The 54,772-nt window shown below is 67.8% G+C and carries 59 protein-coding genes and 1 tRNA gene (2 of these 60 running past the window's edge); 30 read left to right on the top strand and 30 right to left on the bottom strand.

Annotated elements, in window-relative coordinates; all coding sequences use genetic code 11:
- From O3305_RS15825 to O3305_RS15800, 6 genes are all read left to right on the top strand, one after another.
- Positions 1–290, top strand: the final stretch of a protein-coding gene (locus O3305_RS15825) for a flagellar basal body P-ring protein FlgI (protein ID WP_269573396.1). 808 nt of this gene lie to the left of the window's left edge; 290 of the gene's 1,098 nt are visible here — the last part of the coding sequence; the start codon falls outside the window, past its left edge; it ends in the stop codon at positions 288–290.
- On the top strand, positions 287–643 hold the full coding sequence (locus tag O3305_RS15820) for a rod-binding protein (RefSeq protein WP_269573395.1): 357 nt from the start codon (positions 287–289) through the stop codon (positions 641–643). Before O3305_RS15825 ends, O3305_RS15820 begins: the two co-directional genes overlap by 4 nt.
- The gene (flgK, locus tag O3305_RS15815) at positions 640–1,983 is read left to right on the top strand and encodes a flagellar hook-associated protein FlgK (RefSeq protein WP_269573394.1); all 1,344 of its coding nucleotides are present in this window, start codon (positions 640–642) and stop codon (positions 1,981–1,983) included. The genes O3305_RS15820 and flgK overlap by 4 nt, the downstream gene beginning before the upstream one ends.
- A 6-nt stretch (positions 1,984–1,989) precedes the next feature.
- The gene (locus tag O3305_RS15810) at positions 1,990–2,889 is read left to right on the top strand and encodes a flagellin N-terminal helical domain-containing protein (RefSeq protein ID WP_269573393.1); all 900 of its coding nucleotides are present in this window, start codon (positions 1,990–1,992) and stop codon (positions 2,887–2,889) included.
- Positions 2,890–3,053: 164 nt separating this feature from the next.
- Positions 3,054–3,917, top strand: a complete 864-nt coding sequence (gene motA / locus O3305_RS15805) for a flagellar motor stator protein MotA (RefSeq protein ID WP_184163112.1) — start codon at positions 3,054–3,056, stop codon at positions 3,915–3,917.
- On the top strand, positions 3,918–4,889 hold the full coding sequence (locus O3305_RS15800; protein WP_184163115.1) for a flagellar motor protein MotB: 972 nt from the start codon (positions 3,918–3,920) through the stop codon (positions 4,887–4,889). It abuts the gene before it with no gap.
- 32 nt (positions 4,890–4,921) lie between these two features.
- Here O3305_RS15800 and O3305_RS15795 read toward each other — a convergent pair whose 3' ends face one another.
- Positions 4,922–7,894, bottom strand: a complete 2,973-nt coding sequence (locus tag O3305_RS15795; protein WP_269573392.1) for a TonB-dependent receptor — start codon at positions 7,892–7,894, stop codon at positions 4,922–4,924.
- 152 nt (positions 7,895–8,046) lie between these two features.
- A tRNA-Leu gene (locus O3305_RS15790) sits at positions 8,047–8,133 on the bottom strand.
- Between the two features lie 129 nt (positions 8,134–8,262).
- Here O3305_RS15790 and O3305_RS15785 point away from each other — a divergent pair.
- Positions 8,263–9,615 carry an MATE family efflux transporter gene (locus tag O3305_RS15785; RefSeq protein ID WP_269573391.1) on the top strand — a complete coding sequence of 451 codons (1,353 nt, stop codon included), beginning with the start codon at positions 8,263–8,265 and terminating at the stop codon, positions 9,613–9,615.
- Here the strand turns inward: O3305_RS15785 and O3305_RS15780 are convergent.
- The gene (locus tag O3305_RS15780; RefSeq protein ID WP_269573390.1) at positions 9,596–10,345 is read right to left on the bottom strand and encodes an MJ0042-type zinc finger domain-containing protein; all 750 of its coding nucleotides are present in this window, start codon (positions 10,343–10,345) and stop codon (positions 9,596–9,598) included. The two genes, O3305_RS15785 and O3305_RS15780, sit on opposite strands and share 20 nt — an antisense overlap.
- 158 nt (positions 10,346–10,503) lie before the next feature.
- Between O3305_RS15780 and ftsE the strand changes: the two genes are divergently transcribed.
- Genes ftsE through O3305_RS15760 form a run of 4 tightly spaced genes read left to right on the top strand, consistent with a single transcriptional unit; the run spans position 10,504 to position 13,299 of the window.
- Positions 10,504–11,208: a cell division ATP-binding protein FtsE gene (gene ftsE / locus O3305_RS15775; protein ID WP_184163127.1), complete on the top strand. Its 705-nt coding sequence runs from the start codon at positions 10,504–10,506 to the stop codon at positions 11,206–11,208.
- Entirely contained in the window at positions 11,205–12,089 is an 885-nt protein-coding gene (locus O3305_RS15770; RefSeq protein WP_184163131.1) for a cell division protein FtsX, read from the top strand. Before ftsE ends, O3305_RS15770 begins: the two co-directional genes overlap by 4 nt.
- Positions 12,086–12,616 (top strand): YdcF family protein, encoded by a 531-nt coding sequence (locus O3305_RS15765; protein ID WP_269573389.1) that lies wholly within the window; start codon positions 12,086–12,088, stop codon positions 12,614–12,616. The genes O3305_RS15770 and O3305_RS15765 overlap by 4 nt, the downstream gene beginning before the upstream one ends.
- Complete coding sequence (locus tag O3305_RS15760) at positions 12,616–13,299, top strand: lysophospholipid acyltransferase family protein (protein WP_269573388.1); 684 nt, start codon at positions 12,616–12,618, stop codon at positions 13,297–13,299. Before O3305_RS15765 ends, O3305_RS15760 begins: the two co-directional genes overlap by 1 nt.
- Positions 13,300–13,592: 293 nt before the next feature.
- On the opposite strand, the gene O3305_RS15755 is transcribed toward O3305_RS15760, so the two are convergent.
- Positions 13,593–14,501 carry a prephenate/arogenate dehydrogenase family protein gene (locus O3305_RS15755; RefSeq protein ID WP_269573387.1) on the bottom strand — a complete coding sequence of 303 codons (909 nt, stop codon included), beginning with the start codon at positions 14,499–14,501 and terminating at the stop codon, positions 13,593–13,595.
- Positions 14,501–15,598, bottom strand: coding sequence for a histidinol-phosphate transaminase (gene hisC / locus O3305_RS15750; RefSeq protein ID WP_269573386.1), 1,098 nt, complete (start codon positions 15,596–15,598; stop codon positions 14,501–14,503). The genes O3305_RS15755 and hisC overlap by 1 nt, the downstream gene beginning before the upstream one ends.
- An 85-nt stretch (positions 15,599–15,683) precedes the next feature.
- On the opposite strand from hisC, the gene O3305_RS15745 reads away from it, so the two are divergent.
- From O3305_RS15745 to O3305_RS15725, 5 genes are all read left to right on the top strand, one after another.
- Positions 15,684–17,231 (top strand): flavin monoamine oxidase family protein, encoded by a 1,548-nt coding sequence (locus tag O3305_RS15745; RefSeq protein ID WP_269573385.1) that lies wholly within the window; start codon positions 15,684–15,686, stop codon positions 17,229–17,231.
- 134 nt (positions 17,232–17,365) lie between these two features.
- The gene (gene metX, locus O3305_RS15740; protein WP_269573384.1) at positions 17,366–18,487 is read left to right on the top strand and encodes a homoserine O-acetyltransferase MetX; all 1,122 of its coding nucleotides are present in this window, start codon (positions 17,366–17,368) and stop codon (positions 18,485–18,487) included.
- Positions 18,484–18,921, top strand: coding sequence for a GNAT family N-acetyltransferase (locus O3305_RS15735; protein WP_269573383.1), 438 nt, complete (start codon positions 18,484–18,486; stop codon positions 18,919–18,921). The genes metX and O3305_RS15735 overlap by 4 nt, the downstream gene beginning before the upstream one ends.
- Positions 18,918–19,505 carry a methionine biosynthesis protein MetW gene (gene metW / locus O3305_RS15730; RefSeq protein WP_269573382.1) on the top strand — a complete coding sequence of 196 codons (588 nt, stop codon included), beginning with the start codon at positions 18,918–18,920 and terminating at the stop codon, positions 19,503–19,505. The genes O3305_RS15735 and metW overlap by 4 nt, the downstream gene beginning before the upstream one ends.
- A 4-nt stretch (positions 19,506–19,509) precedes the next feature.
- Entirely contained in the window at positions 19,510–20,364 is an 855-nt protein-coding gene (locus tag O3305_RS15725) for a pirin family protein (RefSeq protein WP_269573381.1), read from the top strand.
- Here the strand turns inward: O3305_RS15725 and O3305_RS15720 are convergent.
- Positions 20,361–20,795 (bottom strand): hypothetical protein, encoded by a 435-nt coding sequence (locus O3305_RS15720; protein ID WP_269573380.1) that lies wholly within the window; start codon positions 20,793–20,795, stop codon positions 20,361–20,363. The two genes, O3305_RS15725 and O3305_RS15720, sit on opposite strands and share 4 nt — an antisense overlap.
- Positions 20,796–20,812: 17 nt before the next feature.
- Positions 20,813–21,391, bottom strand: coding sequence for a single-stranded DNA-binding protein (gene ssb / locus O3305_RS15715; RefSeq protein WP_269573379.1), 579 nt, complete (start codon positions 21,389–21,391; stop codon positions 20,813–20,815).
- A gap of 42 nt (positions 21,392–21,433) precedes the next feature.
- Between ssb and O3305_RS15710 the strand changes: the two genes are divergently transcribed.
- A complete protein-coding gene (locus O3305_RS15710; protein ID WP_269573378.1) occupies positions 21,434–21,607 on the top strand; it encodes a DUF4169 family protein in 174 nt (57 codons plus the stop codon).
- A gap of 108 nt (positions 21,608–21,715) precedes the next feature.
- Here O3305_RS15710 and feoB read toward each other — a convergent pair whose 3' ends face one another.
- The 4 genes from feoB to O3305_RS15690 are packed head-to-tail and all read right to left on the bottom strand — an operon-like array spanning position 21,716 to position 25,466.
- The gene (gene feoB, locus O3305_RS15705; RefSeq protein ID WP_269573377.1) at positions 21,716–23,566 is read right to left on the bottom strand and encodes a ferrous iron transporter B; all 1,851 of its coding nucleotides are present in this window, start codon (positions 23,564–23,566) and stop codon (positions 21,716–21,718) included.
- Positions 23,563–23,847: a FeoA family protein gene (locus tag O3305_RS15700; RefSeq protein ID WP_493113844.1), complete on the bottom strand. Its 285-nt coding sequence runs from the start codon at positions 23,845–23,847 to the stop codon at positions 23,563–23,565. Before O3305_RS15700 ends, feoB begins: the two co-directional genes overlap by 4 nt.
- Positions 23,848–23,880: 33 nt before the next feature.
- Positions 23,881–24,537, bottom strand: a complete 657-nt coding sequence (locus tag O3305_RS15695) for a COQ9 family protein (RefSeq protein ID WP_269576535.1) — start codon at positions 24,535–24,537, stop codon at positions 23,881–23,883.
- Complete coding sequence (locus tag O3305_RS15690) at positions 24,537–25,466, bottom strand: DMT family transporter (RefSeq protein WP_269573376.1); 930 nt, start codon at positions 25,464–25,466, stop codon at positions 24,537–24,539. The genes O3305_RS15695 and O3305_RS15690 overlap by 1 nt, the downstream gene beginning before the upstream one ends.
- 56 nt (positions 25,467–25,522) lie before the next feature.
- Here O3305_RS15690 and O3305_RS15685 point away from each other — a divergent pair, with 56 nt between their 5' ends.
- Positions 25,523–26,629: an alkene reductase gene (locus tag O3305_RS15685; RefSeq protein WP_269573375.1), complete on the top strand. Its 1,107-nt coding sequence runs from the start codon at positions 25,523–25,525 to the stop codon at positions 26,627–26,629.
- On the opposite strand, the gene O3305_RS15680 is transcribed toward O3305_RS15685, so the two are convergent.
- The 9 genes from O3305_RS15680 to gltX all read right to left on the bottom strand — a co-directional run bounded on the left by O3305_RS15680 (position 26,626) and on the right by gltX (position 33,525).
- Positions 26,626–27,354 (bottom strand): carboxypeptidase-like regulatory domain-containing protein, encoded by a 729-nt coding sequence (locus O3305_RS15680; RefSeq protein ID WP_269573374.1) that lies wholly within the window; start codon positions 27,352–27,354, stop codon positions 26,626–26,628. The genes O3305_RS15685 and O3305_RS15680 overlap by 4 nt on opposite strands.
- A gap of 92 nt (positions 27,355–27,446) precedes the next feature.
- Entirely contained in the window at positions 27,447–27,605 is a 159-nt protein-coding gene (locus O3305_RS15675) for a hypothetical protein (protein ID WP_269573373.1), read from the bottom strand.
- A gap of 322 nt (positions 27,606–27,927) precedes the next feature.
- On the bottom strand, positions 27,928–28,347 hold the full coding sequence (gene ribH / locus O3305_RS15670) for a 6,7-dimethyl-8-ribityllumazine synthase (protein WP_184163183.1): 420 nt from the start codon (positions 28,345–28,347) through the stop codon (positions 27,928–27,930).
- A gap of 1 nt (position 28,348) precedes the next feature.
- On the bottom strand, positions 28,349–29,485 hold the full coding sequence (ribB, locus tag O3305_RS15665; protein WP_269573372.1) for a 3,4-dihydroxy-2-butanone-4-phosphate synthase: 1,137 nt from the start codon (positions 29,483–29,485) through the stop codon (positions 28,349–28,351).
- The gene (locus O3305_RS15660) at positions 29,472–30,080 is read right to left on the bottom strand and encodes a riboflavin synthase (RefSeq protein WP_269573371.1); all 609 of its coding nucleotides are present in this window, start codon (positions 30,078–30,080) and stop codon (positions 29,472–29,474) included. The genes ribB and O3305_RS15660 overlap by 14 nt, the downstream gene beginning before the upstream one ends.
- Positions 30,080–31,009: a bifunctional diaminohydroxyphosphoribosylaminopyrimidine deaminase/5-amino-6-(5-phosphoribosylamino)uracil reductase RibD gene (gene ribD / locus O3305_RS15655; RefSeq protein WP_269573370.1), complete on the bottom strand. Its 930-nt coding sequence runs from the start codon at positions 31,007–31,009 to the stop codon at positions 30,080–30,082. The genes O3305_RS15660 and ribD overlap by 1 nt, the downstream gene beginning before the upstream one ends.
- A 14-nt stretch (positions 31,010–31,023) precedes the next feature.
- The gene (locus O3305_RS15650; RefSeq protein WP_184163191.1) at positions 31,024–31,371 is read right to left on the bottom strand and encodes a hypothetical protein; all 348 of its coding nucleotides are present in this window, start codon (positions 31,369–31,371) and stop codon (positions 31,024–31,026) included.
- A gap of 65 nt (positions 31,372–31,436) precedes the next feature.
- A complete protein-coding gene (locus tag O3305_RS15645; RefSeq protein ID WP_269573369.1) occupies positions 31,437–32,114 on the bottom strand; it encodes an energy transducer TonB in 678 nt (225 codons plus the stop codon).
- A gap of 85 nt (positions 32,115–32,199) precedes the next feature.
- Positions 32,200–33,525 (bottom strand): glutamate--tRNA ligase, encoded by a 1,326-nt coding sequence (gene gltX / locus O3305_RS15640; protein ID WP_269573368.1) that lies wholly within the window; start codon positions 33,523–33,525, stop codon positions 32,200–32,202.
- Positions 33,526–33,653: 128 nt separating this feature from the next.
- Here gltX and O3305_RS15635 point away from each other — a divergent pair, with 128 nt between their 5' ends.
- Entirely contained in the window at positions 33,654–34,589 is a 936-nt protein-coding gene (locus O3305_RS15635; RefSeq protein WP_184163198.1) for a ribose-phosphate pyrophosphokinase, read from the top strand.
- A 31-nt stretch (positions 34,590–34,620) separates the two neighbouring features.
- On the opposite strand, the gene O3305_RS15630 is transcribed toward O3305_RS15635, so the two are convergent.
- On the bottom strand, positions 34,621–35,370 hold the full coding sequence (locus tag O3305_RS15630) for a sulfite exporter TauE/SafE family protein (RefSeq protein WP_269573367.1): 750 nt from the start codon (positions 35,368–35,370) through the stop codon (positions 34,621–34,623).
- A gap of 265 nt (positions 35,371–35,635) precedes the next feature.
- Here O3305_RS15630 and O3305_RS15625 point away from each other — a divergent pair, with 265 nt between their 5' ends.
- Positions 35,636–35,959, top strand: a complete 324-nt coding sequence (locus O3305_RS15625; protein WP_269573366.1) for an antibiotic biosynthesis monooxygenase family protein — start codon at positions 35,636–35,638, stop codon at positions 35,957–35,959.
- A gap of 44 nt (positions 35,960–36,003) precedes the next feature.
- Positions 36,004–37,239: an MFS transporter gene (locus O3305_RS15620; protein WP_269576534.1), complete on the top strand. Its 1,236-nt coding sequence runs from the start codon at positions 36,004–36,006 to the stop codon at positions 37,237–37,239.
- 144 nt (positions 37,240–37,383) lie between these two features.
- Here O3305_RS15620 and O3305_RS15615 read toward each other — a convergent pair whose 3' ends face one another.
- The gene (locus O3305_RS15615; protein ID WP_269573365.1) at positions 37,384–39,678 is read right to left on the bottom strand and encodes a CDC48 family AAA ATPase; all 2,295 of its coding nucleotides are present in this window, start codon (positions 39,676–39,678) and stop codon (positions 37,384–37,386) included.
- Positions 39,679–40,029: 351 nt separating this feature from the next.
- On the opposite strand from O3305_RS15615, the gene O3305_RS15610 reads away from it, so the two are divergent.
- Complete coding sequence (locus O3305_RS15610; protein WP_184163206.1) at positions 40,030–40,929, top strand: LysR substrate-binding domain-containing protein; 900 nt, start codon at positions 40,030–40,032, stop codon at positions 40,927–40,929.
- Positions 40,930–40,971: 42 nt separating this feature from the next.
- Here the strand turns inward: O3305_RS15610 and O3305_RS15605 are convergent, their stop codons facing one another.
- Positions 40,972–41,403 carry a peptidylprolyl isomerase gene (locus O3305_RS15605; RefSeq protein ID WP_221416155.1) on the bottom strand — a complete coding sequence of 144 codons (432 nt, stop codon included), beginning with the start codon at positions 41,401–41,403 and terminating at the stop codon, positions 40,972–40,974.
- A 137-nt stretch (positions 41,404–41,540) separates the two neighbouring features.
- On the opposite strand from O3305_RS15605, the gene mgtE reads away from it, so the two are divergent.
- Together mgtE and O3305_RS15595 are read left to right on the top strand one after the other, a co-directional pair.
- Entirely contained in the window at positions 41,541–42,944 is a 1,404-nt protein-coding gene (gene mgtE, locus O3305_RS15600; RefSeq protein WP_269573364.1) for a magnesium transporter, read from the top strand.
- Positions 42,945–42,975: 31 nt separating this feature from the next.
- On the top strand, positions 42,976–43,374 hold the full coding sequence (locus tag O3305_RS15595; RefSeq protein ID WP_269573363.1) for a DUF1489 family protein: 399 nt from the start codon (positions 42,976–42,978) through the stop codon (positions 43,372–43,374).
- On the opposite strand, the gene O3305_RS15590 is transcribed toward O3305_RS15595, so the two are convergent.
- The 4 genes from O3305_RS15590 to pabB are packed head-to-tail and all read right to left on the bottom strand — an operon-like array spanning position 43,371 to position 47,536.
- The gene (locus O3305_RS15590) at positions 43,371–43,835 is read right to left on the bottom strand and encodes a HEAT repeat domain-containing protein (RefSeq protein WP_269573362.1); all 465 of its coding nucleotides are present in this window, start codon (positions 43,833–43,835) and stop codon (positions 43,371–43,373) included. The genes O3305_RS15595 and O3305_RS15590 overlap by 4 nt on opposite strands.
- Position 43,836: 1 nt before the next feature.
- Positions 43,837–44,502, bottom strand: coding sequence for a peptide-methionine (S)-S-oxide reductase MsrA (gene msrA, locus O3305_RS15585; protein ID WP_269576533.1), 666 nt, complete (start codon positions 44,500–44,502; stop codon positions 43,837–43,839).
- Positions 44,503–44,528: 26 nt separating this feature from the next.
- Entirely contained in the window at positions 44,529–45,728 is a 1,200-nt protein-coding gene (locus tag O3305_RS15580) for a pyridoxal phosphate-dependent aminotransferase (RefSeq protein WP_269573361.1), read from the bottom strand.
- Between the two features lie 50 nt (positions 45,729–45,778).
- Complete coding sequence (gene pabB, locus O3305_RS15575) at positions 45,779–47,536, bottom strand: aminodeoxychorismate synthase component I (RefSeq protein ID WP_269573360.1); 1,758 nt, start codon at positions 47,534–47,536, stop codon at positions 45,779–45,781.
- 80 nt (positions 47,537–47,616) lie between these two features.
- Between pabB and O3305_RS15570 the strand changes: the two genes are divergently transcribed.
- On the top strand, positions 47,617–48,279 hold the full coding sequence (locus tag O3305_RS15570) for an MBL fold metallo-hydrolase (protein ID WP_269573359.1): 663 nt from the start codon (positions 47,617–47,619) through the stop codon (positions 48,277–48,279).
- 53 nt (positions 48,280–48,332) lie between these two features.
- Here O3305_RS15570 and O3305_RS15565 read toward each other — a convergent pair whose 3' ends face one another.
- Positions 48,333–48,761 carry an MAPEG family protein gene (locus tag O3305_RS15565; RefSeq protein ID WP_269573358.1) on the bottom strand — a complete coding sequence of 143 codons (429 nt, stop codon included), beginning with the start codon at positions 48,759–48,761 and terminating at the stop codon, positions 48,333–48,335.
- Positions 48,762–48,947: 186 nt separating this feature from the next.
- On the opposite strand from O3305_RS15565, the gene rpmF reads away from it, so the two are divergent.
- From rpmF to O3305_RS15540, 5 genes are all read left to right on the top strand, one after another.
- A complete protein-coding gene (gene rpmF / locus O3305_RS15560; protein WP_184163223.1) occupies positions 48,948–49,127 on the top strand; it encodes a 50S ribosomal protein L32 in 180 nt (59 codons plus the stop codon).
- A gap of 40 nt (positions 49,128–49,167) precedes the next feature.
- Positions 49,168–50,199, top strand: a complete 1,032-nt coding sequence (gene plsX / locus O3305_RS15555) for a phosphate acyltransferase PlsX (protein ID WP_269573357.1) — start codon at positions 49,168–49,170, stop codon at positions 50,197–50,199.
- 10 nt (positions 50,200–50,209) lie between these two features.
- Complete coding sequence (locus O3305_RS15550; protein WP_269573356.1) at positions 50,210–51,181, top strand: beta-ketoacyl-ACP synthase III; 972 nt, start codon at positions 50,210–50,212, stop codon at positions 51,179–51,181.
- Between the two features lie 114 nt (positions 51,182–51,295).
- Positions 51,296–51,595 carry an integration host factor subunit alpha gene (locus O3305_RS15545; RefSeq protein WP_221416096.1) on the top strand — a complete coding sequence of 100 codons (300 nt, stop codon included), beginning with the start codon at positions 51,296–51,298 and terminating at the stop codon, positions 51,593–51,595.
- A 13-nt stretch (positions 51,596–51,608) separates the two neighbouring features.
- Complete coding sequence (locus O3305_RS15540) at positions 51,609–51,977, top strand: MerR family transcriptional regulator (RefSeq protein WP_184163235.1); 369 nt, start codon at positions 51,609–51,611, stop codon at positions 51,975–51,977.
- Positions 51,978–51,981: 4 nt separating this feature from the next.
- Here the strand turns inward: O3305_RS15540 and O3305_RS15535 are convergent, their stop codons facing one another.
- Positions 51,982–52,515 carry a SixA phosphatase family protein gene (locus O3305_RS15535; RefSeq protein ID WP_269573355.1) on the bottom strand — a complete coding sequence of 178 codons (534 nt, stop codon included), beginning with the start codon at positions 52,513–52,515 and terminating at the stop codon, positions 51,982–51,984.
- A gap of 10 nt (positions 52,516–52,525) precedes the next feature.
- Positions 52,526–54,772, bottom strand: the 3' portion of a protein-coding gene (locus O3305_RS15530) for an ATP-dependent DNA helicase (protein ID WP_269573354.1). 456 nt of this gene lie beyond the right edge of the window; 2,247 of the gene's 2,703 nt are visible here — the last part of the coding sequence; its start codon lies beyond the right edge, outside the window — the gene reads right to left on this strand; the stop codon is at positions 52,526–52,528.

Raw genomic sequence — 54,772 nt, 5'->3', positions numbered from 1 at the left:
GGGTCAGCCCCGCTGCGGTAACACATGGTAAACTGACCGTTCGTATTGATGAGAACCAGCGCACCAGCCAGCCCGCGCCGTTCAGCAAGGGCGAGACGCGCACCGAGCAGCACAGCACGGTCGGCGTCGAAGAGGAGAAGCACCCCATGTTCCTGATGGACCCGGGCCCCAAGCTCTCGGACGTCGTCAAGGCGGTGAACGCGATCGGCGCGTCGCCGGCGGACCTGGTCGCCATCCTCGAGGCACTCAAGGAAGCCGGCGCGCTCAAGGCGGAGCTGATCATCCTGTGAGCAACGTGCTTGGCCCCATCGGCAGCCCGTCGGGCGGCGTGTCGACCGACACGTCGCGCCTGGCGAACAAGGAGAATCTCGAAGCCGCCGGCCAGCGCTTCGAGGCCGTCTTCACAGGCATGATGCTGAAGTCGATGCGCCAGGCCAAGCTCGGCGACGGGCTGTTCGACAGCAAGGGCGAGGACCAGTTCCGCGACATGCAGGACCAGCAGCTCGCCCAGAGCATGGCCGTGCACGCTCCGATCGGCATCGGTAAGGCGATGACCGCCTTCCTGGCCAAGAGCATGAAGACCGAGACGGCAGCCGAACCCGGCACCGCGCCCACCGCGACAGAAGGAGGCACCGTCAAATGACCGACCTGCTTTCGATCGGCGCCAGCGGCGCACGCGCCTACCAGTCGGCACTCGCCACCACGTCGGACAATATCGCCAATGCGGCGACCACCGGCTATTCGCGCCGCGTCGCCACGGTGCGCGAAGTCGTCGCCACCGGCGGCAACACCAGCGCGATCAATTCGGGCCTGGGCGCCAATGTCGGCGGCGTTATTCGCGCGGCGGATGCCTTCAAGGCGACCGAAGTGCGCAGCGCCAGTTCCGACCTTGCCCGTACGCTCGCCGGCGCGACCTGGCTGGGCCGCATCGATACGGGCCTGACGCAGAACAATCTCGGCGGCCAGCTGACTGCCTTCTTCACTTCGGCAAAGGCTGTGGCCGCGGATCCGACCGCGCTGCCGGCGCGCGCGACCCTGCTCGAGAACGCGGCCAGCGTCGCCGCCGCCTTCGGCGCGACCGGCAAGGCGCTCGACGGCGCGATGACCGACCTCAAGGCCTCGGCCGACACGGCGGTGACCCAGCTCAACAATCTTTCCGCGAGCCTCGCCAAGGTGAATGCCGGGCTTGCCCGCGCGACCGACGGCACCGCCGGCCAGGCCGCGCTGCTCGACCAGCGCGACCAGATGCTCGAGCAGATGAGCGCGCTCACCGACGTCAACGTAAGCTTCGATGCCTATGGCCGCGCTTCGGTGCGCGCCGGTGGCAGCTCGGGCCCCGCGCTCGTCGACGGCGCGCAGGCAGCGATCGTTTCGCAGACCAGCAACGACGAAGGCGCCTTTGCCTTTTCGGTACGCCAGCCGACCGGCGAAGTGCAGATCATGTCCCCGAACGGCGGCGCGATGGCCGGCATTGCCGAGAGCGGCAGCCGCATCGCGACGGCGCGCGACCAGATCAGCCAGATGGCGCAGGATTTCGCCGAGGGCGTCAACGCCGTCCAGGCGGCGGGCGGCGACCTGCAGGGCAATGCCGGCCAGCCGATCTTCGCGGTCGGCGATCCCGCCTATCAGCTGACCGCGGTGATGAGCGATCCGCGCGGTATCGCGGCCGCTGCGGCCGGTGGCGGCACCCGCGACAACAGCAATCTCGCCGGGCTCGAAGCGCTGCGCACCAGCGGCAATTTCGAGCAGGGCGTCACCGATCTCACCGCCGCCAACGGCGCGGCGCTCGCGGGCCGCAACAGCGTCGCCGATGCCCAGTCGTCGATCCGGGACGCCGCCGTTTCGGCGCGCGATTCGATCAGCGGGGTGAACATCGACGAGGAGGCCGTCGATCTGATGCGCTTCCAGCAGGCCTATCAGGCGTCTACCCGCGTGATCCAGGTCGCGCGCGAAACGCTCCAGTCGATCCTCGATATCAGGTAAACGATCATGCGCATCTCCACTTCGCAGATGTACAGCCGCCCGGTGTCGCTGATGACCCAGCTCACCGCCGAGGCCGACAAGACCCAGACCCAGATCGCCACGACCAAGCTGGGCGTGACCGCGGTCTCGGACGCGGCCGCCTATGTGAAGCTGCAGCAGATCCAGCGCGCCACCACGGGCGATTCGACCTACAAGGCCAACATCAACGTCGCACAGGGCGTGATCGCGCAGACCGACCAGACGCTCGACAGCGTCGAGACGCAGCTCCAGCGCGCGCTCGAGCTTGCCACCCGCGCCGCCAACGACACGCTGTCGGATTCGGACCGTGCCGCGATCGGCGAAGAGCTGAGCGCGATCCGCGACACGCTCTACGGCCTGGCCAACACCAAGGACGACATCCGCGGCCAGCCGCTGTTCGGCGGCGCGGCCGGCGATACCGCCTATGTGAAGAACGCCGACGGCTCGATCAGCTTCGCCGGCACCGGCGATCCTTCGGGCATCCCGGTGGCCGATGGCGAGAGCATCCAGCCGACGATCAGCGGCGCGCGTGTGTTCACCACCGGCGATGTCGATATGTTCAAGACGATCGGCGACCTGGCCGATGCGCTCAAATCAGGCACCAATGTCCATGCCGCCGGCGACACCGCGCTGGCCGGCATCAACGCCTCGCTCGACCAGGTGACGCTGGCGCGCGCTTCGGTGGGCGCACGGGCGGCGCGGCTCGATCTCGAGGCTGACCGGCTGACCGCCGTCGCCGAGACGCGCGAGAGCACCCGATCGGGAATCGAGGACACCGATATCCCGACCGCGGTCGCCAATCTGCAGAAGACGCTGACCGTGCTGCAGGCGACCCAGGCCAGCTTTACCAAGCTGACCAGCGTCTCGCTGTTCGACTACCTCAAGTAAACTACCGGGAAGACGCGATTTTCCGGCCGCTAGACGGCCCGCGCGCAAATCCAAAGCGAAAGCGCGAAATAGTTGGCGCCGGTAACGAATTAACCATGTTTTTCCGCTGAATATCACGGCGAAACGGTCGTTAACCGAGACGACAAATCGGGGGTTTCGCGCACATGTTTCCGGCAATCGGCCTCGTCATCCTGCTGGCAATGGTCTTCGGTGGTTTCGCGATCACCGGCGGCGCGCTCGGCCCCGTGCTCGAAGCCATCCCGCACGAGATGCTGATCATCGGCGGCGCCGCCGCCGGCGCGCTCGTCATCGGCAACTCCACCAAGGAGCTGAAGGCGCTCGGCGGCGGCCTGGCCAAGGTGCTCAAGGGCCCGAAATACAAGAAGCAGGACTATCTCGACACGATCTTCCTGGTCTCGAAGCTGATGAAGATGCTGCGGACCGAAGGCCCGATCGCGCTCGAGCCACATGTCGAGGATCCCAAGTCCAGTGCGATCTTCGCCGAATATCCGCGCCTGCTCGCCGATCACACGCTGATCAACCTGATCACGGACACGCTGCGCCTCGTCGTCGTCTCGTCCGGCACGCTCGACGTGCATGCGGTCGAGGAAGTGATGGATAACTCGATCAAGACCCACCATCACGAAGTACAGGGCCCGCAGACCACGCTCCAGTCGCTCGGCGACGCATTGCCGGCACTCGGCATCGTCGCCGCCGTGCTCGGCGTGGTGAAGACGATGGGCTCGATCGACAAGCCGCCGAGCATCCTCGGCGCGATGATCGGTTCGGCGCTGGTCGGCACCTTCATGGGCGTGCTGCTGGCGTACGGCATCGTCGCGCCGCTGGCCGGCCGCCTGCAGCAGGTGATCGATGCCGATGCGGCGATCTATCACGTCGTGAAGCAGATCATCATCGCTTCGCTCCACGGCCATCCGCAGCCGCTGGTGATCGAAGCGGCGCGTTCCAGCATCGCGCACGCCAACCAGCCGGGCTTCGGCGAAGTGTTCGACGGGCTGAGGGGCCGGTAAGTGGCCGCGCAGCGCGCACCCCATGGAAACCAGCTCCAGCCGAAGATCATCGTCAAGAAGATCATCGTCGAGGGGCATGGCGGCCATCACGGCGGCGCCTGGAAGGTGGCCTATGCCGACTTCGTGACCGCGATGATGGCGTTCTTCCTGCTGCTGTGGATCCTCGGCGCCACCACCGAGAAGCAGCGCAAGGCGCTTGCCGACTATTTCGCGCCGACCCTGGTCGAGCTCAAGCAGAACAGCGCCGGCTCGAACGGCCTGTTCGGCGGCGAGGCGATCAACCAGCGCGACAACTATCCCGGCAAGGCATCGCAGACCGGCACCAAGTCGCTGACCGTGCCGGTGGGCGGCGCCGGCGGCAAGGATGTCGGCACCGGCAGCAAGGGTACGCTCAAGGACCAGCGCGCGCTGACTCAGCAGGACCAGAAGAATTTCGAGGAAACCGCCAAGCGCATCCGCCAGCGCATGCGGATGACTCCGGCGCTTTCGAAGCTCGCCAACCATGTCCGCTTCGTGCCGACGCGCGACGGCATGCGGATCGACCTGCTCGACGATGCGAACTATTCGATGTTCAACCTGGGCACGACTGCCCTGGTGCCCGAAGCGAGCGCGCTGATCGGCACGATCGCCGAATCGATCAAGGGCATGGAAAACCCGATCATGATCCGCGGCCATACCGACAGTCTCGGCTATGGCGATCCGCTGGCGATGAACAACTGGATGCTCTCCAGCGGCCGCGCCGAAGCCACGCGCCGGCGCCTGCTGTCAGGCAGCGTTACCGAAACGCGCTTCGAGCGGATCGAGGGCGTGGCCGACCGCGAACCGCTGATCGTCGAGAATCCCGCCGACCCGCGCAACCGCCGCGTCTCGATCACCCTGCTCTATCGCCGGATCATGGACCAGGACCAGCAGGGCCGCTTCCGTCCCGGCCTGCGCGCCAGCCGCGAAGCCGGCGCGCCGCTGGAGCATTAAACCAGCGCGCCGAAACGCGCCGGCGCGTTTCCTCAGAAGAACTGCTTGCGGAAGGTCAGCTTGACCGTGCGGCCGAGAGGATCGCGCAGGTTCGGCGCATAGGCCGCCGGCGTCAGGCCATTCTGGTCGGTCACCCGCTGGCGGGCATTGAAGATGTTATCGACGCGCAGCTGGATCCGCGAACCGCGGAACCAGGGATGCTTGAGCAGGAAATCGATGTCCTGGCCCGGGTTGTACTCGGCGAGCAGGTTCAGCTTGGCGAGGCTGCCGAAGTTGAGCTCGCTGATGCTGCCCGGGATCGCCGCGCTGCCGGTGCTGGTATGCGTGCCGCTGGTCCAGTTGCCGTTGAGCTGGACGAGCATCGCGTCGCGCTTCACGCCCGCGGTGATGTCGATGCGGTGCGCGGCAATCGACTGGGCGCTGTCGCCGCTCAGCCGGTCGATCACGGGCAGGCCTGGACGGATCTGGATCTCATCCTTGAGCACCCAGGTGTGATAGGCGCTGAAGATCAGGCGGTTGCCGCCACCCCCGCCGCCAAAGCCGCCACGGCCGCCGCCCGGACCGCCACCAAAGCGCGGACCGCCGCCCTGACCGCCGCCACCGGCACCCGGCCCCTGGCCCGGCGCATCGGTCTGAACCCGGCCCTGGCCCTGCTCCTGCCCCTGGGGCTGCGGCTGGTTCTGGCCCTGCTGCCCTTCAGGGCGCGGGCCGCGGAACTGCTGGCTCATCGTGCCGCCGAACAGGCTCGATTGCTGGCCGAAGCGGCGGAACTGCTCGAACATCGCGGTCATCTCGGCCGGCATGGGCTGGCCGGTGCGGCGCGATTCCTCGCGGGCCTTCTGGAAGGCCTCGCGCCGCGCCTGCATCCGCTTCTGCTGCGGCGAGGCGATCGGCAGGAACAGGTTGAAGCCCCAGCGCAGTTCCGAATGCTCGGTCCGGTCATAGTTCACCGGGCGCGAATCGATGCTGAGCAGCCGGCCGGCGCCGTCGCGGACAAAGCGATCGGGGAACGCCGCCTCGACTTCGGCCGAAGCGCCGGGGAAGCTCTGGATCGCGTTGCGGAAGCGCGAATTGGTGTAGTTCACCACGATGCCGAGATTGGTCTCGGTGAGTGGCCGAATGTTGAGCCCGGCGCGGAACACGTGCCGGCTGTCGGCGCTCAGCAGCGCGTTGCCGCCGGTGATCTGGCTGATGTTGACGCTTTCGCCGCGCACGAAGTCATAGACGGTCACATTGGGCGTGGTGATCACCGGATTGCCGAGCTGGCCCGGCGTCGGCGCGTTGCTGTCGTCGATGACGCTGACGATCGCCTGGACCTGGGTGATCGGCGACCAGTTGAAGCCATAGCCGGTGGTGGTCAGCCGGCCGAAGTCCGAGAGCTGCTCGACTTCGATATTGGCGTTGATCGAGAAGTCGCCGATCGCATCGAGCACCGCGCGGCGGCGGCTGGCGATCGGCACGCTGATGTTGCCGCGGATGCTGCCGGTGTCGCGCGAGATGTCGCTGTTGCTGAACACCCCCGAGCGGAAGGAGCGGCCCGAAAGATCGTTGGTGCGCCCGGCCACGCGGATGCTCGTGATGACGTCGCCCGCCGGCAGCTTGAACAGCGCGCCGTTGGTGAGGAACTCGACATTGCCGACCTTCGTGGTCGATTCGGTCCAGTCGTTCGGCCGGATGACGAGCGCGCTGTAGGGCAGTTCGCCGAACGGGTTGAAGCTCGCGTCATTGGCGTTGAGCAGCGCCTGCATCTGCGAGGGATCGATGCCGCGCGTCGTGGTCGAATCGCTGCCCGTCTGCTGGTAATTGGCGTTGAGCGACCAGCGCCAGCTCTTGATCCAGGGTGCCGAATCGCCGTTGATCGTCACTTCGCCGCGCAGCGCCTGGCTGCCGCCCGAGCGAGTGAGCGGGTTGAGATTGTCGTAATAGCGCAGCAGCTGGACGTTCTGGCTGAAGGGCGACCAGCGATTGCCCGCCGGCAGGGTCAGCGTCGCGCTGGGCAGGCCGAGCCAGGATTCATTCTCGGTAACGTCGAGATTGATCGTCGCGGTCGCGCTCACCTTGGGCGAAAGCGCACGATTGTAGATGCCGCTGACGTTCAGCGTCTTCGCCGGGCCGATCAGGGTGCGATAGGGCGTGAGATCGGTGACGTTGGGATCGTTGGCATTGGCCGCATAGGCCGAAAGCGGCAGCAGGCCATTGGCTGCGTTCGCCGGCACGCCGGCGACGGTGACGGACGACCCGACCAGCGCGCTCAGCGCCGGATCGATCTGCGCACCGCCGATGCCGGTGATGTTGCCGGTGGTGTCGAACAGCGAATTGCCCGCGCGGGTTACCCCGCGCTCGCTCTCGAGGAGCGCTGAATTCTGGTTGTACTTCACATCCAGCGTCACCCGCCCGTCGCGGTTGAGCTTGAGGATGTTGACGTTGCCGCTGCCGGTGAAGTTGCCGCCGGCGGTGGGCATCTGCCCCTCCAGCACGGTGGTGAGCGCCTGGAAGCGCCGGCGCAGCACGAAGTTGATCACCTTCTGCGTGGCCGCATAGCCATATTGCAGCGCGACTTCCTCGGGCAGGATATCGATCCGCTCGATCGCCTCGGTCGGCAGGTCGCGGACTTCATTCATGCTCGAGCGGCGACCGCTGATCAGGATCACCGGCTGCTCGTCGCCGCGGCCCGAACCGCTGCCGAGCTGCGCCTGGAGCGCCGTGATCAGCTCCGACACGTTCGAGGCGCCATAGGCACGGATATCGGCGGGGTTGAGCTGCACCTCCGGCTTCACATCGGTCTTCACCGCACCCGGAAGCACGCCGTTGACGACGATCGCGCCTTCATCCCCCATCTCGTCGCTGCCGCTGTCTTGCGACGCCGCCGGCCGGGCCGGCTGCTGCGGACGGTCCTGCGCGGGCGTGGGTGTGGGCTGCTGCTGCGCCTGGGCCAGTGCGGCTCCCGGCATGGCGCCGACAAGCAACCCCGCAATAGCAGACCCAAGCATCAACGTAGAACGCATGAATTCCCCACCCTTTTCGAAAACCCCGGCAGTGCAGTGACACCGCTCGCATGAACAAGGCGTGGCTAAGCGCGACTTGTCGCAGAAGTTTGCCCGGTTCTCGAAAAAATTGCGGCACCGCGGCGATGTCGCCGGGTGCCTGCATTTTTCACTGGTGCGGTCGAGAAGACTCGAACTTCCACGGCCTTTCGGCCACAACGACCTCAACGTTGCGCGTCTACCAGTTCCGCCACGACCGCACGTGAAATCCGCTGGTTGGGATACCAACGGCTGGTAAGGCAGCGGCCCCTAGCAATGCGTTTCGGACATTGCAAGCGGTTCCGCCACGCTTTTCCAAACGAAGCGAAATCCGCTAAGCGCGCCCTCCCATGCGCCTCTCCCCCGATCTTTCCGCCGAGATGCGCCGAATCCTGTCGCTGGCATGGCCGGTGGCGTTGACCAGCCTCAACTGGACGATCCTCCACGTCACCGATGTCGTCGTGGTCGGCTTCACCGGCACCGAGCAGGTCGCGGCGCTGGGCGCTAGCCGCGCGCTGACCTTCCCGGGCATCGTGATGGGGCTCGGGGCGCTGACCGGCGTGCTCGTCCATGTCTCGCGCGCCGACGGCGCCAGGGACCTGCCCGGCACCGGCCGCGCGCTGCACCAGGGGCTGCTGCTCGCGATCGTCCTTGGCCTGCTCAGCGCCTTGCTGCTCTTCGCCTTTGCCGAGCCGATGCTGCTCGGCATCGGTGTGGCGAGGGAAGTCGCGCCGCTTGCCGCCGATGTCGTGCGGGTGATGGCGCTCGCCTATCCCTTCCAGCTGCTGATCATCGCCGCGAGCTTCTTCCTCGAAGGCGTGAGCCGTCCGCAACGCGTCACGGTGGTCAACCTGGCGATCCTGCCGGTCAACGCGCTGCTCGCCTGGGCATTGTCTGCCGGGCATCTCGGCCTGCCCGCGATGGGCGCGACCGGTGCGGCGCTGGCTACTGCGATTGCCTCTGCCCTCGGCGCGGCCGGAATGGTCGGCGCGGCCTGGACGCTGCCCCGCGCCCGCCAGCGCGGCGTACAGGACCTGGCGCATCTGTTCAGCCGCGATTCGCTGACCGGCGCGCTTGGCCTCGCCAAGTTCGGGCTGGTGCCCGCCATCGCCTCGGGCCTCGAGCTGGTAGGCTTCTCGATCCTGATCGCGCTTTCGACCGAACTGGGCGACGTGACCACCCACGCCTTCCAGATCGTCTTCTCGATCCACAACGTCACTTTCTCGGTCGCGCTGGGGCTGGGATCGGCGGCGGGGGTACGCGTAGGCAATGCGGTGGGCGAAGGCGCCCCCCAGGCCGCGGCTCGGCGTGCGGCGATCGCCGCTGCGCTGGCCGCGCTGGCGACGGGGCTGCTCGCCGTGCTGCTGGTACTGGCGCCCCACCCCTTTGTCGCGCTGTTCCCGGCGGTGGCCGAGGTGCGGACGCTCGCACTAATGATGCTGCCGGTCTGGGCCCCCTTCATCCTGTTCGACGGGGTGCAAGTGGTATTCGTCTATGCGCTGCGCTCGCTCGGCGACCAGGTGGTGGCCGGGATCAACTCGGTGATCGCCTTCTTCATCGTCACGGGCGGCGCAGGCCTGCTGCTCGTCCGCACGCTGGATCTGGGCGCGACCGGATTGGCGCTGGCATCGGGCATGGGCATGGTGGTCGCCGCGACCTTGCACGGCACCCGGCTCTGGTGGGTCAGCCGCCGATTTCGGTAGCGAAGGTCAGCCGGGCCGAGCGCGCGCTGCGCGGCGGATCGACCTGGGCCGAGTTGAAATCGATCACCTGCTTCGGGCCAAGCTCGCGCACCTGCGGGGTGACCCGCCAGCTATAGACCAGCCGGTTCTGCTCGTCCTTCAGCTCGATGCGGATATCGGGCACATGCTGCTTGTCGGCCGTGGGATTGGCCACCTTGCCCGAGATGATGAACAGCTCGCTCCCGTTGGTCTGGGTGCGCAGCTCGACATTCTTCTCGGTGAACACCAGCGGCGTCTCGACTTCGCCGCCCAGGCCAAGACCGATCCCGAGCTGGGCGGCAAGGCCGGGCGCGCCCGAATAGAGGATCGCACCGGTGCCGAGCAGCATCGAGAAGCCCGCGACGAACGCCGCGGCAGTCCAGCGCCGGGCCGGATTCCGGCGGGGCTTGAACGGCGGCTGCGGCGCGAAGGGATCATAGTCGGGCGTGGCGCCGGCAGCGGCCATGATCGAGGCATCGTCGAACACGCGCGGCGCGGCGGGCGCTTCCCGCTTCGGTACCTCGGCCTCGCGCTTGGGCGCCTGGGTGACCGGACCGTCCGACGCCGTGGCACGGGTGGTCAGGTCGAGCGCGACCGGGGCCTGGAACCAGCTATGCTTGCAGCTCGCGCAGCGCACGGTGCGGCCGTCGGCGCCAATGGCGCTGTTGGGCACCAGATAGCGGGTTCGGCACTGGCTGCATTCGAGGATCATTACGCGCGGCTCACGACACGGGGGCCTGTCGCCCGATTGTCACGATTCTAGACCCATCGATTCGCGGCCACAAGAGTCCCCGTCCCGAGTATCCCCAGCTTCTTGAGCGGGGCGGGTCTCTGTGCGATGGCAGGTGCAAGGGAAGCGCCGGGAGCCTGATGGCCAGCATCGTTCAATTCGAGAATGTCGGCCTGCGCTATGGTTCAGGCGACGAGACTCTCTCGGATGTCAGCTTTTCGCTGAACACCGGCAGTTTCTATTTCCTCACCGGCCCGTCCGGTGCGGGCAAGACCTCGCTGCTCAAATTGCTCTACCTCGCCCAGCGGCCGAGCCGCGGCACGGTGCGGCTGTTCGGCGAGGATGCCGGCGCGCTGCCCCGCACCCGGCTTCCCGGCTTCCGCCGGCGGATCGGCGTGGTGTTCCAGGACTTCCGGCTGGTCCCGCACCTCTCCGCCTATGACAATATCGCGCTCCCCCTGCGCGTCGCCGGCGTGTCCGAGAGCGATATCGAGGCGCCGGTACGCGAGATGCTCGCCTGGGTCGGCCTCACCGACCGCGGCCGCGCCAAGCCGCCGACACTTTCGGGCGGCGAGCAGCAGCGCATCGCCATTGCCCGCGCCGTGATCGGCCGCCCCGAGCTGCTCGTCGCCGACGAGCCGACCGGCAATGTTGACCCCGACATGGCCGAGCGGCTGCTGCACCTGTTCGACAGCCTCAACCGCCTCGGCACCACCGTGGTGGTGGCGACGCACGACTTCCACCTGCTCAACCGCATCCCCAACGCGCATATGATGCGGCTGGAAAAAGGCCGGCTGAACGACCCCACCGGCGCGCTGCGCAACCCGCCGCCGGGGCGCGCATGAAGCTGAGCCTCAATCCCAATGCGCCCGACCGCCGCCTGCTCGACGAGAGCCGGCGGACGCGCGCCATGACCTGGATCATGGCGATCATGCTGTTCCTCACCGTGCTGGCCGGCGCGCTGGGGCTGGGCATGTTCGCCGCGACGGCGCAGCTCGATCGCCAGCTGGCCGGCCGGATGACGATCCAGGTCGTCGAGCCCAATGCCGCCACCCGTGACAGCGAAGTTAAGGCACTGCGCGCCGCCCTGCCGCGCGTGGCCGGCGTGACCCGTGTCGCCGAAGTCGATCGGCAGCGGCTGGCCGAACTGCTCAAGCCCTGGCTGGGCGATACCGGGCTCGATCCCGACCTGCCGATGCCGGCGATGATCGATGTGGAGACGCGCGGCGGCAACAGCGCCGCCGTCGAGCAGACCGCCAGGGCGATCGCGCCGAACGCCCGGATCGACCGGCACGCCCAGTGGCTCTCGCCCGTGCGCAGCTTCATGACCACGATGAGCTGGCTCGCCGTCGGGCTGATGCTGCTGATCGCCACCGCCACCGCCGCGGTGGTGCTGCTTGCCGCGCGTTCGGGGCTGGACACGCACCGTGACACCATCGATGTGCTCCACATGCTCGGCTCCACCGATGTCCAGATCGCCCGCCTGTTCCAGCGGCGGATCGCGTTCGACACGCTGCTCGGCGGCCTGATCGGCACGCTGGCGGCGCTGGGGCTCGTCTGGTTCCTCCAGTCGCGCATGGCGCTGGTCGGCTCGGAGATGCTGAGCGGTGTGGCGTTGCAGCAGCGCGACTGGTTCCTGCTCCTGCTGCTGCCGCTCGGCTTCGCGCTGCTCGCCACCTTCGCCGCACGCAAGACCGTGCTGCGCGCGCTGGGCCGCACGCTGTGATCCTGCGGCTGATTGCCCTGGTCGTGATCGCCTGGCTGCTCGGCTTCGCCGCGTTCATGCTCTCGCTCGGCCATCCGCTCGAGGGCCGCAAGACCGATGCGATCGTGGTGCTGACCGGCGGGCCGAAGCGGATCGACCGCGCGCTTGCCGTGCTGCGCGCCGGCGATGCGGAACGGCTGCTGGTCAGCGGAGTCGATCCCGATGTGCGGCCGGGCGAGTTCGCGGCGGAGTACAAGATCGACCGCAAGCTGATGCGCTGCTGCGTCGACCTGGGCTGGCAGGCGGTCGATACCCGTTCGAACGCCGAGGAGACGGCGGAATGGGTGAAGGAGCATGGCTACAAGACCGTGCGCCTCGTCACCTCGGACTGGCACATGCCGCGGGCGCGGCTGGAGCTTTCGCATGCGCTGAAGGGCGTCGAGGTGATCGGCGATCCGGTGCGCAGCCAGCCGGGCTTCGCCATGCTGTTCCGCGAATATCACAAATATCTGGTGCGGCGGATCGCGCTGCTGATGGGCGCCAATTGATGAACCTGCTGCGCACGCTGATCTTCTCGATCTTCTTCTACGGCCTGTCGATCCTCCTGGTGCTGCTGGTGCCGCTGGTCGCGCTGCTCGGCGGCGATGCGCTGCGCACCTATGCGATGGCCTGGGTGGCGCTGATGACCTGGTCCGCCCGCTGGATCCTGGGCATAAGGGTGCAGATTGAGGGGACGATCCCGAAAGGCCCGGTGCTGTTCGCCGGCAAGCATGAATCGCTGTTCGAGGCGCTGGAACTAAGCCGGCTGCTCGGCTCCCCTGCCACGGTGATGAAGCGCGAGCTGGCCCAGATCCCGCTCTGGGGCTGGGCGGCGCGGCGCTACGGCGTGATCATCGTCAACCGCACCGCCAATGCCGCGGCGCTGCGTTCGATGATGAAGGACGCCAAGGCCGCCCTGGCGCAGGGCCGCTCGGTGCTGATCTTCCCCGAAGGCACGCGCGTGAAGCCGGGCGAGGCGCCCGAGCTGCGATCGGGCTTTGCCGGGCTCTACCGGATGCTCGAGCTGCCGGTGGTGCCGATCGCGGTGAAGAGCGGCCATGTCTGGCCCAAGCGCGGCATCAAGAAGCCGGGCGTCATCACCTTCCGCTTCCTCGACCCGATCCCGCCGGGCCTGCCCCGCGCGGAGGCCGAGGCGAAGGTCCATGCCGGGATCAATGCGCTGAACGGCTGAGCGCGCTCCAGCAGGGCCTGCGCGGCGACTCGCCAAAGTACACGAAGTACAGGCCAAGAACGGGTTTTTGTCGGCGCTATTTTCCCCATCTTCTCCGGCAACGCGCCGCATCCCGCAACGATCTTGCGCGGGCGTGATCCTATTTCCCCAACGGATTCAAGGCGCGGCCGGCCGCAAAGCCGACCGCCCAAGGCAAGCAGGCGAAATCCTACATTGCAAGCCCGTTGGAGGTCTCAGTCGTGAACTGTTCCCCGGCGAAAGCCGGGGTGCAGATATCGCGGGAGGGCGACGCGCTATTTGTGCGCGCGGCCGAAGTCCGGGGCGGCATCGTCCTGGCCCTGCTCGATGATCGAGCGGCGGATCGTGCGGGTGCGGCTGAACAACTCGAACAGCTCGTCGCCCTTGCCCCAGCGGATCGCGCGCTGGAGCGCGGTCAGGTCCTCGGAGAAGCGCTGGAGCATGTCGAGCACCGCTTCCTTGTTGGCCAGGAACACGTCGCGCCACATGGTCGGGTCCGAGGCGGCGATGCGAGTGAAGTCGCGAAAGCCGCCGGCCGAATATTTGATTACCTCGGACTGGGTGACTTCCTCCATGTCCGATGCGGTGCCGACGATCGTATAGGCGATCAGGTGGGGCAGGTGGCTGGTGACGGCGAGAACGCGGTCGTGATGATCGGGCGCCATCGTCTCGACCTGGGCCCCCAGGCGGCGCCAGAACTCCAGCACGCGCTCGACGGCGAAGGGCGCGGTGCCCTCGACCGGCGTGATGATGCACCAGCGGCCCTGGAACAGCGAGGCGAAGCCGGCTTCGGGCCCGCTATTCTCGGTGCCCGCCACCGGGTGCGCCGGCACGAACACGGCGCCGGGCAATGCGGCATGCACCGCCTCGACCACGCTTTCCTTGCACGAGCCGACATCGCTGACGATCGCGTCCGCGGGCAGGTCCACCGCGATCTCCGCCGCCGCCGCGCCCATCGCGCCGACCGGGACGCAGAGGATGACGAGGTCCGCGTCGATCACCGAGGTGCCGGCGGTGTCCGCGATATCGTCGCACAGGTCGATGCGCACCGCCGTCTCGCGCACCGCCGGATCGGCATCATAGCCGGTCACCCGCACGCTTGGCATGTGCTGGCGGATGCCGCGCGCGATCGACGAGCCGATCAGGCCCAGCCCGATGATGGTGATGCGCGCGAAGGGCAGCATCAGTCCTCGCCAGCCATCTTGCGGAGCGAGGCCATCACGCCGCGCGTCTCATCCTCGGTGCCGATGGTGATGCGCAGGCCATGCGGCAGGCCCTGGCCGGGCAGCCAGCGGACGATATAGCCGTCTTCCATCAGGCCCTTGTACGCCGCCTCGGCGGTGAGCTGGCCTTCGAACAGCACCAGCACGAAATTCGCCTGGCTCGGCACGGCGCGCAGGCCCTTGTTGCCCAGCTTGGCGATCTCGGCGGAGAACCAGCGGCGCCACTCGGCATTATGCGCCTTGGTGTGATCGACGAAATCGGTATCGCCCAGCGCCGCGACCGCCGCCGCGGTGCCCGCGATGGTGATCGAGAAGGGCAGGCGGATGCGGTGCATCGCCTCGATGATCGGCGCCGAGGCATAGCCCCAGCCGATCCGCTCGGCGGCAAGGCCGTACATCTTGGAGAAGGTGCGCGTCACCAGCACGTTCGGCGCGCTGCGGGCCAGCTCCATGCCGCCATCATCGTCGTCGCCTTCGATATATTCGGCATAGGCATGGTCGAGCACGAGCAGCACGGTGCTCGGCAGGCCGGCGTGCAGGCGCAGGATCTCCGAGCGCGGCGCATAGGTGCCGGTCGGGTTGTTGGGATTGGCGACGAAGACGACCTTGGTCTTGTCGGTCACCGAGGCGAGGATCGCGTCGACATCGGTCGCGTAATCCTTGTCGGGTGCCACCACCGGGATCGCACCGACGCGGCGAGTCGCGATCGGGTACACGGTGAAGCCGTAATGGACGTAGATGATCTCGTCGCCCGGACCGGCGAACGCACCGGCGGCGAGGTGGAGCACTTCGTCCGAGCCGTTGCCGTAGATGATCCGCGCGGGATCGAGGCCATATTTGGCCGCGATCGTCTCGCGCAGCTCGACGGCGCTGGCATCCGGATAGCGCTCGAGGCTGGTCGCGGCGGTGAGGAAAGCCTCCCGCGCCTTTTGCGAAGTGCCGAGCGGATTCTCGTTGGACGAGAGCTTGGTCACCTTGCGGCCGTCATCGGTGGTGGAGCGCCCCGGCACATAGGGGGCGATTTCCATGATCCAGGGCTTGGGAACGGGTGCGGTCATGGTCGCGCGGCTTGGCGGAATGGTTACCGGATGGCAAGGGTCCGGCGCTAGGGCTTCATGGTTAAGCAGGAGCCGAGGAGGGGCAATGCGGGGGAACAGCATCGTCTGGCGCGCACTGGAAGCGGCGCGACGACGGAATCTGGAAGCGGCGGGCGAGGCCATGCCGATCAAGGGCACGAGCGGCGCGACACGGCGCGCGGTGCTGCAGGCAATGGCCGCTGGCGGCGTCGCCACTGCCCTGCCCCGCCCGGCCATGGCGCGCTCTGCCGGCCGGGTGGCGATCATCGGCGGCGGCATCGCGGGCCTGACCGCGCTGCATCACCTGCGCGAGGCGGGCGTCGATGCGTTCCTCTATGAGGGGCGCAACCGCACCGGCGGGCGGATGTACACGCACAGATCGGGCGACTGGACGTTCGAAGTGGGCGGGCAGCTGGTCAATACCGACCATTATGACATGCACGGGCTGCTCAAGCGCTTCGGCGTGGCGCTGCTCGATCGCAAGAGCGAGCCGCACGACACGCTGATCCTGGCGAATGGTCGCCTGATTACCGACACCGAACTGGCCGAAGCGCTGCGCCCGATCGCGGCGCAGATCGCCAGGGATGCCGACCGACTCGACAAGGACCAGGCACGAGTCGCGCCCGATCTCGATCGGATGTCGATCCACGACTATCTCGACAGGCATGCCGCGCTGATTCGCCAGCCCTGGCTGCGCCAGCTGCTCGAGGCGACCAGCCGCACCGAATATGGCGTGGAACCGAAGCGCGCATCGGCGATCGAGCTGATCTTCAACCTGCCCACTGTCGATGGCGCGCGCGCCGAGGTGCTGGGCGGCGCCGACGAACGCTATGTGATCGAGGGCGGCAGCTCGGCATTGGTCGAGGCGATGAGCGCGCATTATGCCGATCGCATCGCCACCGGAAAGCGCCTGCTCCGCGTCGAATCGGGGCTCAGGCTCCATTTCCTGGACGGCTCGACAGAGGCCGCCGATACGCTGATCGTCGCGGTGCCCGGCCCCCTCACCCGCCAGATCGATTTCCGCGTGCCGCTGCCCGCCGCCTGGCGTGCGTTCATCGGCGAGATGGAGCTGGGGCTAAACGAGAAGGTCCAGTCGGGCACCAACGCGACGCCGTGGCGCCAGCCGATGGGCGTGGGCGGCGAGCTGTGGCAGACCGATGCCGATGCCGGCTGGGCACTCGGCTGGGACGGCAGCGTCCACCGCAAGGATGGCATCTCGCCGGTCTGGACCTGGTTCCTGGGCGGCGACGAAGTGCTGCGCGCCGAGAGCGAGGCGCCTTCCGCGCTGGCCAGGCGCTTCGCCGCCAGCGCCGCGCCGGCGATCCCCGGGCTGATCGAAGCGGCGACCGGCCCCTTCACCCGGACCAACTGGCATGCCCAGGCGCTCACCCTCGGCGCCTATTGCAACTATGCCCCCGGCCAGCTCACCCGCTTCTCGAAGCTGCTCTGCGTCGAGGACGAGGGCGGCAACCAGGTGCCCCATGCCGGGCGGATCTGGTTCGCCGGCGAGCATCTCTCCGACGCCTTTCCGGGCTATATGAACGGTGCGGCCCAGACCGGTCGAATGGCGGCGGGTGCGATCCTGGGCAAGCGGATCGCGGCGAAGGCGGGGTAGTTCCTGTTCCCCGGCGAAAGCCGGGGCCCAGGGCCAAAAGCGACGGGGCAGAGAAACCCTGGGCCCCGGCTTTCGCCGGGGAACAGCTATACAGCTGTGTTGCGTCTATCCGACACAGCCCGTAACGAGCGCGCATGTCCGACGATCCGCGCTATGGCACTGGCCGCTCGGTGACGCTGCCGGGGCCGTTGCGTCTCGACGGTGGCGTGCTGCTGTCGCCGGTCGACATCGGCTACGAGACCTATGGCACCCTCGCCCCCGATGGCGGCAATGCGATCCTGGTCTGCCATGCGCTGACCGGCGACCAGCATGTCGCCTCCGAGCATCCGCGCACCGGCAAGCCCGGCTGGTGGACGCGCATGGTCGGCCCCGGCAAGCCGATCGATACCGGCCGCTATTTCGTGATCTGTTCGAACGTGCTCGGTTCGTGCCTGGGCTCATCGGGCCCGGCGACGATCAACCCGGCCACCGGCAAGCCCTGGGGGATGAGCTTCCCGGTGATCACCATCCGCGACATGGTGCGCGCGCAGGCGATGCTGCTCGACCATCTGGGGGTGGGAAAACTGTTCGCGGTCGTCGGCGGATCGATGGGCGGGATGCAGGCGCTGAGCTGGGCGGCGACCTTCCCCGAGCGCGTTGCCTCGGCCGTGGTCATCGCCAGCGCGGCGCGGCATTCGGCGCAGAACATCGCCTTCCACGAAGTCGGCCGCCAGGCGGTGATGGCCGACCCCAAATGGCGCGGCGGCGACTATTACGAGGACAATGATCCGCCCGTCGCCGGCCTGGCCGTGGCGCGGATGGCGGCGCACATCACCTATCTCTCCGAGGCCGGGCTCACCGCCAAGTTCGGGCGCAAGCTGCAGAGCCGCGAGACCAAGACCTTCGGCTTCGACGCCGATTTCCAGGTGGAAAGCTATCTGCGCCACCAGGGGCTGGCGTTCGTCGACCGGTTCGATGCCAACTCCTATCTCTATATCACCCGCGCGCTCGACTATTTCGACTTGGCCGAGGAGCATGGCGGGCTGCTCGCCGATGCCTTCAGGGGCGCCGACACGCGCTTCTGCGTGGTGAGCTTCGATACCGACTGGCTCTACCCGACGAGCGAATCGCGCTCGGTCGTGCACGCACTGAACGCGGCAGGCGCGCGGGCGAGCTTCGTCGAGCTGAAATCCCCCTTCGGCCATGACGCTTTCCTGCTCGAAAGCCCCGAGCTCGACAGGGTGGTGCGCGGTTTCCTGCAGGCGGGGGTGGCATGAGCGACTATCGCATCTCGTTCGACAAGGCCGAGCTCGACCTCGACCTGATCCATGCGTTCCTGAGCGGCTCCTATTGGGCCAAGGGGATTCCGCGGCACATCGTCGAGACGTCGATCAGGAACAGCTTCTGCGCCGCCGTGTTCGCCAAGGACGAGGCGGGGCAGGACGAGCAGGTCGGCTTTGCCCGGCTGATCACCGACTTCGCGACCTTCGCCTATCTGGCCGATGTGTTCGTGCTGCCGGCGCATCGCGGCAAGGGCGTGGCCATGCAGATGCTCGAGGCGGTGCAGGCGCATCCCGAACTGACCGGGCTGCGGCGCTGGCTGCTGTTCACCCGCGACATGCAGCCGCTCTACGCCAGGCTGGGCTGGACGCCGATCCCGCATCCCGAGCGCTGCATGGAGCGGCACGACGTGGACCTCTACACGCGATGAGTCTGCGGCCCGACCTTGCGATCATCGCGGCGAATGTCGCGGCGGGCAGCCGCGTGCTCGATGTCGGCTGCGGCGACGGCGCGCTGATGGCGGCGCTGCGCGACACGCGCCAGGTCGATGCGCGCGGGCTCGAGCTCGATGCGGGCGACGTGGCTGCGGCGGTCGGGCGCGGGCTCTCGGTGGTGCAGGGCGATGCCGATACCGATCTGGCCGACTATCCCGACAACAGCTTCGACTATGCGATATTGAGCCAGACGCTGCAGACCACGCGCCATCCGGATCTGGTGCTGGAGAACCTGCTGCGGATCGGCAAGCACGCCTTCGTCTCCTTCCCCAACTTCGCGCATTGGCGGGTGCGCGCCTCGCTGCTGTTCGGCGGGCGGATGCCGGTGACCCGGCTGCTGCCGATCGAATGGTACGCGACGCCGAACATCCACCATGTCACCGTCGATGACTTCCGGGCGTTCGTCCGCAACCGGGGGATCACGCTCGAGGGCAGCTGGTTCCTGTCGGGTGACCAGCACACCGGGTCGGCGATGGCGAACCTGTTCGCCGAACATGCCGTGTTCCTGCTGAGGAGATAGGACGATGCGAACGGTGAAGCGGCTGCATCCGGCCTTTCGCGACGATATCGGCGATCTGGTCACGCGTCGCCCGGTGCCGGGGCCGGCGATCGGCCATGTCGGCGCGTTCCTGTTCCTCAACCATCATGGGCCGCAAAGCTATCCGCCGAACAATCGCGGCCTGCCCTTCGGCACGCACCCGCATCGCGGCTTCGAGACGGCGACCTTCATCCTCGAGGGAGAGCTGGCGCATACCGACAGCGCCGGGCATGCGAGCATTATCCGCGCCGGCGGCATCCAGTGGATGACCGCGGGCAGCGGCATCGTCCATGCCGAGGTCTCGCCCGCCGATTTCAGGCGCGATGGCGGGCCGATGGAGATCCTCCAGCTTTGGGTGAACCTGCCCGCCCGGCTGAAGATGACCGCGCCCCGCTATGTCGGGGCACAGGCCGGGGCGATCCCGGCGGTGACCGCGGACGGCGCAACCGTGCACCTGATCTCGGGTGCGTTCGGCGGCGCGCAAGGCGTGGTCGACTCGCTGACCGGCGTGTTCCTGACCTGGGTCGAGATCGAAGCAGGCGGCAGCGTGACCTTTGACGGGCTCGAGGGGCGCGACGTGTTCCTCTATGGCGCGCGAGGCGTGTTCCACGTGGAAGCCACCGCGGTGCCGCACTTCCACCTCGCCGAGCTGACCCCGGGCGACGGCGTGACGATCACCGCGACCGAGCCGGCGCTGTTCCTGTTCGGCCATGCCGAGCCGATCGACGAGCCGATCGTGGCGCACGGCCCCTTCGTGATGAACAGCGAAGCGGAGATCCGCCAGGCCTTCCACGACTACCAGGCCGGCAAGTTCGGCGTGGCGGAGATCGTGGAAGCCTAGTTCTTCACGCCCCAGTTCACCGTGACATTGGTACGCGCGGTGCCCGATTCGGCCATCACCCGCAGCGTGCGCGCATCGCCCTGGGCCGCGCTGAACGACCTGCCGTCCTCGATGCTGAGCGCCAGGCCCGACGCCATCGCCTGCTGCTTCGACCAGGTGAGGATCGAGGAAGGCGTGGCGAAATCGGTGTAGATCACCGTGCCGCTGCGCTTGCCGGTTACCGCGACATCGCCGCTGGTGCAGCTGATGATTTTCGCTTCCTTGTAGATCGGCACCCAATCGGGCTTGCCCGCGCAGGTACCCGCCGCAACCGCGGCGGGCGTGCCCTTGGACGCGGCATCGATCACATTCTGCGCGGCGGGATCGTCGGTGGTCTTGGGGCCGCCACAGGCAGTCGCCAGAAAAACCAATCCAATTACAGCGCCGCGCATGGCAATCCTTTCACCGATCAGAACGGGACGTCGTCGTCCAGATCATCAGGGAACCCGCCACCGAAGCTATTGTTGCCGGCACCGCCGGCGGCACCGCCCGAGCGCTGACCGCCGCTGTTGAAGTTGCCGCCGCCCCGGCTGGAGGACTGGCCGGCGAACTCGTCGCCACCGCCGCCCCAATCGTCACCGCCGCCCGAGGAACGACCGCCGCCGAAGCCGCCGCCCGCGCCACCGCCGCCACCCGGCGCGCCGTCGAGCATGGTCAGCACCGAGTTGAAGCCCTGGAGCACGATCTCGGTCGAATAGCGGTCCTGCCCCTGCGCGTCCTGCCACTTGCGGGTGGTCAGCGCGCCTTCGATGTAGACCTTGCTGCCCTTGCGCAGATAGCGCTCGGCGACATTGGCGAGGCCTTCGTTGAAGACCTTGACCGTGTGCCACTCGGTCTTTTCCTTGCGCTCGCCCGAGTTGCGGTCCTTCCAGCTTTCGGACGTGGCGATGCGCAGCTCGACGACCTTGCCGCCGTTCTGGAAGCTGCGGCTCTCGGGATCGCGCCCGAGATTGCCCACCAGGATCACTTTGTTGACGCTGCCCGCCATGGAAACTCCGCTTCGAATTCTGTAGATGCTTGAGGCAAGGATATGGCCGAGATCATCAACCTGAACAAGGCGCGCAAGGCCAAGGCACAGGCCGACAAGGCAGTTCGTGCACAGGAAAATCGCGCGCGCTTCGGACGCAGCAAGGTCGAGAAGCAGGCCGAAGCCACCGAAAAGGCCCGGATCGCCAGGACGCTGGACGACGCCAAGCGCGATTGAGCGTCTCGATCCCGTTCCCCGGCGAAAGCCGGGGCCCAGAGTCACAAGCGACACGGCAGAGAAATCCTGGGCCCCGGCTTTCGCCGGGGAGCAGGTTAGAGGCAGCCGCTACAACCCCAGCGCCACCGCGCTCCAATAGGTCAGCCCCGCCGCGACATAGGCCAGCGCGAAGAGATAGCCGATCATGAACATCGGCCATTTCCAGCCATTGGTCTCGCGCCGCGTCACCGCGATCGTCGAGATGCACTGGGGCGCGAAGACGAACCACATCAGGAAGGCGAGCGCGGTCGGCAGTGTCCAGCGGGCGCGCAGATTCTCGGTGATCGTCGCCTCGCCCCGCGCATCCTCGGGATTGTCGACCGCATAGACGGTGCCGATGGCCGCCACCGCCGCCTCGCGCGCCGCCATCGCGGGGAGCAGCGCCAGCGAGATGTCGTGGTTGAAGCCGATCGGCTTGACCACGACCTCGATCCCGCTCGCGATGCGGCCGGCGATCGAATATTCGCTCTGCTTCTGACCCGCAGGCGCCTGGGGGAAGGTGGCGAGCAGCCAGAGGATCGCCACGGTCGCGGCAATGGTGGTGCCGGCGCGCTTGAGGAAGATCATCGCGCGCTGCCACAGGCCGAGCAACACGTCGCCGATCCGCGGCGCCTGGTATTTCGGCATCTCCATCATGAAGCCCGACGTCGCGCCCTTGGTCACCGTGCGGCGGAGCAGCAGCGCCGCGCCGAACGCGCCGGCGATGCCGAGGATATAGAGGCCGAACAGCACCAGCCCCTGCAGGCCTATACCCGGGAGGATCGCACGATCGGGGATCAGCGCGCCGATGATGATCGCATAGACCGGCAGGCGGGCCGAGCAGGTCATCAGCGGCGCGATCAGGATCGTGGTGAGCCGGTCCTTCTCGTCGGCGATGGTCCGCGTCGCCATGATGCCGGGCACGGCGCAGGCGAAGCTGGAAAGCAGCGGGATGAAGGCGCGGCCCGACAGGCCGACGCTCGCCATCACCCGGTCCATCAGCATCGCGGCGCGGACCATGTAGCCGGTCGCCTCAAGCACCAGGATGAAGGCGAACAGGATCAGGATCTGCGGCAGGAACACCACGACCGCGCCGACGCCGGCGATCAGGCCCTGGGTGAGGAAATCGCGGACGAAGCCGGCGGGCAGCGCGCCCGAAACCGCGTCCTCGATCCAGGCCATGCCGGCCTCGATCCAGCCCATCGGCGCCTCGGCCCAGGCGAAGACCGACTGGAACATGACGAACATCAGCGCGAGCAGGATGATCGGCCCGGCGACCGGATGGAGCACGATCGCGTCGATCCGGTGCGTCCAGCGGCGCGCGGCGGTCTCGGAGATGGTGACCGCGGTGGCGATCTGGCGGGCGCGGCGCTGGAGCACGACCATCTCGTGCTGGACGCCGTCGCTCTTGCGCAGCTTGTGGTCACCGCGGACCACATCGCCCAACCGCTCCTTGAGCATGTCGAGCCCACGCTTGCGCACCGCGACGGTGGCGACCACCGGCACGCCGAGCTCGCGCTCGAGCGCCTGGGGATCGAGGATCAGCCCGTCGCGCTCGGCCATGTCGACCATGTTGAGCGCGACCACCACCGGCAGGCCCAGCGCGATCAGCTGGAGCGTGAAGCGCAGGTGGTTGTCGAGATTGGTGGCATCGACGACGACGATGATCGCGTCGGGCAGCCGCTCGCCTTCCTGCTTGCCGACCAGCACGTCGCGGGTGACCTGCTCGTCGGGGCTCGAGGGATCGAGGCTGTAGGTGCCGGGCAGGTCGAGCAGCTCGACCGGGCGGCCATCGGGCAGCGAGAAGCGGCCGGCATGGCGCTCCACGGTGACGCCGGGATAGTTGCCGACCTTCTGGCGAGCGCCGGTAAGGGCATTGAACAGGGCGCTCTTGCCGGCATTGGGATTGCCGACCAGCGCAACCAGCGGGGCCGCGTTCATGACCGGGGGCTGACCTGGATCGCCGAGGCGACGTGACGTCGCAGCGCGACGGTCATCCGGCCGATGCGGCAGGCGATCGGCCCGCCGCCGAGCAGGCCGGACTTGTGGAGCAGCTCGACTTCCACGCCCTCATCGAGCCCCAGCTCGCGCAGGCGCCTGCCCTCGGGCTCGCTCAGCTTGCTCCAGTCGACAGTGGCGACGGCACCGGGCTTGTGGCGGGGCAGGCTGGCAAGCGGAATGGGCACGGGAATCGCAGCGGGGGCATTCATGCTGCGAGTCATTATCAATTGCGCCCGGGATGCGCCAGTGCGGTTTTATACGGCGGGATAGCGCAGCCGTCCGATGAAGCGCGACAGGCTGAAATGATGCTCGGGCGGGGTCAGCCACTTCGCCTTGGTCCGCTCGAACTGCATGATGTTCTCGATGCGGCGGGCAAGGAAGGCGCGGGTATCGGCCTGGCCTTCGCTCTCATCGTCGAGGAACACCGCGATCGTCGAGCCATAGACGGCGCCGAGCGTCATGCGCTTGGTATAATGGTTATAGTCGGTGGCGGTATCGCCCGCGGCACGCCAGATCGCATCGGCGGCGCGCCAGCCGAGCTTCGCGCCGAGCGCGGCGTTCTGCGGCATGGCGAGGATGGCGAGCGCCCGGCGCAGCGCCTCGCGGTGCGGAGCGGCGAGATCGAGCCGGGCCTCGACCAGGGCGGTGATGCGGGCGCGGATCTTCATCGCCGCCAGCTGCTCGGGCGTGAAACGGGCGAGCATCGCGGCATCGATATGGGCGAACCAGGCGTCGATCATCGCGACCGGGCCATCGGTGAAGGCGAGATGCGCGACATCGCGGTCGACGCCGAGCGTATCGGCGGCGGCGTCCAGCGCGCGGTTGTTCCAGCCGTCGAACGCCGCATTGGCCGCCACTTGCGGGGCAAGCGCGGCGCGCAGTTCGTCGAGAGTCGCGTCCTTCAGGTCCATCATTGCGATTTAACCCCCTCAGCTTCCGGCGCAAGCCGCGAGCCGCCGCTGCGCACCAGCACGAGCGCGATCGCGACGAGGACGGCACCGATGAAATCGGCCAGGCCGAGCTTCTCGCCATAGGCACTCCAGCCGACGATCCCGGCGACGATCGGCTGGGAGAGCAGGCCGATGCCGACCACCAGCGGCGGGAGATGGCCGATCGCGTAGATCATCAGCCCCTGCCCCACCACCTGGCTGGCCAGCGCGAGGCCGACCAGGATTCCCCAATGCTGGGGCCAGAAGGTCTCGCCCATCAGATGGGCCGCGAGCGCCAGCGGCAGGATGCCGGCGAGCGTGGAGAGCGCAAGCGCCGGGATCGGCGCCATCGCCTCGCGCGCCTTGCTCATCAGCACGAAATAGACGGTGTAGAGCGTGCCGGCGAGCAGGCAGAGCAGGTCGCCGACGAGATGATCGGGCGATAGCTGGTAGGAGCGCCCGAGCAGCAGCCCGGCGCCGGCCGCAGCGAGCGCGAGTGCGAGGCCCTGGGTCCGCGTCGGCCACATGCGGGCGACGAGGAAGCCATAGATCGGGTACATCAGGGTCGCCGAATTGCCGAACAGCGTGGCGTTGGCGAGCGTGGTCTGCAGGATGCCGACATGCCAGCTCGCCAGATCGGCGGCGAAGGCGATGCCGCCCAGCGCGATCGCCGGCCACAGGCCGCCTGCCGCGGCGAAGGGGCGCTTCTGCCCGGCAAAGGCCAGCGCGATCAGGATCGGCGCGGCGATGGCGAGGCGCCAGAAGCCGGCGGATACCGGCCCGACATCGGCCAGCCGCACGAACCACGGCCCGAAGGCGAGCGCGATGTTGCCGGCAAGCAAGGCGAGGATCGGCAACGCAGAGCCGGTTTGCGGCGACGAAGCTTTTCTTGAAGGGGCGGGCCGATGCATGCGCCCCCTTAGCCACCTATTTGGCCGTCGTCACAGTCGTTAGGGAATTTGCGACGATGCCGAACCTGTTCGATCCGATCCAGCTGGGCGCGATCCATGCGCCGAACCGCCTGTTCATGGCCCCCCTCACCCGCGGCCGCGCGACGCGCGCGCATGTGCCGACGCCGATCATGGCGGACTATTATGCCCAGCGCGCCAGCGCCGGCCTCATCATCTCCGAAGCCACCGGCATCAGCCAGCAGGGCCTCGGCTGGGCCTATGCCCCGGGCCTGTGGAACGACGAACAGACCGATGCGTGGAAGCCGGTGGTCGAGGCGGTGCACGCAGCCGGCGGCCGCATCGTCGCCCAGCTCTGGCACATGGGCCGGCTGGTCCATCCCGATTTCCTCGGCGGCGAAGCCCCGGTCTCGGCCTCGGCGAACACCGCGCCGGGCAGCGTCCGCACCTATCCGGCCGAGGAGAGCGGCGAGATCAAGCGCCCCTATGCCCAGGCCCGGCCGCTGCGCACCGACGAGATCCCCGGATTGCTTGACGATTATGCCCGCGCCGCCCGCAACGCGATCCGCGCCGGCTTCGACGGGGTGCAGGTCCATGCCGCCAATGGCTATCTGATCGACAGCTTCCTGCGCGACAATTCGAACTTCCGCGAAGACCAGTATGGCGGCTCGATCCCCAATCGGGTGCGGCTGCTGAAGGAAGTCACCCAGCGCGTGGTCGACACGATCGGCGGCGATCGCACCGGCGTGCGGCTCTCGCCCAATGGCGAAGTGCAGGGCATCAACGACAGCAACCCGGCGCCACTTTTCGAAGCGGCGGCGGCGACGCTCGACGAGATCGGCATCGCCTTTCTCGAGATGCGCGAGCCGCGCCCGGGCGGCACGCGCGGCCTGCCCGATCATCCGCCGGTCCATCCGGGGATGCGCAAGGTCTTCAAGGGACCGCTGATCCTCAACGCCGATTATCACCTCGACGACGCCCAGGCCGCGCTCGATGCGGGCGAGGCCGATGCGATCGCCTATGGCCGCACCTTCCTGGCCAATCCGGACCTGCCGCTGCGCCTGCGTGAGCGCCTGCCGCTCAACCCGCAGCGCGAGGAGCTGTTCTATATCGGCGGGACCGAGGGCTATACCGACTATCCCGCCTGGGATGCCAAGGCCGCCTAAGGCTGCTTGATGTCGATCCGCATCTCGTAGCTGGATGCGCCGAGCGGCTTGAACCTGCCCACGAAGCTGTCGACCCAGGGGCCGCTGCCGCCGTCGCGGACGAGCAGCTGGCGGCCCTGGTGGCGAACGCTGACCCGGTAATCGTCGAACGGCACGCCCGTCGCCACCCAGCCCTCCCCGGTCTGACGCAGGCGGCGGGTGAGCGGTGCGCCGCCCTTCGAGGGCACCAGCGTCACCTCGACTTCGCCGAGCGGCGTGAAGTCCATCACCGCGGTCTGCACCAGCACGATGCCGCCGACGCCGTAGCTGCTCTCGCCGCTGCCTTCGGTATAGCCGAGCCGGAAGTTGCGCACGGTCGCGGCGGTGCTGGCGAAGTTCGCTTCATTGGTAGGGATCAGCTTCACCTGGATGCGCTGCCCGTTGACGTTGAGCGTGGCATAGCCGGAGACGCTGTATTCGCCCGGCGCCATGTCGGCGATGCGGATCCGGTAGGTGCCGTTGGGGCCGGTCCTTGTCCCGCGCTGGTGGCTGGCGCCATATTGCATCGCCCGGCCGCCGCCGAACGACTGGTAGTTCACATAGATCTCGGCGCCGGCGACCGGCCTGCCCTGGTCATCGACCACCCGGCCGCTCACGCTGCCCTGCTGGGCCTGGGCCTGGCTGGGCGAGGGCGCGCAGGCACAGCCGAGCGAGATCAGGGCAAAGGCAATGGCATAGCGGAACATGGATCCCTCCCGAAGGTGTCCCGCGCGGGCTGCCGCGCGGGAGGATCGGGAGCAATCGAACCGCGACGGGCGCGGACCATGTCTCGACGGAGCTATTGCGGCCGGTCGATCGCGGTCAGCCAGGTAGCGCCGGCGGTGCGCAGGCCGGCGCGGGTCTTGGGATTGAACGCCAGGAAGCCGAGCACCAGCAGGATCGGCCAGCCGATCAGCGTGACGAAGAAGCCCAGGACGACAAGACCGATCAGCAGCACCGCAACAAGCTGCGTGACTCCGTCCTGGTCGAGCCGGATACGCCGCGGCCCCTCGCCATCATACCAGCGCGCGCTGACGAAACTGAATCCCTCCCCTCCAGCATAGCGCCCAAGGGGTTCGGGCGAGCCTGACGGGCGGGGTGGGGATTGAACCTGTGATTGCGGTCGCGGTGCTTCCTTGGCGCGCCGCCGGTCGGCAAATAGTTCGGGCCTGGATACGACAACAGGCGGGGAGGAAGACCGCCCCGCCTGCGTATCGATCACGATCAGGCGACGCCCCTGCTCCACTACACGGTAGCGGGTCGGGGGCATGTCCATCGGATCAGCCGAACTTGCTCTTGAGCGCCAGCATCGCCAGCGCCGCCTTGGCAGCCTCGCCGCCCTTGTCCTTCTCGTCCGGCTTGGCGCGGGTGAGCGCCTGGGCCTCGTTCTCGACAGTGAGGATGCCGTTGCCGATCGGCAGCGAATCCATCGCCAGCGCCATCAGGCCGCGGGCGCTTTCGTTCGAAACGACCTCGAAGTGATAGGTCTCGCCGCGGATCACCACGCCAAGCGCGACGAACGCGTCGTAGCGGCCGCTCTCCGCCGCCATCGCCACCGCGCCGGGAATCTCGAGCGCGCCGGGGACGGTGATGGTCTCGTGGCTGTGGCCCGCTTCCTCGATCGCGGCGCGCGCGCCTTCGAGCAGCAGGTCATTCAGATGCGCGTAGAAACGCGCTTCGACGATCAGGACACGTGCCAAGTCATTCTCCGGTATCGATGGGACGCTCGCCGACGATCGACAGGCCATAGCCGTCGAGTCCCACGAGCGTGTGGTGCGTATTGGTGAGCAGGACCATGTCCTGCACGCCGAGTTCGGTGAGGATCGTCGCGCCGACGCCATAGTCGCGCAGCTCGTCCATGTCCTTTTCCTCGAGCGTGCCGGCGCGTGCCTGGAGCGCGACGGTGAACTGATCGGGGCGCGGCTTGTTGATCACCACGACCACGCCAGAGCCCTCCTCGGCAATGAGCTCCATCGACCGGCGCAGCAGACCGCCGCGCGCACCGCCCTCGCCGAAGATGTCGGAGAAGGGCGACAGCGCGTGCATGCGGACGAGCGTGGGCTTGGCGGGATCGATCTTGCCCTTGACCAGCGCGACCTGCTCGCTCTCGGTTGCCTTGTTCCAGAAAGTCAGCGCGGTCCACTCGCCGCCCCACTCGCTCTCGAACCGCGTCTCGGCACGCTTCTCGACGAGATGGTCGTGGCGGCGGCGATAGGCGATCAGGTCGCGGATCGTGCCGAGCTTGAGATTGTGGAACTGGGCGAAGGCGATGAGATCGTCGAGACGGGCCATGGTGCCGTCGTCCTTCATGATCTCGCAGATCACACCCGACGGATTGAGCCCAGCAAGCCGCGCCAGATCGACCGCAGCCTCGGTATGGCCAGTGCGGACAAGGACGCCGCCGTCCTTGGCGATCAGCGGGAAGACATGGCCGGGCGAGGTGATCGCATCCGGACCGTTGGTCGCATCGATCGCCACCGCGACGGTGCGCGCACGATCGGCGGCGGAGATGCCGGTCGAGATGCCTTCCTTCGCCTCGATCGAGACAGTGAAGGCGGTGCCCAGCGGGGTGCCGTTGATGCGTGCCATCGGCTCCAGCTGAAGCTGCCGGCCGCGCTCGGCGGTAAGCGCCAGGCAGATCAGGCCACGGCCGAAGCGCGCCATGAAATTGACCGCGTCGGGCGTCGCCATCTGGGCGGGGATGACGAGGTCGCCCTCATTCTCACGGTCCTCGTCATCGACGAGGATAACCATGCGGCCGTTACGGGCCTCGTCGATCAGCTCCTCGGGCGAGGAGAGGAAACCATGCTTCAGGCGGGCGAGTTCAGGCTTTGCCACGGAGCGCCTCCATGCGCTGCAGGTAACGGGCGAGCACGTCGATCTCGAGATTGACGGCCTGCCCTGCTTCAAGTGCGCCGAACGTGGTAACGGCGGCGGTGTGCGGAATGATGTTGAGGTCGAACTCGACGCCTGCATCGGTGTCGCGCACCGCATTGACGGTGAGCGAGACGCCATCGACGGTGATCGAGCCCTTGGGCGCCACATAAGGCGCGAGCTCGGGGCCGGCGGCGATCACGATGTGATGCGAGCCGCCGATCTCCTCGATCGACTTGACCGTGCCGATGCCATCGACATGGCCGGTGACGATATGGCCGCCCAGCTCGTCGCCGAGCTTGAGCGCGCGCTCCAGGTTGAGCTTGCGGCCCGAGGTCCACATGCCCTCGGCCGTGCGGCTGATCGTCTCGCCCGACACGTCGAACGCGACCCAGGCAGGGCCCTTGTCGACCACGGTCAGGCAGACGCCCGAGCAGGAGATGGACGCACCGAGATCGATGCCCCCGGTTTCATAGGCGGTGGAGACGCGGACATGCAGGTCGCCCTGCTTCTCGGTTGCCTCGACGGTGCCGATATCGGTGACGATTCCAGTAAACATCAGGCGCGCTCGTAGGCCTCCATCCTGTCCTTGCCAAGCATGCGGCTTTCTACCAGCCGCCAGCGATCCTGGGCATCGCCCAGCCGGGTGAGACCAATATCCCCAAGCGCCGGCCGCCCGTCGCCGCCGATCAGGATCGGCGCGCGGTAGAGCAGCAGCCGATCGACCAGGTCGGCGCGCAGGAAGGACGCTGCGGTCTCGGCCCCGCCCTCGACGAACAGATGGTTGATGCCCTCCAGCTTCGCAATGTCCGCCGGGGATTTCAGTTCACCGGCAGCAGAAAGCACCAGCCTGCGCGGCGAACGATCCTCGAGGCCGGGCAGGCGGACGTCGAGCCGGGGGGTGTCGATCTCCATCGTCCGCCGGCCGACCAGGATCGCCTCGTGCCGGGCACGCTCGAGATGGGTATGCGCCCGCGCCTGTTCACCGGTGATCCATTTGCTCTCGCCCGAAGCAAGCGCGATGCGGCCGTCGAGCGAGGTGGCGAGCTTGAGCGTGACGAACGGGCGCCCCCGCTCCAGCCGGGTGAGGAAACCGGCCATCGAACGCCGCGCCTCTTCGGTGCGGACGCCTTCGGTCACTTCGATTCCGGCGGCACGCAGGCGGGCGGTCCCTGCCCCATTGGTGCGTGGATCTGGATCGCCGAGTGCGATTACCACGCGGGCGACGTCGGCAGCGGCCAGCAGGTTGGAGCATGCCGGTCCGCGCACCGACTCATGCGCGCAGGGTTCGAGCGTGACGTAGGCAGTTGCGCCGCGCGACTTCTTGCAGGCCTGCGCCAGTGCCATCGCTTCGGCATGCGGCCGGCCGCCGGGTTGGGTCCAGCCGCGTCCGACGGCGATTCCATCGCGCACGATCACGCAGCCGACATTGGGATTGGGCGCAGTCCGCCCCCTGCCCCGCTCCGCCAGCGCGAGCGCAGCCCCCATCCAGCGCGTGTCGCTCAGAAGCCGTGCTGGGTCAGCCAATCGTCATATTTCTTGAATTCGGCCTGACGCTTCTTCTGCGCCGCCTCATATTCGGCCTTGCGCTTCAGCTCCTCGGGCAGGTCCTTGGCCTGCTGCGCCTTGATATCGGCGTCGCTGCGATCGAGGCGCCATTGCTGCACATAGATGATGTCGCGCTTGTAGGGCGCCTCGACGGCCGAATCCTTCACGAACATGTAGAGGATCACCAGCGTGACCACCATGGCGAGCATCATGAACCACAGCTCATAGGTCTTGCGGGTGGCAAGCCAGCGCCTGAAATCGCCAAAGGCGAGCAGCGGGTTGAATCTCTTGAGGTAGTCCATCTTGGTGCCGAAGATAGGAGCGCGGGGGCCCGAGAGCCAGCCCCCGCGCTATCAAGAACGTCCCGTTACTGGTCCTTGATCTCGAAGGTGACGCTGAGCGTCATCCAGCTTTCCTCCGCGACGCCGCCGCGCGTCGCCGGCTTGAAGCGCCATTTGGACAGTGCCTGGCGCCTGGTCGCGTCGAAGAAGGCGGCGCTGGTGGCACTGACCTGCTCGACCGATTTCACTCGACCATCGGCGCCGACCAGCACCCGGACCGAGACGCGTCCGTCGCGCTGGGCACGCAGTTCGGAGGCGGGATAGGCGGGCTGGAAGTCCTCGGCGTAGCGCGGGTCACGGCGCGCGCCGACCAAAGGCAGCACCGCGGGCTCGACGCGCGGTTCCGGCTTGAACACCGGGCCAGTTTCGACCGGCTTGCTGTTGTCCGGTGTGACCGACGGGATATCCGGCGTGGTTTCGATCCTGTTGTCGGTGGGCATGGTCTTGATGACCGGATCGGGCGCAGTGACGGGCGGCTGCATTGCCGGCTTGGGATCGGGCTTGGGCTGTTCCTTGGGTTTCTCGACCGGCGGCGGCAGCCGCTCCTCGACCGGATAGGTGGTGAGGGTGGTGTCCCTGATGATCCGGACGAAGTTGGGCGAGGAATAGATCATCCCGATGATGATCGCCCCGCTGAAGAGCAGCGACGCCCCGATACTGACGGTGCGCGATTGCTGGGGCCGGTAGCGAGTTTCAGCGTACATGGCGTTGCACTCCATCTCCATTGCCGGACTGAGCCGACTCCAGTGATGATACAACATTACATTTTGCGTGCAAATGTTTTTGCGATCATGTGCCGCGCAGGCGCTCCAGGGCAGCATCCTTGCCGATCAGCGGGAGCAAAGCCGCCATGTCCGGGCCATGCTCGCGGCCGGTAAGGGCGAGGCGCAGGGGGAGGAACAGCGCGCGGCCCTTGCGGCCGGTCGCTTCCTTGAGCGCGCCGGTGAGCGCCGGCCAGGGGTCTGCCCAGTCGAGCCCGGTGGCGATCCCGGCGGCCTGGGCGAGGAAGGCGCGGTCCTCCTCGGCGATCTCGGCATGCACCGGGCCTTCGACCACCTGCCACCAGTCGGCGGCTTCGGCGACAGTGGAGAGGTTGGGGCGGATCGCGTCCCAGCCTGCTTCGCTCATGCCGGCGGGCAGGCGATCCTGCACGGCTGCATAGCCGAGCTGGTGGACGATGCGGGCGTTGAGCTGGGCCAGTTCCTCCTCGTCGAACCGCGCGGGCGCGCGGCCGAACCGGGCGAAGTCGAAGCTTTCGACCAGCGGCGCCGAATCGACAAAGGGCTCGACGGGATCGCTGGTGCCGAGTCTGGCTAGCAGGGCGCGCAGGGCCTGGGATTCGATCCCTGCTCCGCGGAAATGATCCAACCCGAGCGAACCGAGCCGTTTGGAGAGCTTGCCTTCGCTGCCGGTGAGCAGGGCCTCATGGGCAAAGCGGGGCGGCTCGGCACCGAGCGCGGCGAACATCTGGAGCTGGGTCGCGGTATTCGAGACATGATCCTCGCCCCGCACGACATGGCTGATGCCCATGTCGATATCGTCGATCACCGAGGGGAGCAGATAGAGCCAGCTGCCGTCGGCGCGGCGCACCACCGGATCGCTCATCGTCTTCGGATCGAAGCGCTGCGGGCCGCGGACCATGTCGTCCCACTCGATCATGGCGTCATGGTCGAGCTTGAAGCGCCAGTGCGGGCGGACGCCCTCGGCCTCCAGCTTCGCCTTGTCCGCATCGCTCAGCGCCAGCGCAGCGCGGTCATAGACCGGCGGCAGGCCGCGCCCGAGCAGCACCTTGCGCTTGAGCTCCAGCTCCTGCGCCGTCTCGTACGCCGGATAGACCCGCCCCGCGGCCGCCAGCTCGGCCAGCCGCGCCTCGTAGCGATCGAACCGGGCCGACTGGCGTTCCTCGCCATCGGGATGCAGCCCCAGCCAGGCGAGATCAGCGCGAATCGCCGCGACGAAGCGCTCCTCCGAGCGCTCGCCATCGGTATCGTCGATCCGCAGCAGGAACCGCCCGCCATGCCGCTTCGCGAACATCCAGTTGTGGAGCGCGGTGCGGATATTGCCGACATGGAGCGTGCCGGTGGGGCTCGGCGCGAAGCGGGTGGTGACGGTCATGTGCTGCCCTTAGCCGTGCCGTGAAAGCCACGCCACCGATGCATTAGCCGTGTATAAGCACTTCCCCGTCTTGCCCCGCCGGGAATCGGCTGACAAAGGGGCGCAACGGGACACGCTGGAGATTTTCGATGAAATTGTTGGCCGGCAATTCGAACGCGCCGCTCGCCAAGGCGATCGCCGAGTATCTCGAGATTCCGCTGACCCAGGCGAATGTCCGCCGCTTCGCGGATGAGGAGATCTTCGTCGAGATCCTCGAGAATGTCCGCGGCGAGGACGTCTTCGTGCTCCAGTCGACCAGCTATCCGGCGAACGACAACCTGATGGAGATGCTGATCATGATCGATGCGCTGAAGCGCGCATCGGCCAAGCGCATCACCGCGGTGCTCCCCTATTTCGGCTATGCCCGCCAGGACCGTAAGCCGGGTCCGCGCACCCCGATCTCGGCCAAGCTGGTCGCCAACCTGGTGACCACCGCCGGCGCCGACCGTGTCCTCTCGGTCGACCTGCATGCCGGGCAGATCCAGGGCTTCTTCGACATTCCGACCGACAATCTCTTCGCCGCACCGGTGATGAGCGCCGACATCCACAGCCGCTTCCCCGACAAGAAGTGGATGGTGGTCTCCCCCGACGTGGGCGGCGTGGTCCGCGCCCGCGCGCTGGCCAAGCGGCTGGAGAACGCTCCGCTCGCCATCGTCGACAAGCGCCGCGAGCGCCCGGGCGAATCGGAAGTGATGAACATCATCGGCAATGTCGAAGGGCGCTTCTGCATCCTGATCGACGACATCGTCGATTCGGCGGGTACGCTGTGCAACGCCGCCGCCGCGCTCAAGGCGGCGGGCGCCGAGGACGTGGTCGCCTATTGCACGCACGGCGTGCTTTCGGGCGGTGCCGTCGCCCGGGTCGATGGTTCGGCGCTGGCCGAGCTGGTCATCACCGACTCGATCGGCAACCACGCCGTGATCGCCGAGAGCAGCAAGATCCGCCACCTGACGATCGCGCCGCTGCTTGCCGAAGCGGTCAAGCGCATCGCGGACGAGAGCTCGGTCTCCAGCCTGTTCGACTGATCTGCTTCCCCTCCCTGGAAGGGAGGGGAGTTCAGCGGATCGCCTCGGCGACGAGAGCGATGCCGACGCCGATCATCAGCACATAGATCGCGGTGTAGAAGCGCGCCGCATCGACCTTGCGCACCAGCCAGACGCCGGCGACGGTGGAGACGAGCGCGAGCGGCAGCAGCGCGGCCGAGGTCATGAGGTTGGCCCGGGTGAACTGGCCGAGCGCGAGATAGGCCGGCACCTTGATCCAGTTGGTCGCGGCGAAGAAGATCGCGGTGGTGCCGACAAGCACGTCGCGCGGCAGGTTGCGCGGCAGCACCCAGAGCTGGAAGGGCGGCTGGCCGGCATGGGCGATCTGGCTGGTGAAGCCCGAGGCGATTCCGAACAGCGATCCGATCCAGTCCGGCCAGCGGGCAGTGTCCTTCGGCGTCGCGTTGCGGGCGGCCCAGAGCCGATAGGCGCCGAACAGGATCGAGATCGCCCCGACCATCGCCATCACCGCCGCCGAGGGAACGCTGGCTGCGAACCAGTAGCCGAGCGCGATGCCGAGCATCGAGCCGGGCAGCATCCAGCCGAGCAGTTTCCAATCGACGGTGCGGCGGAACGCCCAGACACCGACCACATCCTGCGCGATCAGGATCGGCAGGGTGATCGCGGCGGCGCGGACCGGATCGATCGCGAAGGCGAGCAGGGGCAAGGAGAGGGCGCCCATGCCGGCGAACCCGCCCTTGCTGAGCCCGAGCAGGATCACCGCCGGCACGGCGAGCGCGTAGAAATGCCAATCGGTAATCATGGCGCAGGCGCTACGGACAAATGCCGGCAAGCGAAAGTGGGCGCTGCGATCCTCCTTCGTCATGCTGAACTTGTTTCAGCATCCAAGGCGCCGCGAGGGATATCGTTCGTGGATAGTTGGACCCTGAAACAAGTCCAGGGTGACGGGGAATTGCGGGTAGCGCTGCCCTTCGGCGCCATCGGAGGTTGGCGCGGGGCGGCGTCATGCGCCTTCGCCTGAGACCCCGGCTTTCGCCGGGGTGACGGTTAGGTTAGGGGCAGGGTCCATGGCAGAGGATCGCAGCGGGCAAACCGTCGTCATGTTCATTTCCGAGCGCACCGGCACGGACCCGGCGGGCTATGCGGAGGCCGCGGCGCGGATGGATGCGCTGGCGGCGCAGCAGCCGGGCTATCGCGGCGTCGATCATGTCGGCAACGACCAGGCCCAGGCGATCACGCTCAGCTATTGGGCCGACGAAGCCAGCGCCATGGCCTGGCGCCAGCATCCCGAACATGCCGAGACGCGCGAGGCCGGGCGCGGGCGCTGGTATAGCTGGTACATGCTCCATGTCGCCGAGATCGGGCGCAGCTATAGCTGGCAGCGGCCGTGAAGTTCCGGCGGGTCGACGGCACCTTCGGGCTGCTGTTCACCGTCATGCTCGTCATCGCGGCGGGCAATACCGCGCTGCAATCGGTGCTGCCGGCGCTCGGCCGTTCGCTCCATGCGCCCGACAGCGCCGTCGCCGCGGTCTTCTCGGTCTCCGCCCTGCTCTGGGTGATCTCCGCCCCCTTCTGGGCCAACCGGTCCGACCGGCATGGCCGCCGCCTGATGGTGCTGATCGGCATCGCCGGCTTCACCGTGTCGCTGGGCCTGTGCGGGCTATGCCTGGCGCTGGGGATCAATGGCTGGCTGGGGCCGGTGGCGACCTTCATCGCCTTTGTCGCCGGACGGGTGATCTACGGGACCTTCGGATCGGCGGCGCCGCCGGCGGTGCAGGCGATCGTCGCCGGGCGGACCAGCCGCGAGGAGCGGACCCAGGCGCTGACCCTGCTCGCCTCCGCCTTCGGACTCGGCACGATCCTGGGCCCGGCGATCGCACCCTATCTTGTGATGGGGCATCTCTGGCCGGGAGGACCCTTGATAGGGCTCGCCGGCCCCGCCTTTGCCGCCAGCGCGATCGGCGCGGTGATCTGGATCGCCGCCGCCCGGGGCCTGCCCAAGGACGAGGGCCATGCCCATGGCGCCGCGATCTCCTATCCCTCGATCGGCGGGCAAGGCACCGGCGCCACGGTGACCGCCGCCACCGCCGAGGAGACCAGCGAGAATGTCCGCTATTTCGATCCGCGCATCCGCGCCTGGATCATCGCGGGCCTGATCATCGGCCATGCCCAGGCGATGACCGGCCAGGCGATCGGCTTCCTGGTGATCGACCGGATGCAATTGCCCCCGGTGGAAGCGCTGCACCCGACCGGGCTGGTGCTGATGATCGGCGCCGGCGCGTCGCTGCTCGCGCAATGGGGACTGATCCCGATGCTCGACCTGCGCCCGCGCGCGCTGATCCTGACGGGTGCCGCGCTGGGGCTGCTCGGCTGCGTGGCGACCGGCACCGCGACGACGCTGTACGGCATCGCGATGGGCTATGCGCTGATCTCGCTGGGGATGGGCTTCGCCCGGCCGGGATTCACCGCTGGCGCCTCGCTGGGGGTGGGGGCGGAATCGCAGGGATCGGTGGCGGGCAAGGTCACATCGGTGAACGGCGCGGCGTTCGTGCTCGGGCCATCGATCGGGGTGGGGCTATACGAGGTGTGGCGGCCGCTGCCGTACCTGACCGCGGCGGGGGCGCTGGGGTGCCTGCTGGTCTATGCCTGGGTGGCGACGCGGCGGGCATGAACGCGCCTCCCCTCCCTTCCAGGGAGGGGATCGAGGGGTGGGTAGAGGCCTGGCAATACGGATGCCGCATCGCCAGGCCATTCCGGAACGCGAGCACTCCACCCACCCCCAGCCCCTCCCTTGCAGGGAGGGGAGCGATAGGGGTCAGTCCGCACCCTTCGGGCCGCGGCCCTGGAGCATGCCGGGAGCGATGAACCCCAGCGGCTGGATCGCCGAGGCCTGCTGCTTCAGCCGGCCCGACATCGCCTGGTACTCATTCTCCATCTCGGGCGTGACCGTGGCGCGCGAATCGGCGAGTGCCTCGTCGAAATGCGCCTGCGTCACTTCCTTGGTCTGGAGCGACTGGCGCAGCGCGACCAGGCCGGCGCGGCGGACCACATCCTCCAGATCAGCACCGGTATAGCGCTCGGTCTGCTCGGCGATCGCCTTGAGATCGACGTCGCCGGCGAGCGGCATCTTCTCGGTCTGGATGCGCAGGATCCTTTCCCGTCCGGCAGCATCGGGCACGCCGACATAGATCAGCTCGTCGAACCGTCCGGGACGCAGCAGCGCCGGGTCGATCAGGTTCGGCCGGTTGGTCGCCCCGATCACCACCACAGACTGCAGCTCCTCGAGCCCGTCCATCTCGGACAGAATCGTATTGACCACGCGCTCGGTCGCCTGGGGCTCGCCCAGGCCGCCGCCACGCGCCGGCACCAGCGAATCGAGTTCGTCGATGAAGATCACGCAGGGCGCGACCTGGCGGGCACGGGCGAACAGGCGCGCAATCTGCTGCTCCGATTCGCCATACCATTTGCTGAGCAGGTCGCTCGACTTGGTGGCGATGAAGTTCGCCTCCGCCTCGCGCGCGACGGCCTTGGCGAGCAGGGTCTTGCCGGTACCCGGAGGGCCATAGAGCAGGAAGCCCTTGGCCGGGCGGATGCCGAGGCGGCGGAACGCGTCGGGATCCCTCAAGGGCAGCTCGACGCCTTCCTTGAGCCGCATCTGGGCATCGTCGAGCCCGCCGACATCCTCCCAGCGGACGCGCGGCGCCTCGACCATCACTTCGCGCATCGCCGAAGGCTGGACGCGCTTGAGCGCCTCGAGGAAGTCCTCGCGGGTGACGGCAAGGGTATCGAGCACCTCGGGCGGAATCGTGCCCTTCTCTAGGTCGAGCTTCGGCATGATCCGGCGCACCGCCTCAATCGCCGCCTCGCGGGCGAGCGCCGACAGGTCGGCGCCGACAAAGCCGAAGGTGGTGCGGGCGAGCTCGCCGAGATCGACCTTGTCGCCGAGCGGCATGCCGCGGGTGTGGATGCCGAGAATCTCGCGGCGGCCCCGCTCGTCCGGCACGCCGACGACGATCTCGCGGTCGAACCGGCCCGGCCGGCGCAGCGCCTCGTCGATCGCATCGGGGCGATTGGTCGCGGCGATGACGACGATGTTGGCGCGCGCCTCGAGCCCGTCCATCAGCGTGAGCAGCTGGGCGACGAGGCGCTTCTCCGCCTCGCCCGAAACCTGGCCGCGCTTGGGCGCGATCGAATCGATCTCGTCGATGAAGACGATCGACGGCGCCGCCTTGGCCGCTTCCTCGAAGATCTGGCGCAGGCGCCCCTCCGATTCGCCATAGGCCGAGCCCATGATCTCGGGCCCGTTGATCAGGAAGAACTGCGCGTCCGACTCGTTGGCGACGGCGCGGGCGAGCCGCGTCTTGCCGGTGCCGGGCGGGCCATGGAGGAGCACGCCCTTGGGCGGATCGACGCCCAGGCGCTGGAAGAGCTCGGGATAGCGCAAGGGAAGCTCGACCATCTCGCGGAGCTGGTCGATCGTGCCGGCCATGCCGCCGATATCGTCATAGGTGACGTCGGCGCGGCGGCCGTCGCCGCCGACCTCCTCATATTCGGGGCGCAGCTCGACATCGGTATTCTCGTCGATATGGACGATGCCCTTGGGGCTGGCCGAGACGACGTTGAGGCGAATCTCCTGCAGCGCATAGGCGGGCGCGCGGAGGAACTGGGCGACCTGGGGCGGGATGTCCGCGCGCTGCTGGGCGTTCGTGTTGACGACATCGCCCTGGGCCAGCGGGCGCTGGAAGAAGACGCGCTTGAGCGCCTCGCCGCTGCCCTGGAGGCGGAGATTCTGCTGGGCAGGCGCGAACACCACGCGAGTCGCGGGCTTGGACACCGCCTTGCGCACCTCGACGAAATCGCCCGAGCCGACACCGGCATTGGCGCGCTGGAGGCCGTCGATGCGCAGGATCTCGAGGCCCTCGTCCTCGGCATAGGGCAGCACGGCAAGCGCCGGGGTGGCGCGCTTGCCGACGATCTCGATCACATCGCCTTCGGTGAGGCCGAGCCGCGCCATCAGGGCGCGCGGCAGATGCGCGAGGCCACGGCCGCTGTCCTCGGGCCGGGCATTGGCAACTTGCAGCTTGATCGGCTGCGCTTCTTCGTCCGCCATGTTTCTGTTCTCCGCAGGCGTTGTGCGGGGAACATGGGGTGCGGATTTCGCCGCCGCAACGGCGGAGGCGGCAGCGCCCGGCACCGGGCATAGCCCGGCGCGAATCGCGCGGCCAAAAAAAAGGCCGATCTCGAGGACCGGCCGGGAAAGTTTTAGGAGAGGATGCCTGAAAGGCACGTGCTTTGTGCAGTGCGGCCGGTTTTTGTGCAAGTGCGAAAAGAAACATTAACGCGTGCACAACTTGCAATCGGTGATAACAAAGGTGATATATGGCTAACACCCAAAAGGGCATTGGCGTGGAGCAAAACCCACGCCAAGGATAATGACGCAGCGCAACAAAAAGAGAGCGAGATGCGACGACTTCCTCCCCTGACGGCAATCGAGGCGTTTGTGCAGGTCGCGCGACTGGGATCGATCAAGGCTGCCGCCGAGGAGCTGGCGCTTTCCTCGCCGGCACTGAGCCGCCGCGTCCAGGCGCTCGAGCGCTTCATCGGCAAGCCGCTGTTCGAGCGGCGCCACCAGGCGCTCAAGCTCAACGACGACGGCGACCGGCTGCTCGGCATGATTGCCCCGGCGCTCGATACCATGGCCGATGCGGTGGAGACGATGACCAGCGGCACCGAGCTGCTGCGCCTGCGCCTCGGCCTGTTGCCGCTGTTCGCGACCCAGCGGCTGATGCCGCACATGGGCGACCTCAAGCGCAAGCATCCCGAGCTGCACCTCGACGTCGACACCGGCGGCCATGCGGTGGCGCGGCTGGGCGACGGGCTCGACGCGGCGATCGTGGTGGCGCGCGACATCGACCCGACGCTCTACGCCAAGCGGCTCGACCGCAACCGCGTCTATGTGATCGGCGCGCGGTCGCTGCTGGAAGGGGCCGACCCGATCACCCGGCCGGAGCAATTGTCGAAGCTGACCGCGCTGGTCCACCGCGACATGGCGGATACGTTCACGGCATGGCGCGCGGCGGCGGGGCTCTCGGAGCAGGAAATCGAGCCGGCCGCGATCGACCATTTCGATTCGGGCACGCTGATGCTCGAGGCGGCCGCGCAGGGCCTGGGCGTCGCCTTCATGCTCGAATCGCATTTCGAGGCGGCGCGCGACGACCGGCTGGTCCAGCTCTTCGACCTGACCGTGGAGAGCGATTACAGCTACTGGTTCGTCTGCCGCCCGCGCGCGCTGACCACGCGGCCGGTGAAGCTGTTCCACGACTGGCTGATCGACGTGCTCGAAGCCGATCGCGTCGCCTAGATACAAAAAGCCCCTCCGGATCGGGAGGGGCTCTTCGTTCGATCAGGCCTCGGTACGGGCCTTGACGATCTTGCCCGGCTCGCGCGGCGGCTCGCCCTTGGGAAGCGCATCGACATGCTCCATGCCCTCGGTGACCACACCCCAGACGGTGTACTGGCCGTCGAGGAAGGTCGCGTCGTCGAGGCAGATGAAGAACTGCGAGTTGGCGCTGTTCGGATCCATCGTGCGCGCCATCGAGCAGACGCCGCGGACATGCGGCTCGCGGCTGAACTCGGCGGGCAGGTTGGGCAGCTTCGAGCCGCTCATGCCGGTGCCGGTGGGATCGCCGCCCTGCGCCATGAAGCCGTCGATCACGCGGTGGAAGATCACGCCGTCATAGAAGCCTTCGTCGGCAAGGGTAGCGATGCGCTCGACATGCTTGGGAGCGAGATCGGGACGCAGCTGGATGTGCACGTCGCCGGTATCGAGGGTCATGACGAGCTTGGTGGGTTCGGACACGCAGATTACTCCTGAGAAGGATTTGCACTGCACCTAGTAGCGCGCGGGGCGACTTGCAAATCACGGCCGGCAATGGCAGCGGCGAAGGAGGGGCGAACAAGGGAGGTCGAACCGTGAGCGAGACCGAACTTCAGGCGGACAACAGCGCGCCCGAGCCCCAGCTCGACGAGGATGATCGGCTGCGCCCCGAGTTCGTCGATGCGGTGCTCGACGCGGTCCATGACGGCGATGCCGCGCGCGCGCACGAACTGGCCGAGCCGCTCCACCCCGCCGACATCGCCGACCTGGTCGAGCTTGCGCCGTCCGAGGAACGCCCCGCGCTCGTCGCCGCCATTGCCGACCTGATCGACGGCGACGTGCTGGCCGAGATGAACGACTGGGTCCGCGAAGCGCTGGTCGAGTCGCTCACCGCCACCCAGGTCGCCGACATCGCGGCCGAGCTCGATACCGACGATGCCGTCGCGATCATCGAGGACATGGATGTCGAGGACCAGCGCGAGGTGCTGCGCGCGCTGGACCCCGACGACCGCGCCGCGATCGAGGAAGCGCTCTCCTATCCGGAGGAATCCGCCGGCCGCCTGATGCAGCGCGAGCTGATCGCGGTGCCCGAGCATTGGAGCGTGGGCGACGTCCTCGACTATCTCCGCAAGAACGAGGACCTCACCACCGATTTCTGGGAGATCTTCGTGGTCGACCCGGGCCACAAGCCGGTCGGCACCTGCCAGCTCTCCTGGGTGCTGCGCACGCCGCGCGTCGTCTCGATGGGCGATGTGATGAAGCGCGAGCAGACGCTGATCCCGGTCGACATGGACCAGGAAGAAGTGGCGCTGCGCTTCCAGAAATACGCGCTGATCTCCGCCGCCGTGGTCGATCCGAGCGGCCGCCTGGTCGGCATGATCACGGTGGACGACATCGTCCACATCATCTCCGAGGAAGCCGGCGAGGACGCGTTGCTGCTCTCCGGCGCCGGCGAAGGCGACATCAACGAGCCGGTGATCGACTCGTACAAGGGCCGCGTCCGCTGGCTGCTGACCAACCTGCTCACCGCGCTGGTGGCTGCGACGATCATCAGCCTGTTCGAAGGCACGATCCAGAAGATGGTCGCGCTGGCGGCGCTGATGCCGATCGTCGCCGGCGTCGGCGGCAATGCCGGCACCCAGACCATGGCGGTGACGGTGCGCGCACTCGCCACCAACCAGCTGACCCAGTCGAACACGCTGCGCGCGATCCAGCGCGAGATCTCGATCGCGCTGCTCAACGGCGTGACCGTTGCCTGTGTGATCGGCACAGCGGTGGGGCTGTTCTATCACCATGCGGCGCTGGGCGGGGTGATCGCGGCGGCGATGATGACCAACATCTTCATCGCGGGACTTGCCGGCGTGGTCGTCCCGGTCACGCTCGACCGGCTCAAGGCCGATCCCGCGGTGGCCAGCTCGATCTTCGTGACAATGACCACCGACTCGATGGGGTTCCTCGCCTTCCTGGGCCTGGCCAGCGCGAGCGGGCTGGTCGGTTGATTGGGGCGGGCCGAACGCCCAGATTAGCGCCGTGCCACTCCATCTGACCAAGGTCGCCTTTGGCTGCGACTCCGTAGACTATCTCGCCCAGCGCCTCGCTTCGCGCGGCGACGTCTGGGGGCTGACCACCCGCTACCTGCCCAAGCGCCACGAGGAGATCGGCGGCGAGGGATCGCTGTTCTGGATCCTCAAGCACCAGCTGGTCGGCCGCACCCCGATCGTCGGGTTCGGCGAAGCCGAAGGCGGGCGTACCGCAATCCTGATGGAACCGCGGCTGATCCTGGTCGCCAACCGCCCCAAGCGTGCGCACCAGGGCTGGCGCTATCTCGAAGGGACGGACGCGCCACCCGACCTGGGCGAGGCCGGGGCAGGGATGGAGGAACTTCCGCCGGCACTGATGGGCCAGCTGGCGGGGCTGGGGCTGATCTAGTTCGTGATCTTCTCGCAGGCGGCGAGCGCTTCGCCGGCGAGGTCGTCCAGAAGCGGCATGTCCGAAGGCTCCGCCCATATGCGGAGATCCCCGATCAGCGAGGGGTGCGCGCACAGCAGCGCGGCCTCGAGCATCGGCGCGCACACGCTTTCCCCGCCGAGCGCCTCCTGCACCAACGGCAGGGCGATCTCGGGATCGCGGATCGCGAGGCCGAGCATGGCCTCTCCGCGAATCACATCCTCCTCGTCCGACGCAGCGCGGAACAGCGCCTCGCGAACGGCCGGCGTATCGATCTCCTCCTGGGCGAGCAGCATGGTCGCCCAGTCGCGGTTCGATGCATCGTCATCGCGGGTCAGTGCGATGACCTGTTCGAGATTGGCATCGTCGGCAAGCGCCTGCTCCTCGGCGAGGATCGCCTTGAGCAGGGCGGACGAAGGCTCGTAGCGCTCGCCCTTCGCCATCTCAGTTCACCAGCAGCGGATAGGCGTTGCGGAACGCCGCCACTTTCGGCTTGTCCCAGCGCACGATGTAAGGGTGCGTCGGGTTCCGCCAGAAGAAGTCCTGGTGATAGGCTTCGGCCGGATAGAAAGTGCCCGTCTCCAGCTTCGTGACGATCGGCCGGGCGAAGGACTTGGCCTTGGTCAGCTGGTCGATATAGGCGGCGGCGACGCGGCGCTGGTCCTCGTCCTGCGGGAAGATCGCCGAGCGATAGCTGGGGCCGCGATCCGGGCCCTGGCGGTTGAGCTGGGTCGGATCGTGCGCCACCGAGAAATAGACGCGCAGCAGCGTGCCGTAGCTGACCTTGCGCGGATCATAGGCGATACGCACCGCCTCGGCATGGCCGGTACGCTCGGTCGATACCTGGCGATAGGTGGCGGTCTGCGCGGTACCGCCGGCATAGCCGTTGGTCACCGAATGGACGCCCTTCACCGACTGGAAGACCGCTTCCATGCCCCAGAAGCAGCCGCCCGCCAGCACCGCGACCTGCTCGCCCTTGCTCGGCTTCACGTCGAGCGTGGGGACCGGCACGGGAACGGCACGCTCGACAACGCCCGCCGTCGATAGCGCAGGGGCAACGAACAGCGCGGCTCCAAGGAGCGCGGCAGCGGGAAGCGACCATTTCAGCATGACCGCAATGTCGGGCTTGTTCGCCCTCAGCGCAAGGCCGCGCACGCTTCCTGGATTCGGCCGCACGCCTCGGTGAGCAGCGCGTCCGACGTCGCGTAGCTGATCCGCAACGCCGGCGAGAAGCCGAAGGCCGCGCCGTGCACCGCCGCGACCCGCGCCTCGGTGAGCAGATAGCCGACCATTTCCTCGTCGGTGGTGATCACCTGGCCCTTGGGCGTGGTCTTGCCGATCAGCTGGCTGAACTCGGGATAGACGTAGAAGGCGCCTTCCGGACGCGGGCAGGTCATGCCGTTGATCTGGTTGAGCATCGAAACGACGAGATCGCGGCGGCCCTGGAAGGCGGCGACGCGGTCCTTGAGGAAGCTCTGATCCCCGTTCAGCGCCGCGACCGAAGCCGCCTGCGAAATGCTGCACGGGTTGGAGGTCGACTGGGACTGGAGCTTGCCCATGGCCTTGATCAGCCATGCCGGGCCGCCCGCATAGCCGATGCGCCAGCCGGTCATCGCATAGGCCTTGGAAACACCATTTGCCGTGAGCGTGCGATCGTAGAGCGACGGGCAGACCTGCGCGATCGTGGCGAATTCGAAGCCGTCGTAGAGGATGTGCTCATACATGTCGTCGGCATAGATCAGCACATGCGGGTGCCGCTCGAGCACCTCGCCGATCGCACGCAGCTCGGCGGCGCTATAGGCAGCGCCGGTCGGGTTCGACGGCGAGTTGAGCACCACCCACTTGGTCTTGGCGGTGATCGCCGCATCGAGCTGCTCGGGCTTGATCTTGTAGCCCTGCTCGGCGCCGGCCGAGATGAAGACCGGCTTGCCGCCGGCGAACTCGACCACGTCGGGATAGCTGACCCAATAGGGCGCCGGGATCACGACTTCGTCGCCCGCGTCAATCGTCGCGCAGAAGGCGTTGAACAGGGTGTGCTTGCCGCCCGAGTTCACGCTGATCTGGTTCTCGGCATAGGCGAGGCCGTTGTCGCGGGCGAACTTGGCGACGATCGCCTGCTTCAGCTCCGGCGTGCCGTCGACATTGGTATATTTGGTCTTGCCCGCGCGGATCGCTTCGATCGCGGCTTCCTTGACGAAATCGGGCGTATCGAAATCGGGCTCGCCGGCGCCGAGGCCAATCACGTCGATCCCCTGGCGCTTCAGCTCGAACACCTTGCTCGTCATCGCGAGCGTGGCGGAGGGCTGGATACGATTGAGCGCGGCCGAGGTCTGCATGAATGGCGCCTTTTCCGGGAGGGGAGACGCCGGGCCTATAGGACCGCGTTCTAGGCTTTCGCAACCGTTACGGCTGAAACCAATCCGCGCAGCGCATTACCGACATAGAAGCCGCCCTGGAGATCGGCCGGGGTGAGATCCCCCTCGACCGCGCGGCCGCTCTCGATCAGCTCGGCGCGCAGCACCCCCGGCAGCAGGCCGCGGGCGAGCGGCGGGGTGACCAGCATGTCGCCGCGCTCGACGAAGATCGAGGTGAAGCTGCCCTCGGTCAGGAAGCCCTGGTCGTCGGTGAACACCACTTCCCAGGCACCGGATTCGCGCCGCGCATCGTCATAGAAGCCGCGGCGGCTGGTCTTGTGGGCCAGGCGGAAGTCGTCCCGCGCGACTTTGCGGGGCTGAATCGCCACCTGCACCGGGGTGGCGGGCGCTTCGGGCAGCGGCGCGATGCCGATCGCGATGGCGCCCGACGGCGCGAGCAGCAGCCGCACCCGCGCCGGCGCGCGCAGGCGGAAGGTCGCCGCCTGCAGCTCGTTGCGCGCCTCGTGCCGGTCGAACTCGAAACCGAAGACGCGGGCGCTCGCCTTCATCCGCGCCAGATGCCGCTCGAGCAGCACCAGCCCGGCAAGCGGATCGAATCGCATCGTCTCGATCAGGTCGAAGGGCTGTTCGCCGGCCGTGACGAAGGCGCCCTTGGCGAGGCACTCGTCCCATTCCTCAAGGGCGTTCGAATCAGCGACCACGCCCGATCCTAACCCCAGCACCGCGCTTGTCGCCCCCTGATCTATCGTCAATGTGCGGATAGCCACGTTGAAACTGGCGTCGCCATCCGACGCGATCGCGCCGATCGCCCCGGTATAGATGCCGCGCGGCCCCTGCTCGACCTCGGCGATCACCTGCATCGCGCGCAGCTTGGGCGCGCCGGTGACCGAGCCACAGGGGAAGAGCCCCGCCAGCACCTCGACCGGCCCGGCATCGCCCGAGGGATAGGCGGTGACGGTGGAGACCATCTGGTGGACGGTCGGGTAGCGCTCGACCTGGAACAGCGACGGCACCTTCACCGTGCCCGGCTGGGCGAGGCGCGTGAGATCGTTGCGCATCAGATCGACGATCATCAGATTCTCGGCGCGCTGCTTGGGATCGGCGGCCAGCGCGGCGGCGATCGCATCGTCCTCGGCCGGAGTCGCGCCGCGCCGCGCGGTGCCCTTCATCGGGCGCACGGTGATGCCGTCCCTGTCCTCATTATACTCGAAGAACAGCTCGGGCGAGAAGGACAGCACCCACTCGCTGCCGGTGAAGACCAGCGCGCTGTGCCCGGCGGCGGCGCGGCGGCGGATCAGCGCGTAGAGCGCGGCCGGGTGGCCGGCGAAGGGCACATCGGCGCGGAAGGTGAGGTTGGCCTGATAGATGTCGCCCGCCTGGATATAGTCGGCGACGCGGTCGAACTGGCCGCGATAGGCGGCGGCGGAGATCCGCGGCACCGGCGCACCGGCCCAGGCACCCGCCGGATCGGGAAGCAAAGCTTCGGCATCGACGCGCTCGGCATGCGGGAAGATGCCGAACCACATGCACGGCCCTTCGCCGCGCTGGACCCGGGCGTGCGGCTCGATCCCCGGCGAGGCTTCGTAGGAACAGAAGCCGGCGAGATGGAAGCCGTGATCGAACCAGAGCTGCATCTGCTGGAAGGCGCGCTTCACCTCCTCCGGCGAATCGGCGCGCACCGCGCCCTGCGGCGTGTGGAACAGCCGGGCGCCGGCGCCACCGGGCCGGGCATCGTCGAGCAGGACGAAAGGAGTATCGGGCAGGGTCATGCCGTGCCCCGCATGCAGCCGCTTCGCACCGACGGCAAGCCCGTGTTGCGGCGCGGGGCACCGCGGCCTATCTCCGCGCCATGGCAAATCCCCCGATGCGCGCCGCGGTGATCCCGGTCACCCCGCTCCAGCAGAATTGCACGCTCCTGTGGTGCACCGAGACGATGCGCGGCGCATTCGTCGATCCGGGCGGCGACCTGGACAAGCTGCGCGCGGCGGCGAAGCAGGCGGGGGTGACGATCGAGAAGATCCTCGTCACGCACGGCCATATCGATCATTGCGGCGCCGCCGGCGAGTTCGCCAAGGAACTGGGCGTGCCGCTGGAAGGGCCGCACGAGGCCGACCGCTTCTGGATCGCGCGGCTCGACGAGGATGGCCGGAAATACGGCATCCGCGGCACCGTGTTCGAGCCGGACCGCTGGCTGGAGCAGGGCGACCAGGTGACGGTCGGCAACCTGACCCTCGACGTCTATCACTGTCCCGGCCACACGCCGGGCCATGTCGTGTTCCACCACCCCGAATCGAAGTTCGCGACGGTGGGCGACGTGCTGTTCCAGGGATCGATCGGTCGCACCGACTTCCCGCTGGGCAACCACCAGGACCTGCTCGACGCGATCGTGCAGCGGCTGTGGCCGCTGGGGGACGACACCACCTTCGTCCCCGGCCACGGGCCGCTGAGCAATTTCGGGCACGAACGAAAGACGAATCCGTTCGTGGCCGATTCGGTGCTGGCACGAGGGTGATCCAAAATCCTTCGTCACCCTGAACGCGCTTCAGGATGACGAAGCAGAAAGGCTCAGCTCTTCGGACCGACCTTGAACACGGTCACCGGCGCTTCGCGGTACTGGCTACCGATATAGATGCCGTAGCCGGCGAGGCCGAGCATGGTCAGCAGGGTGAGTACGATGCCGATTCGGCGGCCCAGGCCCCAGCCATCCATGCCGAAGGCGTGGAGGACGCGGCCGAGAATCAGCGCGAAGCCGACACCCCACAGCCAGATGCTGGGGCCACTCGCCAGCTCGACCAGCGCGAGCAGGACGAGAATCAGCGGGACATATTCGGCGAAATTGAGCTGGGCGCGCATGCGGCGGACGAGCCGATCGTCGCCGCCATCGCCGATGAAGACCTTTTCGGCGAGTCGCAGCCGGCTGATTCGCAGCGCGAGCCAGAAATTGACCACGGCGGCGGCACCGGCGGTGCAGAGCGTAACGGGCAGGATGATCATATAAGGTGTCCCCTCCAGAGGGTTCCTCCTACACTCCCTTGCGTCGCCCGCAAGAATCGCTATAGGCGCGCACTCGCTTTCGTGACCGTCCGCTGGTCCGGCGAGCGCCGGAGCTTCCGTCGCTTGCCCGCTGGGCCGTGCGGGCGTATCGCGATTTTGACTTTTGTTTCGTTAGAAGGTGCCGAAATGGCCGTTCCCAAGAGAAAGACTACGCCGTCGCGGCGTGGCATGCGTCGCTCTCATGACGCTCTGGTTCCGCAGGCGTTCCAGGAATGCCCGAACTGTGGCGAGCTGAAGCGTCCGCACGTGCTGTGCGGTTCGTGCGGCCACTATAACGGCCGTGAGATCGTCTCGGCCGAAGACTGATCGGCAACGATCGGGCTGAGATGCGCGGGGGCATGCGGGTATGACGAATTCCTCTCGAATCGCCGTCGATGCGATGGGCGGTGACGAGGGAATTGCGGTCATGCTCGCCGGTGTCGCGCGCGCGCGCCGCCGATTCGAGGGCATGGAGTTCATCCTCGTCGGAGACGAGGCGCAGATCCGCGAGGGTCTGAAGAACCACCCGAACCTGACGGCCGCCTCCGAAATCGTCCATGCACCGGACGTCGTCGCCTCGGAAGAGAAGCCGAGCGCGTCGATTCGGCGTGCCAAGACCACCTCGATGGGAATCGCCATCGACCTGGTGAAGAAGGGGCAGGCGGGCGCCGCCGTCTCTTCGGGCAATACCGGCGCGCTGATGGCGATGGCCAAGCTCTCCCTGCGCACCATGCCGGGGATCGACCGGCCGGCACTCGCCGCGCTGATGCCGACTCTGGGCGAGAACGACACGGTGATGCTCGACCTGGGCGCCAACACCGAAGTCGACGCCCGCAACCTCGTCCAGTTCGCCGTGATGGGTGCCGCCTATGCGCGCACCGCGCTCGACCTGCAGAACCCGCGGGTCGCGCTGCTCAACATCGGCACCGAGGACATGAAGGGCACCGACTCGATCCGCGAAGCCGCGGCCGAGCTGCGCAAGGCCGATCATCTCCGCCTCGATTTCCAGGGCTTCATCGAAGGCAACAAGCTTTCGCGCGGTGATGTCGACGTGATCGTCTGCGACGGTTTCTCGGGCAATATCGCGCTGAAGACGGTGGAAGGCACCGCCCGATTCGTCGCGGACTTGCTCAAGCGCGCCTTTTCCAGCTCGACCCGCTCGAAGATCGGCTTCCTGATCTCCAAGCCGGCGACCGAGCTGCTGCGCACGCACCTCGATCCCAACAACCATAATGGCGCGGTCTTCCTCGGCCTGAACGGCATCGTCGTGAAGAGCCATGGCAGCGCCAACGAACTCGGCGTCGATACCGCGATCGGCTTCGCGGCGAAGATGCTGCGCGACGATCTCAACCGGCGCATCGCCGAGGATCTCGGGAACTTCGAAGCAAAGGCGGCGTAGACACAACAAGATGACCCTGCGTTCCGTCATCATCGGCACTGGCTCCGCCCTGCCGCCCCGCCGCGTTTCCAACGCCGAACTCGCCCAGGAAGTGGATACGAGCGACGAGTGGATCGTCGAGCGCACCGGCATCCGCTTCCGCCATATCGCGGCACCCTACGAGACCACCGGCACGCTGGCGGCCGAGGCGAGCAAGGCCGCGCTGGCCAGCGCCGGCATCGCCGCCGCCGATATCGACCTGATCGTGCTCGCCACCGCGACGCCGGACCAGACCTTCCCCGCCACCGCCACCAAGGTCCAGGCGCTGCTGGCGATCGACGATTGCGTGGCGTTCGACGTCGCCGCGGTCTGCTCGGGCTTCCTTTATGCGGTGCAGGTTGCCGATTCGATGCTGCGCGCGGGCGTCCACAAGCGGGCGCTGGTGATCGGCGCCGAGACGTTCAGCCGCATCCTCGACTGGGAAGACCGCGCGACGTGCGTGCTGTTCGGCGACGGCGCCGGCGCGATCGTGCTCGAGGCGCAGGACAGCGCCGACGAGGGCGGGCGCGGCATCCTGGCGACCAAGCTCCATGCCGATGGCCGCTACAACGACATGCTCTATGTCGATGGCGGGCCCTCGACCACCCAGACCGTGGGCAAGCTGCGGATGAAGGGGCGCGAGGTGTTCCGCCACGCCGTGGTCAACCTCGCGTCGGTGATGCAGGAATCGCTGGCGCTGGCCGGGCTCAAGCCGAGCGACGTCGACTGGGTAGTGCCGCACCAGGCCAATGCCCGCATCCTCGATGCGACCGCGCGCAAGCTCGACCTGCCGGCCGAGAAGGTGATCGTCACGGTCGACCAGCATGCCAATACCTCCGCCGCTTCGGTTCCGCTCGCGCTTGACACCGCGGTGCGCGACGGGCGTATTCGCCAAGGAGACCTGCTGGTTCTGGAAGCGATGGGCGGCGGCTTTACCTGGGGCGCGGCGGTCGTCCGTTTCTGATAGCTGCGAAAAATCGAAGATATTCGTTGCGGAACCTCAATGTTCCCGTTTGCTGTGTCGAAACAATCTGATAGGACAGACTCGACAGAGATCAACTCAAGGGGGAGTTGCCGAATGACGGCCGCGGGAACGCTGACCAGAGCCGATCTAGCCGAATCGCTGCACCGGGAGGTGGGCCTTTCGCGCGCCGATGCCGCGCGCCTCGTCGAGCAGATCCTCAGCCATATGTGCGAGGCGCTGGCCGAGGGGCAGAACGTCAAGATCTCGGGCTTCGGCAGCTTCATTCTGCGTGACAAGGGCGAGCGCGTCGGTCGCAACCCCAAGACCGGCGTCGAAGTGCCGATCGCGCCGCGCCGAGTCCTCACCTTCCGTGCAAGCCAGATGATGCGCGACCGCATCGTCTCGGCGAGCTGAGGGGGATTAGCCCATGCCGGGGGCCGAAAAGGCTGCTGGCGCGCTACGGACGATAGGGGAGCTCGCCCAGGAAATCGGGCGCCCCCAACACATCCTTCGCTACTGGGAAACGCGCTTCCCCCAGCTCCGCCCGCTCACCCGGGCGGGCAATCGCCGTTACTACCGCGCCGAGGATGTCGCGCTGGTGCGACGGATCCACGACCTGCTCTCCAACCAGGGCTATACGATCCGCGGCGTGCAGAAGCTGCTCGCGGCGGAGAAGGGCACCAAGGTAGCGCGGGCCGCCGCCGGCACCGCCACGCCGGGCGCCACCGTCGACAAGCAGGGGTTGAAGGCCGTGCGCGATTCGCTCAGCCAGGCGCTGGACGAGGACGGCAGCTAGAAGCTCAGTTGTAATCCGGCCCCAGGGTCGGATCGAGGTCGCGCGGACGGGTGAAGCGGACCAGCGCGCCTTTGCCGGGCTTCACATCGCCCCAGTCCGCCACGTCGAAGCGCATCTCGGCCAGGGTCGCCGTGGGGTATTTCTGCTCGACCGAAAGGCGCAGGTCACTATCGGCCGAGAGCAGCAGCACCAGCTCCTCCAGCCCCGGATTATGGCCTGAGACCAGAACCGAATCGGCACCGGCGGGCAGCTCGTGGACGAGATCCAGCAGCGTCGCCGCCGAGGCGAGGTAGAGGCGCTGGTCCCAGTGCGGGGCGAGATCGCTCCCATAGCCGGTGGCGACCTGCGCCAGTGTCTCGACAACCCGCACCGCAGGCGAGGCGAGGACATGGTCGAAGGCCAGCCCCTCGGCCCTGAGGTGCCGGCCCATCATCGCGGCGGCGCGCTGGCCCTTGGGATTGAGCGGCCGATCGAAATCGCGGGCGACCGGATCGTCCCATCCGGACTTGGCATGGCGGAGCAGCGTGAGCGTCTTCATGGATTCCCCGTCAGGCGTTCGCGGGGGCCTCTTGCCCCAGCTTTGACGCCAAGGAAAGCCGGACGCGATCAACTGCCTGATCCAGCGTGACGCGCGTCACCCGCGTGCCCGGCGGAAAGGCATCGAGCAGGCGCGACGGGCTGGCGGCGGAGAGCAGCACGAAGGTGCCGCGATCGTCCGCCCGGCGAATCAGCCGGCCGAACGCCTGGGCGAGGCGCGCACGCACGATACGGTCGTCATAGGCGGTGCCGCCCCCGGCGAGGCGCCGCGCGGCATGGAGTACGCTCGGCTTGGGCCAGGGAATCCCCTCCATCACCACCAGCCGCAGCGAATCGCCGGGCACGTCCACCCCATCGCGCAGCGCATCGGTGCCGAGCAGCGAGGCACGCGGATCGTCGCGAAAGATATCGACCAGCGTGCCGGTGTCGATCGGATCGACATGCTGGGCGAGCAAAGGCAGCCCCTCGCGCGCCAGCCGGTCGGCGATGCGGGCATGAACGGCGCGCAGGCGCCGGATCGCGGTGAACAGCCCGAGCGTGCCGCCCTCGGCCGCCACCACCAGCCGGGCATAGGCATTGGCGAGCGCGGCAGTGTCGCCGCGCTTCACATCGGTGACGATCAGCACTTCGGCCTGGTCGGCATAGTTGAACGGGCTGACCGCCGAGAAGCGCTGGGGCGGACGCATCAGATGGACCGCGCCCGACCGCGCCTCGGCCACGTCCCAGTCGCCCCCGGCACGCAGCGTCGCCGAGGTGATCAGCGCACCATGCGCCTGCTTGAGCACCGTCTCGGCAAAGGGCTTGGAGGGATCGAGCCAGTGCCGGTGCAGGCCGATATCATATTCGCGCCCCTCGACCCGATCGACCGCCAGCCAGTCGACGAACGCCGAATCGGCAGGGCCGCCGATCCGGGCGATCAGCGCGAGCCAGGCACCGACGGTATCGGCACGCCAGCCGAGCGACGCGACCGCACCTTCGATCCGGGCACGCGCCGGGCCATCCATCCAGTCGGGCGCCTCGGTAAGTACCGCTTCGAGCCGGCGGCCGAGATGGACGAGCGGGCGAAGCAGCGCGTCGAGCGCTTCGCCGGCAGGGCCGGCCGCCTCGACCAGAGCCGCATCGGGCTCGGCCAGTTCGGTCTCCAGGCCATAGCCCGCTTCGGCCGCGCCATTGACGTCCCGGGCATAGACCAGCCCGCGCACCGCGGCGAGGAGATGCTCGACCGGGCCGAAGGGCTCGCCCTCGTTCAGGCGCTGCAGCCAGCCGTCGCTGGGCAGTGCCTGCGCGGCATTGACCGCCTCGGCAATCGCGCGGCCGCCTTCCTCGTCATAGCCGGCAACGTCGGAAAGGCGGGCGGCAAGACCCCGGCGCCGGCCGCGCGAACCCGATTCGGGACCGGTCACCCATCGGCGGATCTCGATCGCTTCCTGCCCCGTCAGCGCGGCGGCGAACATCGCGTCGGCCGCATCGAACAGGTGATGTCCCTCGTCGAAGACATAGCGGGTCGGGCGGCTCGCCGTCTCGCGACCCCGCGCCGCGTTGACCATTACCAGCGCATGGTTGGCGATGACGATGTCCGCGTCGGCCGAGGCGCGGGCGGCGCGCTCGATGAAGCATTTCCGATAGTGCGGGCAGCCGGCATAGATGCATTCGCCGCGCCGATCGGTGAGCGCGGTCGAGCCGTTGCGGCGGAACAGGGTGGGAAGCCAGCCCGGCAAGTCGCCGCCGACCATGTCGCCATCCGCCGTATAGGCCGCCCAGCGCGCGACCAGCTGCGCGAGGATCGCCGCACGGCCCGCGAAGCCGCCCTGCAACGCATCTTCCAGATTGAGCAGGCAGACATAATTCTCGCGGCCCTTGCGGGTGACGATCCGCTTCTTGCGTTGATCGGGATCGGCGACCAGCCGCTCGCCTTCATGCCCCAATTGTCGCTGCAGCGCCTTGGTGAAGGTGGAGACCCAGACCGCGCCACCGGCCTGCTCGGCCCAGAGCGAGGCGGGGGCGAGATAGCCGAGCGTCTTGCCGATGCCGGTGCCCGCTTCGGCCAGCACCAGGTTCGGCGATTCGCGCATGTCGCGCGGAGCGAAGGCGCCGGCCGCGGCGGCGGCATAGTCGCGCTGGCCCTGGCGCTGCTCGGCACCGCTGCCCGTAAGACGCGCCAGGCGATCGGCGACGTCCGAATCGCTGAGCGTGACGGTGCGCGGCGCGACGCGGGGCGGCTGCTCGGTCCATTCGGGCAGCCTGGAGAACAGCCAGCG

Source organism: Sphingomonas sp. NIBR02145, from assembly GCF_027359115.1.
GTDB lineage: Bacteria > Pseudomonadota > Alphaproteobacteria > Sphingomonadales > Sphingomonadaceae > Sphingomonas > Sphingomonas kyeonggiensis_A.
This window is presented reverse-complemented; position numbering and strand designations above follow the sequence as displayed.

Coding starts and splice junctions, on each gene's coding strand:
- O3305_RS15720 (WP_269573380.1), bottom strand. CDS start 20,795: ATGCGCGGCGCTGTAATTGGATTGGTTTTTCTGGCGACTGCCTGTGGC.
- O3305_RS15605 (WP_221416155.1), bottom strand. CDS start 41,403: ATGACCCTCGATACCGGCGACGTGCACATCCAGCTGCGTCCCGATCTC.
- O3305_RS15735 (WP_269573383.1), top strand. CDS start 18,484: ATGAGCGACTATCGCATCTCGTTCGACAAGGCCGAGCTCGACCTCGAC.
- O3305_RS15535 (WP_269573355.1), bottom strand. CDS start 52,515: ATGAAGACGCTCACGCTGCTCCGCCATGCCAAGTCCGGATGGGACGAT.
- O3305_RS15710 (WP_269573378.1), top strand. CDS start 21,434: ATGGCCGAGATCATCAACCTGAACAAGGCGCGCAAGGCCAAGGCACAG.
- plsX (WP_269573357.1), top strand. CDS start 49,168: ATGACGAATTCCTCTCGAATCGCCGTCGATGCGATGGGCGGTGACGAG.
- O3305_RS15755 (WP_269573387.1), bottom strand. CDS start 14,501: ATGCTGCCCTTCGCGCGCATCACCATCATCGGGCTGGGCCTGATCGGC.
- O3305_RS15685 (WP_269573375.1), top strand. CDS start 25,523: ATGCCGAACCTGTTCGATCCGATCCAGCTGGGCGCGATCCATGCGCCG.
- O3305_RS15570 (WP_269573359.1), top strand. CDS start 47,617: ATGGCAAATCCCCCGATGCGCGCCGCGGTGATCCCGGTCACCCCGCTC.
- metX (WP_269573384.1), top strand. CDS start 17,366: ATGTCCGACGATCCGCGCTATGGCACTGGCCGCTCGGTGACGCTGCCG.
- O3305_RS15590 (WP_269573362.1), bottom strand. CDS start 43,835: ATGGCGAAGGGCGAGCGCTACGAGCCTTCGTCCGCCCTGCTCAAGGCG.
- O3305_RS15625 (WP_269573366.1), top strand. CDS start 35,636: ATGGCAGAGGATCGCAGCGGGCAAACCGTCGTCATGTTCATTTCCGAG.
- O3305_RS15565 (WP_269573358.1), bottom strand. CDS start 48,761: ATGATCATCCTGCCCGTTACGCTCTGCACCGCCGGTGCCGCCGCCGTG.
- hisC (WP_269573386.1), bottom strand. CDS start 15,598: ATGACCGCACCCGTTCCCAAGCCCTGGATCATGGAAATCGCCCCCTAT.
- O3305_RS15645 (WP_269573369.1), bottom strand. CDS start 32,114: ATGTACGCTGAAACTCGCTACCGGCCCCAGCAATCGCGCACCGTCAGT.
- ribD (WP_269573370.1), bottom strand. CDS start 31,009: ATGGGGGCTGCGCTCGCGCTGGCGGAGCGGGGCAGGGGGCGGACTGCG.
- O3305_RS15690 (WP_269573376.1), bottom strand. CDS start 25,466: ATGCATCGGCCCGCCCCTTCAAGAAAAGCTTCGTCGCCGCAAACCGGC.
- O3305_RS15610 (WP_184163206.1), top strand. CDS start 40,030: ATGCGACGACTTCCTCCCCTGACGGCAATCGAGGCGTTTGTGCAGGTC.
- O3305_RS15810 (WP_269573393.1), top strand. CDS start 1,990: ATGCGCATCTCCACTTCGCAGATGTACAGCCGCCCGGTGTCGCTGATG.
- O3305_RS15660 (WP_269573371.1), bottom strand. CDS start 30,080: ATGTTTACTGGAATCGTCACCGATATCGGCACCGTCGAGGCAACCGAG.
- rpmF (WP_184163223.1), top strand. CDS start 48,948: ATGGCCGTTCCCAAGAGAAAGACTACGCCGTCGCGGCGTGGCATGCGT.
- O3305_RS15620 (WP_269576534.1), top strand. CDS start 36,004: ATGCTCGTCATCGCGGCGGGCAATACCGCGCTGCAATCGGTGCTGCCG.
- O3305_RS15635 (WP_184163198.1), top strand. CDS start 33,654: ATGAAATTGTTGGCCGGCAATTCGAACGCGCCGCTCGCCAAGGCGATC.
- feoB (WP_269573377.1), bottom strand. CDS start 23,566: ATGAACGCGGCCCCGCTGGTTGCGCTGGTCGGCAATCCCAATGCCGGC.
- motA (WP_184163112.1), top strand. CDS start 3,054: ATGTTTCCGGCAATCGGCCTCGTCATCCTGCTGGCAATGGTCTTCGGT.
- O3305_RS15780 (WP_269573390.1), bottom strand. CDS start 10,345: ATGATCCTCGAATGCAGCCAGTGCCGAACCCGCTATCTGGTGCCCAAC.
- O3305_RS15760 (WP_269573388.1), top strand. CDS start 12,616: ATGAACCTGCTGCGCACGCTGATCTTCTCGATCTTCTTCTACGGCCTG.
- O3305_RS15795 (WP_269573392.1), bottom strand. CDS start 7,894: ATGCGTTCTACGTTGATGCTTGGGTCTGCTATTGCGGGGTTGCTTGTC.
- ftsE (WP_184163127.1), top strand. CDS start 10,504: ATGGCCAGCATCGTTCAATTCGAGAATGTCGGCCTGCGCTATGGTTCA.
- msrA (WP_269576533.1), bottom strand. CDS start 44,502: ATGCTGAAATGGTCGCTTCCCGCTGCCGCGCTCCTTGGAGCCGCGCTG.
- O3305_RS15630 (WP_269573367.1), bottom strand. CDS start 35,370: ATGATTACCGATTGGCATTTCTACGCGCTCGCCGTGCCGGCGGTGATC.
- O3305_RS15650 (WP_184163191.1), bottom strand. CDS start 31,371: ATGGACTACCTCAAGAGATTCAACCCGCTGCTCGCCTTTGGCGATTTC.
- O3305_RS15545 (WP_221416096.1), top strand. CDS start 51,296: ATGACGGCCGCGGGAACGCTGACCAGAGCCGATCTAGCCGAATCGCTG.
- O3305_RS15695 (WP_269576535.1), bottom strand. CDS start 24,537: ATGGACCTGAAGGACGCGACTCTCGACGAACTGCGCGCCGCGCTTGCC.
- O3305_RS15785 (WP_269573391.1), top strand. CDS start 8,263: ATGCGCCTCTCCCCCGATCTTTCCGCCGAGATGCGCCGAATCCTGTCG.
- O3305_RS15550 (WP_269573356.1), top strand. CDS start 50,210: ATGACCCTGCGTTCCGTCATCATCGGCACTGGCTCCGCCCTGCCGCCC.
- O3305_RS15770 (WP_184163131.1), top strand. CDS start 11,205: ATGAAGCTGAGCCTCAATCCCAATGCGCCCGACCGCCGCCTGCTCGAC.
- pabB (WP_269573360.1), bottom strand. CDS start 47,536: ATGACCCTGCCCGATACTCCTTTCGTCCTGCTCGACGATGCCCGGCCC.
- gltX (WP_269573368.1), bottom strand. CDS start 33,525: ATGACCGTCACCACCCGCTTCGCGCCGAGCCCCACCGGCACGCTCCAT.
- O3305_RS15700 (WP_493113844.1), bottom strand. CDS start 23,847: ATGACTCGCAGCATGAATGCCCCCGCTGCGATTCCCGTGCCCATTCCG.
- O3305_RS15540 (WP_184163235.1), top strand. CDS start 51,609: ATGCCGGGGGCCGAAAAGGCTGCTGGCGCGCTACGGACGATAGGGGAG.
- O3305_RS15745 (WP_269573385.1), top strand. CDS start 15,684: ATGCGGGGGAACAGCATCGTCTGGCGCGCACTGGAAGCGGCGCGACGA.
- O3305_RS15580 (WP_269573361.1), bottom strand. CDS start 45,728: ATGCAGACCTCGGCCGCGCTCAATCGTATCCAGCCCTCCGCCACGCTC.
- flgK (WP_269573394.1), top strand. CDS start 640: ATGACCGACCTGCTTTCGATCGGCGCCAGCGGCGCACGCGCCTACCAG.
- O3305_RS15615 (WP_269573365.1), bottom strand. CDS start 39,678: ATGGCGGACGAAGAAGCGCAGCCGATCAAGCTGCAAGTTGCCAATGCC.
- O3305_RS15725 (WP_269573381.1), top strand. CDS start 19,510: ATGCGAACGGTGAAGCGGCTGCATCCGGCCTTTCGCGACGATATCGGC.
- metW (WP_269573382.1), top strand. CDS start 18,918: ATGAGTCTGCGGCCCGACCTTGCGATCATCGCGGCGAATGTCGCGGCG.
- O3305_RS15680 (WP_269573374.1), bottom strand. CDS start 27,354: ATGTTCCGCTATGCCATTGCCTTTGCCCTGATCTCGCTCGGCTGTGCC.
- ssb (WP_269573379.1), bottom strand. CDS start 21,391: ATGGCGGGCAGCGTCAACAAAGTGATCCTGGTGGGCAATCTCGGGCGC.